The sequence below is a fragment of the Rhodoferax sp. U11-2br genome (assembly GCF_018619435.1).
Classification (GTDB): domain Bacteria; phylum Pseudomonadota; class Gammaproteobacteria; order Burkholderiales; family Burkholderiaceae_C; genus Rhodoferax.
Genome location: NZ_JAHFZF010000038.1, coordinates 1 through 44,526, shown reverse-complemented (window position 1 = coordinate 44,526; position 44,526 = coordinate 1). Strand labels below are relative to the sequence as shown.

Annotated in this window: 41 protein-coding genes; 16 read left to right on the top strand and 25 right to left on the bottom strand. The window is 60.5% G+C overall.

Features of this window, described 5'->3' with window-relative positions:
- Window positions 1-291: 291 nt before the first annotated feature.
- Window positions 292-801, bottom strand: a complete 510-nt coding sequence (locus KKO72_RS18630; RefSeq protein WP_214942598.1) for a hypothetical protein — start codon at window positions 799-801, stop codon at window positions 292-294.
- Between the two features lie 402 nt (window positions 802-1,203).
- On the opposite strand from KKO72_RS18630, the gene KKO72_RS21200 reads away from it, so the two are divergent.
- The 3 genes from KKO72_RS21200 to KKO72_RS18620 all read left to right on the top strand — a co-directional run bounded on the left by KKO72_RS21200 (window position 1,204) and on the right by KKO72_RS18620 (window position 2,826).
- On the top strand, window positions 1,204-1,326 hold the full coding sequence (locus KKO72_RS21200; protein ID WP_256445119.1) for a hypothetical protein: 123 nt from the start codon (window positions 1,204-1,206) through the stop codon (window positions 1,324-1,326).
- Between the two features lie 104 nt (window positions 1,327-1,430).
- Window positions 1,431-1,946, top strand: coding sequence for a superoxide dismutase family protein (locus tag KKO72_RS18625; RefSeq protein ID WP_214942595.1), 516 nt, complete (start codon window positions 1,431-1,433; stop codon window positions 1,944-1,946).
- A 22-nt stretch (window positions 1,947-1,968) separates the two neighbouring features.
- Window positions 1,969-2,826: a DMT family transporter gene (locus tag KKO72_RS18620; RefSeq protein WP_214942592.1), complete on the top strand. Its 858-nt coding sequence runs from the start codon at window positions 1,969-1,971 to the stop codon at window positions 2,824-2,826.
- A gap of 493 nt (window positions 2,827-3,319) precedes the next feature.
- Here the strand turns inward: KKO72_RS18620 and KKO72_RS18615 are convergent, their stop codons facing one another.
- The 3 genes from KKO72_RS18615 to fabR all read right to left on the bottom strand — a co-directional run bounded on the left by KKO72_RS18615 (window position 3,320) and on the right by fabR (window position 10,189).
- A complete protein-coding gene (locus tag KKO72_RS18615) occupies window positions 3,320-6,661 on the bottom strand; it encodes a PAS domain S-box protein (RefSeq protein ID WP_214942589.1) in 3,342 nt (1,113 codons plus the stop codon).
- 466 nt (window positions 6,662-7,127) lie between these two features.
- Window positions 7,128-8,789 carry a methyl-accepting chemotaxis protein gene (locus KKO72_RS18610; protein ID WP_214942586.1) on the bottom strand — a complete coding sequence of 554 codons (1,662 nt, stop codon included), beginning with the start codon at window positions 8,787-8,789 and terminating at the stop codon, window positions 7,128-7,130.
- 710 nt (window positions 8,790-9,499) lie between these two features.
- Window positions 9,500-10,189: an HTH-type transcriptional repressor FabR gene (gene fabR / locus KKO72_RS18605; protein ID WP_214942583.1), complete on the bottom strand. Its 690-nt coding sequence runs from the start codon at window positions 10,187-10,189 to the stop codon at window positions 9,500-9,502.
- 177 nt (window positions 10,190-10,366) lie between these two features.
- Here fabR and KKO72_RS18600 point away from each other — a divergent pair, with 177 nt between their 5' ends.
- Together KKO72_RS18600 and KKO72_RS18595 are read left to right on the top strand one after the other, a co-directional pair.
- Window positions 10,367-10,981, top strand: coding sequence for a hypothetical protein (locus tag KKO72_RS18600; protein WP_214942580.1), 615 nt, complete (start codon window positions 10,367-10,369; stop codon window positions 10,979-10,981).
- Window positions 10,982-11,005: 24 nt separating this feature from the next.
- A complete protein-coding gene (locus tag KKO72_RS18595) occupies window positions 11,006-12,694 on the top strand; it encodes an AMP-binding protein (RefSeq protein ID WP_214942578.1) in 1,689 nt (562 codons plus the stop codon).
- A 202-nt stretch (window positions 12,695-12,896) separates the two neighbouring features.
- On the opposite strand, the gene KKO72_RS18590 is transcribed toward KKO72_RS18595, so the two are convergent.
- A complete protein-coding gene (locus tag KKO72_RS18590) occupies window positions 12,897-13,280 on the bottom strand; it encodes a hypothetical protein (protein ID WP_214942574.1) in 384 nt (127 codons plus the stop codon).
- Window positions 13,281-13,383: 103 nt separating this feature from the next.
- On the opposite strand from KKO72_RS18590, the gene KKO72_RS18585 reads away from it, so the two are divergent.
- Entirely contained in the window at window positions 13,384-14,589 is a 1,206-nt protein-coding gene (locus KKO72_RS18585) for a multidrug effflux MFS transporter (protein WP_214942571.1), read from the top strand.
- On the opposite strand, the gene KKO72_RS18580 is transcribed toward KKO72_RS18585, so the two are convergent.
- The 5 genes from KKO72_RS18580 to KKO72_RS18560 form a co-directional block, all read right to left on the bottom strand.
- A complete protein-coding gene (locus KKO72_RS18580; protein ID WP_371736906.1) occupies window positions 14,586-15,494 on the bottom strand; it encodes an alpha/beta hydrolase in 909 nt (302 codons plus the stop codon). The genes KKO72_RS18585 and KKO72_RS18580 overlap by 4 nt on opposite strands.
- Before the next feature lie 81 nt (window positions 15,495-15,575).
- Complete coding sequence (locus KKO72_RS18575) at window positions 15,576-15,926, bottom strand: carboxymuconolactone decarboxylase family protein (RefSeq protein ID WP_214942568.1); 351 nt, start codon at window positions 15,924-15,926, stop codon at window positions 15,576-15,578.
- Between the two features lie 111 nt (window positions 15,927-16,037).
- Window positions 16,038-16,424, bottom strand: coding sequence for a NifB/NifX family molybdenum-iron cluster-binding protein (locus KKO72_RS18570; RefSeq protein ID WP_214942565.1), 387 nt, complete (start codon window positions 16,422-16,424; stop codon window positions 16,038-16,040).
- A 174-nt stretch (window positions 16,425-16,598) separates the two neighbouring features.
- Window positions 16,599-17,966, bottom strand: coding sequence for an ATP-binding protein (locus KKO72_RS18565; protein WP_214942562.1), 1,368 nt, complete (start codon window positions 17,964-17,966; stop codon window positions 16,599-16,601).
- Window positions 17,966-18,697, bottom strand: coding sequence for a response regulator (locus tag KKO72_RS18560; RefSeq protein WP_214942560.1), 732 nt, complete (start codon window positions 18,695-18,697; stop codon window positions 17,966-17,968). Before KKO72_RS18560 ends, KKO72_RS18565 begins: the two co-directional genes overlap by 1 nt.
- 232 nt (window positions 18,698-18,929) lie before the next feature.
- On the opposite strand from KKO72_RS18560, the gene KKO72_RS18555 reads away from it, so the two are divergent.
- Window positions 18,930-19,277, top strand: coding sequence for a hypothetical protein (locus KKO72_RS18555; RefSeq protein ID WP_214942557.1), 348 nt, complete (start codon window positions 18,930-18,932; stop codon window positions 19,275-19,277).
- 120 nt (window positions 19,278-19,397) lie between these two features.
- Here KKO72_RS18555 and KKO72_RS18550 read toward each other — a convergent pair whose 3' ends face one another.
- The gene (locus KKO72_RS18550) at window positions 19,398-20,393 is read right to left on the bottom strand and encodes a quinone oxidoreductase (RefSeq protein ID WP_214942554.1); all 996 of its coding nucleotides are present in this window, start codon (window positions 20,391-20,393) and stop codon (window positions 19,398-19,400) included.
- Window positions 20,394-20,539: 146 nt separating this feature from the next.
- On the opposite strand from KKO72_RS18550, the gene KKO72_RS18545 reads away from it, so the two are divergent.
- Window positions 20,540-21,445, top strand: a complete 906-nt coding sequence (locus KKO72_RS18545) for a DMT family transporter (protein ID WP_214942551.1) — start codon at window positions 20,540-20,542, stop codon at window positions 21,443-21,445.
- Window positions 21,446-21,476: 31 nt separating this feature from the next.
- Here the strand turns inward: KKO72_RS18545 and KKO72_RS18540 are convergent, their stop codons facing one another.
- The 7 genes from KKO72_RS18540 to KKO72_RS18510 form a co-directional block, all read right to left on the bottom strand.
- The gene (locus KKO72_RS18540; protein ID WP_214942548.1) at window positions 21,477-22,463 is read right to left on the bottom strand and encodes a Bug family tripartite tricarboxylate transporter substrate binding protein; all 987 of its coding nucleotides are present in this window, start codon (window positions 22,461-22,463) and stop codon (window positions 21,477-21,479) included.
- 78 nt (window positions 22,464-22,541) lie between these two features.
- Window positions 22,542-23,441, bottom strand: coding sequence for a DMT family transporter (locus KKO72_RS18535; protein ID WP_214942545.1), 900 nt, complete (start codon window positions 23,439-23,441; stop codon window positions 22,542-22,544).
- 47 nt (window positions 23,442-23,488) lie between these two features.
- Window positions 23,489-25,000 carry a tripartite tricarboxylate transporter permease gene (locus KKO72_RS18530; RefSeq protein ID WP_214942541.1) on the bottom strand — a complete coding sequence of 504 codons (1,512 nt, stop codon included), beginning with the start codon at window positions 24,998-25,000 and terminating at the stop codon, window positions 23,489-23,491.
- Window positions 25,000-25,497 (bottom strand): tripartite tricarboxylate transporter TctB family protein, encoded by a 498-nt coding sequence (locus tag KKO72_RS18525; protein WP_214942538.1) that lies wholly within the window; start codon window positions 25,495-25,497, stop codon window positions 25,000-25,002. Before KKO72_RS18525 ends, KKO72_RS18530 begins: the two co-directional genes overlap by 1 nt.
- A gap of 20 nt (window positions 25,498-25,517) precedes the next feature.
- Window positions 25,518-27,305: a GspE/PulE family protein gene (locus KKO72_RS18520; protein ID WP_214942535.1), complete on the bottom strand. Its 1,788-nt coding sequence runs from the start codon at window positions 27,303-27,305 to the stop codon at window positions 25,518-25,520.
- Window positions 27,302-28,060, bottom strand: coding sequence for a spermidine synthase (locus tag KKO72_RS18515; RefSeq protein WP_214942601.1), 759 nt, complete (start codon window positions 28,058-28,060; stop codon window positions 27,302-27,304). Before KKO72_RS18515 ends, KKO72_RS18520 begins: the two co-directional genes overlap by 4 nt.
- A 56-nt stretch (window positions 28,061-28,116) precedes the next feature.
- Complete coding sequence (locus KKO72_RS18510) at window positions 28,117-28,404, bottom strand: late competence development ComFB family protein (protein ID WP_214942532.1); 288 nt, start codon at window positions 28,402-28,404, stop codon at window positions 28,117-28,119.
- 262 nt (window positions 28,405-28,666) lie between these two features.
- Between KKO72_RS18510 and KKO72_RS18505 the strand changes: the two genes are divergently transcribed.
- The 6 genes from KKO72_RS18505 to KKO72_RS18480 all read left to right on the top strand — a co-directional run bounded on the left by KKO72_RS18505 (window position 28,667) and on the right by KKO72_RS18480 (window position 34,863).
- Window positions 28,667-28,978, top strand: a complete 312-nt coding sequence (locus KKO72_RS18505; protein WP_078365806.1) for a helix-turn-helix domain-containing protein — start codon at window positions 28,667-28,669, stop codon at window positions 28,976-28,978.
- Window positions 28,979-29,024: 46 nt separating this feature from the next.
- The gene (locus KKO72_RS18500; RefSeq protein WP_214942529.1) at window positions 29,025-29,375 is read left to right on the top strand and encodes an FKBP-type peptidyl-prolyl cis-trans isomerase; all 351 of its coding nucleotides are present in this window, start codon (window positions 29,025-29,027) and stop codon (window positions 29,373-29,375) included.
- Window positions 29,376-29,547: 172 nt separating this feature from the next.
- Window positions 29,548-30,120, top strand: coding sequence for a nucleotide exchange factor GrpE (gene grpE, locus KKO72_RS18495; RefSeq protein WP_214942525.1), 573 nt, complete (start codon window positions 29,548-29,550; stop codon window positions 30,118-30,120).
- A gap of 71 nt (window positions 30,121-30,191) precedes the next feature.
- Entirely contained in the window at window positions 30,192-32,138 is a 1,947-nt protein-coding gene (gene dnaK, locus KKO72_RS18490; RefSeq protein ID WP_214942522.1) for a molecular chaperone DnaK, read from the top strand.
- A 105-nt stretch (window positions 32,139-32,243) separates the two neighbouring features.
- Window positions 32,244-33,380: a molecular chaperone DnaJ gene (dnaJ, locus tag KKO72_RS18485; protein WP_214942519.1), complete on the top strand. Its 1,137-nt coding sequence runs from the start codon at window positions 32,244-32,246 to the stop codon at window positions 33,378-33,380.
- A 118-nt stretch (window positions 33,381-33,498) separates the two neighbouring features.
- A complete protein-coding gene (locus KKO72_RS18480; RefSeq protein WP_214942516.1) occupies window positions 33,499-34,863 on the top strand; it encodes an MBL fold metallo-hydrolase in 1,365 nt (454 codons plus the stop codon).
- 75 nt (window positions 34,864-34,938) lie between these two features.
- Here KKO72_RS18480 and KKO72_RS18475 read toward each other — a convergent pair whose 3' ends face one another.
- The 7 genes from KKO72_RS18475 to KKO72_RS18445 form a co-directional block, all read right to left on the bottom strand.
- On the bottom strand, window positions 34,939-35,898 hold the full coding sequence (locus KKO72_RS18475) for a nitronate monooxygenase family protein (protein WP_214942513.1): 960 nt from the start codon (window positions 35,896-35,898) through the stop codon (window positions 34,939-34,941).
- Window positions 35,899-35,929: 31 nt separating this feature from the next.
- On the bottom strand, window positions 35,930-36,718 hold the full coding sequence (locus KKO72_RS18470; RefSeq protein ID WP_214942510.1) for an alpha/beta hydrolase: 789 nt from the start codon (window positions 36,716-36,718) through the stop codon (window positions 35,930-35,932).
- The gene (locus KKO72_RS18465) at window positions 36,715-38,505 is read right to left on the bottom strand and encodes an acyl-CoA dehydrogenase (RefSeq protein WP_214942507.1); all 1,791 of its coding nucleotides are present in this window, start codon (window positions 38,503-38,505) and stop codon (window positions 36,715-36,717) included. The genes KKO72_RS18470 and KKO72_RS18465 overlap by 4 nt, the downstream gene beginning before the upstream one ends.
- 97 nt (window positions 38,506-38,602) lie before the next feature.
- Window positions 38,603-39,538: an electron transfer flavoprotein subunit alpha/FixB family protein gene (locus tag KKO72_RS18460; RefSeq protein ID WP_214942504.1), complete on the bottom strand. Its 936-nt coding sequence runs from the start codon at window positions 39,536-39,538 to the stop codon at window positions 38,603-38,605.
- Between the two features lie 35 nt (window positions 39,539-39,573).
- Window positions 39,574-40,323 (bottom strand): electron transfer flavoprotein subunit beta/FixA family protein, encoded by a 750-nt coding sequence (locus KKO72_RS18455; protein ID WP_214942501.1) that lies wholly within the window; start codon window positions 40,321-40,323, stop codon window positions 39,574-39,576.
- Between the two features lie 191 nt (window positions 40,324-40,514).
- Window positions 40,515-41,780, bottom strand: a complete 1,266-nt coding sequence (locus KKO72_RS18450) for a mechanosensitive ion channel family protein (RefSeq protein ID WP_214942498.1) — start codon at window positions 41,778-41,780, stop codon at window positions 40,515-40,517.
- Window positions 41,773-42,726, bottom strand: coding sequence for a histone deacetylase family protein (locus KKO72_RS18445; protein ID WP_214942496.1), 954 nt, complete (start codon window positions 42,724-42,726; stop codon window positions 41,773-41,775). Before KKO72_RS18445 ends, KKO72_RS18450 begins: the two co-directional genes overlap by 8 nt.
- Window positions 42,727-42,769: 43 nt before the next feature.
- Between KKO72_RS18445 and KKO72_RS18440 the strand changes: the two genes are divergently transcribed.
- Together KKO72_RS18440 and KKO72_RS18435 are read left to right on the top strand one after the other, a co-directional pair.
- Window positions 42,770-43,690, top strand: coding sequence for a MoxR family ATPase (locus tag KKO72_RS18440; RefSeq protein WP_214942493.1), 921 nt, complete (start codon window positions 42,770-42,772; stop codon window positions 43,688-43,690).
- A gap of 112 nt (window positions 43,691-43,802) precedes the next feature.
- A complete protein-coding gene (locus KKO72_RS18435; protein ID WP_214942488.1) occupies window positions 43,803-44,444 on the top strand; it encodes a hypothetical protein in 642 nt (213 codons plus the stop codon).
- Window positions 44,445-44,526: the final 82 nt, after the last annotated feature.

Below are 44,526 nucleotides of genomic sequence, written 5' to 3'. Positions count from 1 at the left end.
CGGAGTTTCACATGAGGCCTAATGAATAAAGGTAGTCATCTGAGAATATCAAACTGAGCCTTGCCGTATGTGGTCTGCTTTCGCTGCACAATCGACGTCAGTGTCAGGCTGGAAGCCGACTTTCAAAAGAGGCCAGACAACGGTCACCCAATCCCTATGTTTTGGCGCTTTAACGCTCGCGGTAAGCTGCGCCGGAGTGCGAAGCACGGAGGGCACCCACAAGCGGAGCTTGTGGGCGTCGGCTTGACCAACCAGTTAGGCTAGTGCGGATGGCAATGCTTTTGATAGGCTTCACTTCGCAAGCCCGCTGATGAAGGCATAGCCTAGGATAGACGCACTACCAATTGCCCCCGAGACTGCGATTGCGGTGGTAATGCCCCAGTACACAAGAAATCCCTTGAGCGAGCCTTGCTGTGCTCTTTCTATTTCACCTAGAGCCTTCAACAGCATTTGAGGATTTCGGGAAACAGCGGGATCGCGAAGCACTGAGAGTTTAGATGTGACTTGGCGTGTGACCAAGATCATCTTCACAACCTCAAAAAGTACAAACGCTGCCAATGACACAAGGAGTAGAAGCGCAGCCCACAGCGTTTGGTCCTTTGACAGGTAGTCCTTGGCCAGTTGCCAAATTCCAAAAATACCCGCATACCCGCCAAAAACTATGACCGTTGTGTAAGCGGCCGACTTGTCATAGGCCGCAGTCAACAGCTTTTCCTGTGCATCGGCGATCTGTTGCGCCTGCTTTTCCTGTTTTTGCTTTGCAATGTGCTGGATCACTTCTTGAAGGTTCGAAGGCTGCACGTTGTTCCTTTGTATTGCCTAACGTAATGTCCACGGTAAGGCTTGCAAAATATTCTGGCCGCTGCGTATTAATCTGGTCACGAAATTCTCCTGAAAGGAGCTTGCAGCCTTGCTTGTAGCGGTTTTTCCTGAAATTTATACAGGTATAAAAATACCGATAAACCCCGCAGACTGTTTTTTTTGATTCTAGGGGCCAAACACACGAACCTCAAAACAGGGAATCCTTCTCGAAGGCCAGCTTTCGCTGCATTGTGACTGTCTGTGTGTGACCTGAACATCCCCCAAATGGGGGGTATCGCTGAACGTCAGCTTCCGCTGCGTACGTGACTTACGAAGTTACTGCGTGAATGACAGCAACTAGCCTTGGCCGACCTAGGTTTTAGCCATTGTGAGCGAGCACAGGTGGCGAGTTTGCTGCACCCGGACATAGCCCAGGCGGCCCCTGACGTGGAGCAGCAGACCGTTGGTGCGGTGCACCTGCAGCGTACGCAGGACGCCTGGGCCGTAGGCACGTTGCTGGGGTAGGTCGAGTAGCTGGATTTATGTCAGAAAGCGGATGCCGCCGATATGCGGCACACTGACGCAAATTCGCCACCGGTTTCCCCATCAACCTGAAAGGACACATCACGATGATCAAATTCTTCGCTCCTATGGCCGCTGCCATACTGGTCAGTGCCTGTGCTGGCTATCCAAGTGGCCCCAGCGCTACCGCGACTTTGCGACCAACCACCGGAAACGCTGTCTCCGGAACGGTTACCTTCACCAAGATTGGGGATGCGGTGCGTGTGGCGGGCGAGGTAACAGGCCTGGCGCCCAACTCCGAACACGGCTTTCACATCCACGAAAAGGGCGACTGTTCCAGCGGCGACGGTATGAGTGCAGGCGGACATTTCAACCCAACAGGCGCAGCGCATGGCTCCAACACGGCCAGCGAGCACCATGCGGGTGACTTGCTCAGCCTGAAATCAGACTCATCTGGCTTGGCGAAGTTCAGTTACACCACCAGCTCGCTCACTGTTGGCGATGGCGTGGCTGATGTCATCGGCCGTGGCCTGATCGTGCACCGCGACGCGGACGACTTCAAGACTCAGCCCACCGGCAACTCTGGCCCGCGGCTGGCCTGCGCCGTGATTGCCAAGGGTTGATGAGCCGTTTTTCCGACTCTTCATGACGCCGTGGCGGTTGACGGGATGGGTGTCAGTGGCGATGCTGGCGTTTGCTGGCAACTCACTGCTGTGCCGAATGGCGCTCAAACACACAAGCATCGACCCGACCAGTTTCACCCTGGGGCGGCTGGTGTCCGGGGCAATCATGCTGCTGGTCGTGGTGCGCCTCAAACGCGGCGTGGTGACGCCCGCCAATAATGGCAACTGGTGGTCGGCGGCGGCGCTGTTTGCCTACGCGGCGGGTTTTTCGTTTGCCTATGTAAGCATGACGGCAGCCACCGGCGCGTTGCTGCTGTTTGGCGCGGTACAGGCCACCATGATCGGTTTTGGCCTGATACAAGGCGAGCGGTTGCGTCTGTCGCAAGTCGCCGGGTTTGCGCTGGCGCTGGTTGGGTTGGTGGTACTGATGCTGCCGGGGCTGGCCACGCCGAGCATGCTGGGCTCCATGTCGATGCTCGGCGCAGGCGTGGCCTGGGGCGCGTACTCGCTGCGTGGCAAGCTGCTGCAAAGCCGGGGCGCCAGCAACCCCACGCTGATGACGGCTGGCAACTTTGCGCGCACCGTGCCGATGGCGCTTGTTTTAAGTCTGTTGCTGTGGCCGCATCTTGCGTGGGACAGCGCGGGGCTGGCCTACGCGGTGGTGTCGGGCGCACTGGCCTCTGGGCTGGGTTACGCCATTTGGTACCAGGCGCTGCCCGCGCTCAAGGCCACCCAGGCCGCCACGGTGCAGCTCAGCGTGCCGGTGATCGCCGCGCTGGGTGGCGTGGTATTTCTGGGTGAAAGACTCACACTGCCGATGCTGCTGGCGTCGGCCGCCATTTTGGGCGGTATCACACTGGTGATTCTGGAGAAGAAATAGGGTCTGCGTGTTCAGTCGCGCAGGATATGGGCTGGGGTGAGCAGAATGCCTCTGCCATCTTCAAGGTGTTTGAGGTCATGGCCTGTATGTCACCCGGGGCCGGTGCTGCCAAATCGCTCTGATCCAAACCCAGTAAGGAGGAGCACCGATGCTGAGGAATATCGAACCTGTCCTGAGCCCCAGGTTGCTGGAGGCTTTGCGAGAAAACTCAACGAGCGCCCAAGGAAAACTCTAGACTATGAAACACCTGCTGAACGATTCAGCCAACTTGTTGCAGCGACCGGTTGAATCCAAGCTGCAAACCTGCCATCCACCGTCCAAAACAACTATCTCCCAAATAAATAGAGAAATATGCCAGAAGCCCTTATTTATATAGGGCTATCCGCTATCAAATCAGTTAGGAGTCGTGTTCGCCCAGCTAGCCGATCAAGGCGCTGAGACCCGTATTTGCGGTTGCAGCTAAGCCATGGACAGCGGCAGCAGCCACCACCAATCAACCCCGCCTCTCCAAGTAGGTCAGCAATGACGAAAACAGCAGCCCCGGGGCCACCGGTTTGATCAGCACGTCGTCCATGCCGGCCTCCAGGCAGCGTGCGCGGTCTTCGGTGAAGGCGTTGGCGGTCATCGCCAGGATGGGGGTGTGCTGGTAGTTGGGCAGCATGCGGATCTGGCGCGTGGCCTCCAGGCCGTCAAGGATCGGCATCTGCATGTCCATCAGCACCACGGCGTAGGTCGACACCGTGGCCCGCTGGATGGCCTGCATCCCGTCTTCGGCGCTGTCCACGAGCAGGCCCGCAGACTCCAGCAGGTAACGCGCCAACTCCAGGTTGATCGGCTCGTCGTCAACAATCAGGATACGTGCGCCTTGGAAGTGCACGCGGATCAGGGTTTCGGGGTCGCCAGCGGCTGCCGGGGCAGCCAGGGTCTGGCGGCGCTCCTTGCGTTGCAGGTGGGCGGTGAACCAGAAGCTGCTGCCAGCACCGGGCACACTCTGCACCCCCGCATCCCCCCCCATCAGTTCAGCCAGCCGTTTGGTGATGACCAACCCGAGCCCGGTGCCGCCGTATTTGCGGGTGGTCGAGTTGTCGGCCTGCTCAAAGGGGTTAAACAGCCGGGGCAGCGCCTCGGGCGTGATGCCTATGCCGGTGTCTGTGACCTCAAAACGCACGTGCACCCACTGGGCTGTTTCTTCGAGATTGATGGCCCGGATGCTGACTGTGCCGTTGTCTGAAAACTTGATGGCATTGCTGACGTAGTTGAGCACCGCCTGCTGCAAGCGGGTTGGGTCGCCATGTAAATCGGCCGGAAAGGCGTCTGCGTTCACCTCGAGCTTGAGTTTCTTTTCCTGCGCGGAGGCATGGGTGATCGACACCACATTCGACAACAGGCCGGGGATGGTGAGCGGGACGTTTTCGAGAACAAAACTGCCCGCATCAATTTTGGAGAGGTCGAGGATGTTGTTGATGACATGCAACAGGTGTTCGCTGGCGATGTCGATCTTGTCAAGCCGGTCCGCCTGTTCGGCTGTCAGGCCACCCCGGCGCAGCAGGTTGGCCATGCCCAAAATAGCGTTCATCGGGGTGCGGATCTCGTGGCTCATGTTGGACAGGAAGGTGCTCTTGGCGAGGTTGGCCGCTTGTGCGGCATCCCTGGCCAGCACCAGCGACTGGTTGGCCTGGTCCAGATCGGCGGTGCGGGTGGCCACCAGCTCTTCCAGATGGTGGCGATAGCGTTCCAGTTCTGCGTTGTTGAGCTTGCGCTGGGTGATGTCCCGGTAAGCGCCATAACTTGTGCCGTCTGGCAGCAAGATGGCGTTGATCTCGACCGGTACTAGGCTGCCATCCTGGCGTTTGAGCAGGAGCTCGGTGGTCACACGCCCGGTACGTCTCAGCGTCACGAAGGTGTTTGCTGAGTGTTCGGTCCCCTCGTCTGGTGTGATGCCGGCCACCGACATGTGGAGCAGTTCGTCGTTGCTATACCCCAGCAGCAGGCGGGCTTGTTCGTTGACGTAGAGGAACTGGCCTTGCGCGTTGGAGATGAAGATGGCGTCGGCGGCATGGTCCAGCACACTTTGGTAGCGCGACTCACTTGCCCGCAGTGCCGCTTCAGCGGCTTTTTGATCGGTGATGTCCTGGATGGCACCATGAACCCAGACCACCTTGCCGTTTTCCACCACCGGCTCACCGATGGTGCGGACCCATTTGCGACGGCCTTTGGCGGTGAGCATCTCCAGTTCCAGGTCGTAGGGCTCGGCTTTGCCGATGAGGTTTCGGATGGCCGCCTGGATCCGTTCGCGGTCCTGATCGCCGTAGTAGCTGAGGCCTTTGGCCACATCCACCGGTGCGTCTTCGGGCACATCGTGGATGCGGGCGGTTTCAGGCGTCCAGTTGCCCTGCCCCGTTGCCGGGTCAAAAGCCCAGCCGCCGGTGTGCGACATGCGACTGGTGGCATTGAGCAGCGCCTCGCGCTCAGCCAGCGCACTTTCGGCGAGGTGACGCTCGGTCAGGTCGATGAAGGTGGCGGCCAAGGTGTGGTGCCCATCCACTTGCAGGTGGGTACAAGCCATGTCGATGTGAACCACATGGCCATCTTGATGGCACAGCGGCAGGTCACGCACAAAATCTTTGTGGTGTTCAACGGCCAGTGCAAACTGTGCCATGGCATGCGCCTGATCTTCTGAGCGGAAGAGGTCTGCGATCTTCTTGGTCAGAAACGCACTGCGGCTGTAACCCAGCAAGGTCGACGCAACCGGGTTGACATCGGTCAGCCGCAGCGCTTGCGGGTCGATCAGAAGGATCGCATTTGGAGAGTCCTCGAACAGGGCTCGAAAGCGCGACTCACTCTGTGACAGAGCCATACCGGCGGCCAGACGCCGCCTGAACTCTTTGCCAAAGGCCAGGGCCAGCACCACAAAGAGGACGTAGATAAGCACTTTTGTGAGCACAACTGGGTACCACTTCGCCAACAGGCTGTCGTATCGGGCCGTGATGACGATGTCCAGGCTGCTGCCACCTACCTTGCGAAAAACCGCGACGCGTTTGACGTTGTCTGTGACAGCGATGCCGAGATAACGCGTGGTTGGGCTGTCGGAGCGGAGGTAGAGCTGAAAAGCCTCGCCGTGGGCGATGTTCTTGCCAATGTGTTTTTCGGGGTCAGGCAGGCGGTAGAGGATGTCGCCTTGCAACGTATGGACGGCCACCGAGTCGACCACGTCGTTGGTCAGGACATCCTGAAATATCGGGGCGAAAAAGTTGGGGATCAAGGTCGCAACCACCGCGCCCTGAAACTCACCCTGCGGGCCACGGATGGCCCGCGACGCCACGATGATCCAGCGTTTGGAGACCCCGATGAATGGCCGCGAGATATACATCCGATCAAAGTCTTTGGGCTGGGCATTCTGGTGGAACTGGAAGTACTCGCGCTGGGAATTGTTGAAAGCACGTATGGTCGCGACATCTTGCGGCGTTTGCAGGCTCTCTGCGGCCAGAACGCGGCCCGTTTTGTCGGCTGCGGTGATCGTCCTGACCTCGGGAAACTCTTTCAGGAAAGCGAGCTGGTGTTGCGAGATGGCTTGTGCGGGCAGCGACGGCTGGGCTTCCTGGTCTGTCGCCAGACTACGCAGGCCCACATCCAATCCGCGTAGAACCCCACCCACCTGGTACTCGGCCAGACGGGCCTGGCGTTCGAGCACCTGATACTCCGTGGCCAGCAGCTCCTCGAAGTCCTGGCGAATGGCGGCGGCGGTGAACAACCCGGCCAAAGCGAGCACCAGCGCCAAGCCCTTCCATGATGAAAGGAATCGGGTTACCGAGCGTGATTCGCTGATTGCCTGCATCCGCCTGCTCCCTAGAGATCAAGGAAATAACACGGTGCCATAGTGAACAACCCACCTGGCCCACAACCCGCTTATTTCCGCCCCGTCCATGCCCGAAGGGCTGCCCACCGTGCAGCATCAACATCAGATGGTGTGGGATAACGCCCATTCTCTTTTTAGCCATCCAGCGTGATGCGCCTCCGCTGTCAAGGTCGCCCCATGTTAGAGGATCACCCCCCGAAAAACAATCCACGCAAGCCGTATCTGTTGGGTGCCAGAAACGGCCTTTGGGCACGCCTGGCTGGTGCGCCCAGACACGTCAGCCAGTCCATGCCCTGATCGACGGCGCAAACTGTCAGCACATTTGCAGGCTTCCCGCCAGATAAAACAATAAATTGGCGTCTAGCCCTTATGGAAAAAGGGCCAATAGCTATCACAATAGATAACTGCTGAGCACCCCACCAGGGCCTGTGGGTCATCCCATGGCTCAGTGAGTGAGGCGACGCATCTCGGGCGCGGGCAAGGTGTTGCTTCGCTGCTCAAGCTTGGTGCGCGGAGATGCACTGCCCATGCCCATCACCGCACTGCCGTTGACACGGAACAGGGCGACCAATTCAGCCAGGTCTTGGGCCTGTTGCCGCAAGTTGTCGGCTGCCAAGGCACTTTCACCCACGAGTGCGCCGTTTTGCTGCGTCATCTGGTCCAGCTGTGTCACCGCCACGTTCACCTGGGAGATGCCATCACTCTGCTCGGCGGCGGCGGTGCTGATCTCGCCAATGATGCCGTTCACGCGTTGAACGCCTTGAACAATCTCGTTCATCGTCACGCCCGCATCGGCCACCAGTTGGGTGCCTGAACCCACCTTTTCTACGCTGGTCTGGATCAAGGACTTGATCTCTTTTGCGGCCTCGGCGCTGCGCTGCGCCAGGCTGCGCACTTCGGTGGCCACTACCGCAAAGCCGCGCCCTTGTTCGCCTGCGCGGGCCGCTTCCACCGCCGCGTTGAGCGCCAGGATATTGGTCTGAAACGCGATGCCATCGATCACACCAATGATGTCGCCAATCTTCTGGCTGCTGTGGTGGATGTCCTGCATGGTGTTGACCACCTGCTGCATCACTTCACCACCCTTGGTGGCCGTGCCAGCGGCGGTGGTCGCCAGCTGGTTGGCCTGACGGGCAGAGTCGGCGCTTTGGCGCACGGTGGCGGTCAGTTCCTCCATGCTGGCGGCGGTTTGCTCCAAACTGCTGGCGGCCTGCTCGGTGCGATCGCCCAGGTTCCGGTTACCGCTGCTGATCTCATCACTGGTGGTTCGCAGTTGCCCGATGTTGTCGCGCACGGCAGACACAAGTTCATGAAAACGCTGCTGCATGTCACGCACTGCCACCATCACGCTGCTGGTGTCGCCCGCCTTGACGTGCACCGGCACCGTGAGGTCGCCCTGCTGCATGGCCTGCACCACGGCGCGCACTTCGATGGGCTCAGCCCCCAGTTCGCGACCAATGCTGCGCGACACGGTGACCGTGGCGGCAACACTGATCAGCACCGCCAGTAAGGTGATGACCAACATCACGCCGGTGAACTGGCTGGCGTCCTGGTTGGCCGTCTGGCTGTTTTTGCTGATGCGTGCTTCTTCATAGTCGATGAGCTTGTTGGCTGCGGCCAGCCATTGTTCGTACTGCGGTTTGGCCTCGGCCCAAAGCAGCGCTTCGGCACCAGCGCGGTCACCCGCCTGCATCAGTGTGACCACCTTGCCCGTGGTGGCCACGGTACGGGCCTCGATGTCCTTGAGCGTCTGCACCATCGGACCCACCTCGGCGGGCACCTCGGTGGCGGTTTTGAGCACGGCATCCAGTTGCGTGGCCGACTTGGCATAAAAATCTGCCAAGCGTGCGATGGCATCGATCTCCTTCTTGCGTGCGTCGTCGTTGGGTGCCAGCACCACATCGCGTACGGCAATGGAGCGGTCATGGGCAGAGCCCCGAAAGTTGATAGCCGCACGCTGGATGACGGCATTCTGGGTGGCATTGGTCGTCAGGGCGTTGTCAATACCCCGCGCAATCAACATGCTGTAGACCGACATACCTAACAACGCCAGGATGACTAGGCCGAAGCCCGCCATCAAACGTTGGCTGATTTTCCATGTGTTCATTGCAATATGCCTTGTGAAAATGTCTTGGTGTGGTTGTGCCAGTACCGCCACAACTCGTTGCAGAAACGAGTGCGCTACAACGGCAACGCGTTGGAACTTAGGCCTTTACCATTTTTGTTGAGATTCGACGTCAAAAAATACCATGTGAGTTATGAGGTTGCCCGTCACCACCTTGAGGTGGTTGACCATCAGACACAGCTTCTTGCCAGCTTACTTGACCAGGGCTTGCAGAAATTCAACGAACTGACCGACAGCTCGCTTATGGCCCACCAAGTCATTGACTCTTGTAGGTGAAACACCCCCGTGAAACGCGAAAAATTGGCCTCCAGCCCTTATGTAAAAAGGGCCGACTGCTATCAAAACAGTTTACTGGCCACCACCACCAAAGCCAGCAAGCCGATCAGTGCGCTGGACGCCAACATCAGCTGGTACAGCTCGGCCACCGACAGCTGCAGCTGGGTCACGTGCCGCTTTTATGGCATCGCAAGCGAGGGCAAAAAACTGCCGAATTCCGTGACAACCGATTTCTGCTTAGGTGTGATGCGCGAAGGGTCCGAAATTCGACTATCTGCGGGACAACAAAAATAAGCCGTCCTGTGGGTTCGGTCAGGGTGGACGAGTAAGGTCTGGAATGCAAGCTTTCTGCCTCAATGCGGGAGCGTCAAAGTGACCCAAGCCCGCATTCGGACCCGTTGTGAGCCAAGTACGGACTACAGACCGGTGGCAGCTGTCGATTGGAAAACTCTCTTCTCTTTCCAGCACCCGGCACCTAGCAGCACCACTTGTAATTGCTGGACAAAATTGTCCTTCATCTCGGCTTCCAGCAAGGCTTGCTCAGGGGGCAGGTCCAAAATCTCGGGCGCCGCGGCCAGCATGGTGGTGACGATCAGGCCACACACCATTTGCAGGCTGCTGGTCGACATGTCGGGGTATATGCCCAGGCGCCGAAAGTCTTGCGCCATCTCGTTGATGAAATGGCTGACCTCGGTGCGGATCGCCAGCCGCAGGATGCGGCTACCGCCCGAGCGTTCGCTGGAGATGAACAAAAACTGCAAGCGGTTTTGCCGGACGTACTCGTAATACACCTGAACGGATCGACGCACCATCGCGTTTGGCGCCACCCCCACCTGGCGCGCTTCGCGCAACAGGCGGCGCAGAGTGATGCCCATCTCCTCCACCAGGGCCAGCCCCAGGTCATCGGTGTTGCGGAAGTGCCGGTAAAAGGCGTTGGGGACCATACCCGCCTCACGGGCAATCTCACGAATGCCCAGGCTGGTGAAGCTGCGCCCCTCCCCAATCAAGGCCAGCGCCGCCTGCAACAGGCTGGCACGTGTGAGGTCTTTGCGCTCGCTGCGCGTCAGGGAGTCTGCGCGTTTGCTGGCGGACGGGGGTGCGGCCATGGTGATGTGTATTTGTGTACAAGCGTATCGTATCAAATTCACATGAATCCAGAAAAAATCAAGATTCATTCCATCAGAAGTTGACTTCCCTCAGCAAACTCAAAAATGACCGTAGACATTCAGTGTACGAACGTACACAATATAAAACAACCCCAAATAACCCGGCAAGGACACATCATGACTGCTGCCAACCACCCAACCCGATCAACTCGCTGGTTTGAAACACTGGTCATGCCCCTAAAGGCTGCATTGCACCCTACACGGGCTGATCCCCTCGCACCCCTGCTCGCGGCAAACGACGCTGTGCCATCGGTGCAACCCATTCCCACTTCGCCGCAGACTGTCACGCATGGCGGCGTGCGCAGCGTCAACCAGGTGGACAGCCAGCTCGTGCTGCCTGCGACATTGCCCGCCAAGATGCTGCTGCTGAGTGCCGACCGTGGTATCACAACGACGATGTCCATGCTGTGTGAATTGCAGGCACGCAACTACCAGGGTGACGTGGTGTTGCTGCATGTGTGCCGCAACCCGGCCGAATTGCATCAGGCCAGCACAATGCAAGGTGCTGCAGACAGCTACCCGGAGCTATCCCTGCTGGTCCATTTCGACGACCATGTTGGTCAGTTCTGCGCCGAGGCCCTGACGCTTGCGGTGCCCGATGTGAACGAGCGCACCACCTGGGTGTGTGGTCCCAGTGGCTTCGTGGAGATGGTGCAGGCCTACTGGCGCAACCGTGGCTTGACCCAGCCGTTGCACAGCGGGTTTTGTTTCACCGCTGTCCACGTGATGTAAGTGATGCGGCAAGGAAAGATCTAGATGGAATCCATTTGGTTGAACAGTTACCCGCCAGGCATACCGGCCGAGGTGGATGTGTTTGAGTTCACCTCGCTCAGGAACATGTTGCAGCGCAGCTGCCAACGTTTTGGAGATTTGCCCGCCTACAGCAACATGGGGGTGTCAATCACCTATGCACAACTCGACCGCTTGAGCCGCGATTTTGCAGGCTATCTGCAGAAGTCACTGGGACTGCGCCAAGGTGAGCGGGTCGCCCTGATGATGCCGAATCTGCTCCAGTACCCGGTGGCCTTGTTCGGCGTGTTACGGGCTGGGCTTGTGGTGGTGAACATCAACCCGCAGTACACCGCAGCCGAGCTGGAACACCAGCTGAAAGACTCGGGCGCGGTGGCCATCGTGGTGCTGGAAAACTTTGCGCACACCTTGCAACAAGTCTTGGACAAGAATCCGACATTGACCCCGACCGTCATCACGACCGAGGTTGGCGACATGTTTGCGCCTGTGAAGAAACTACTCACCAACGTCGTGGTGAAACACATCAAACACATGGTGCCCCCATGGACGATTGGCGGTAGCACCCCATTCAACGCGGCCCTGCGCGCCGGGCGCCAGCAGAATTTGGAAGAGGTGCCGCTTTGCCAAACCGATTTGGCCTTCCTGCAGTACACCGGCGGCACAACGGGCGTGGCCAAGGGTGCGGCGCTGACCCACGGCAACCTGGTGGCCAATGTGCAACAAATGACGGCGTGGATGGCGCGCGATCTGGTGGAAGGCAAAGAGGTGTTCGTCTGCCCACTGCCGCTTTACCACGTCTACGCGCTGACCTCCAATCTGGTGTTCATGAAGCTCGGTGCACGCACGGTTCTGGTGACCAACCCCAGAGACATGCGCGCCTACATCCAAGACCTGAAGAGATACCCTTTCACGATCATCATCGGTGTGAACACCCTGTACCGGGCCCTGCTTGACACGCCCGGGTTTGCGGGCGTGGACACCAGCGCCCTGAAAGTGACCAGTGCCGGGGGCATGGCGGTGCAGAGCGTGGTGGCCGAGCGCTGGAAAAAACGCACCGGTGTGAACATCATCGAAGGCTACGGCATGACCGAGACGTCGCCCATTGTCATCGCCAACCCGCTCGACACTGAGGCGTGGACCGGAACCATCGGCATCCCGATTCCGTCAACCCAGGCGGTGATCCTCGACGAAGCTGGCAAGCAACTCGCCACAGGCGAGGTCGGCGAGATCTGCGTGCGCGGCCCCCAGGTGATGCCGGGGTACTGGAACTGCCCCGACGAAACCAGCAAAGTGTTCACCGCTGAGGGCTGGCTGCGCACCGGCGATATGGGTTTTGTGGACGACCGGGGTTATTTCAGGATCACGGACCGTAAAAAAGACATGATCATTGTGTCGGGCTTCAAGGTCTTTCCGAACCAGATCGAAGACGTTGTCGCGCTGCACCCCGGTGTGGCCGAGGTCGTGGCCATCGGTGTGCAAGACGACCGATCCGGCGAGGTCGTCAAGATCGTGGTGGTGAAGAGTGACCCGGCGCTGAACGAACAGCTCTTGCTCGCGCATTGCCGACAACACCTGACCAGCTACAAGATGCCCCGGATCATCGAATTCCGCAGTGAACCCCTGCCAAAGACCAACCTGGGGAAATTTTTGCGGCGAGAACTGCGTGATGCAGCCGCTGGTGCTTCGGTGCCCTAACCCGTTTCGCCAGTGTCACCAGGTTCAAAGGAAACACTTCAGTCAGGCCAATGAAGCCTGGCGCTGGCTTGCCTGGCGCGCGTGGATCATGGCGTGTTGGCTCTGTCGCACTGGCGTCAACGATTCTCCCGCCAAAACAGGCTCCTGTTAAGACACAAGGAAAATTGGCCTCTAGACCTTATGTATAAAGGGCTGACAGCTATCAAAATAGTTTGTTTACCACCACCCCCGCGAGCACAACCACCACCACCGCCAGGGCCAGCACACGTTTGCGGTTGACCTCCACACGGGCGATCAGCTGGGTGTTTTGTTCGGCCAGCGAGCCGATCAGTGCGCTGGAGGCCAGCATCTGCTGGTGCAGCTCGGCCACCGACACCTGCAGCTGAGTCACCTGGGCCTGCAAGGCGGCCAGCGTGGGTTCGGGCTGGCCCGGAGTGGCGGTGGTCACCGTTGCGCTGGTGCTGGCGGCGGGCTTTTTGCCCACCGTGTCCCACAGCTTTTTGGCGCCCTGCGCTACTTTGGGCGCGGACTCGATCACATCACCCCAGGGCACCATTTTTAATACGGAGAGCCATCCTATTGCCATGCCACCACCCCTTCCACAATGTCTGATTCAAGCAGTGGCCATCTTCGCACAGACGCGGTTTTCCAGACACATTGGGTTGGTACTGATCTGATAACCTCAAACCATGCCTGCCAACGCCACCCATTCCTCCAACATGCCGCCCGGTCTGATCGTCTTGCTGCTGTCCCTGTTGCTGGGCCTGCAGCCGATCACCACCGACCTGTACCTGCCTGCCCTGCCCGAGCTGACCGCCCAGTTGTCTGCCCCGATGGCGCAGGCGCAGCTGACACTGACCGCGCTGCTGCTGGCCTTTGGTGGCTCGCAGCTGGTGTGGGGGCCGCTGTCAGACCGCTTTGGTCGCCGGCCTATTCTGCTGATTGGTCTGGTGGCTTATGTGCTGTCCTCCATTGCCAGTTGCCTGGCACCGAGCATGGGCTGGTTGATTGTCTGGCGCACGCTGCAGGGTGCGGCCATGGGTGCTGGTGTGATGTGTGCCCGCGCCATCGTGCGTGACCTGTACGCCCCCACGCAGGGCGCACGGGTGATGAGCAAGGGCCTGAGTGGCCTGGGCGTGATTGCCTGCCTGAGTGCACCGCTGGGCGGCCTGCTGACGCAGTGGCTGAACTGGCGTTTTGCGCTGCTGGCACTCGGTGTGTTTGCGGCGGTGACCCTGGTGGTGGTGGCGCTGCGGTTTGAGGAAACCGTGCAGCGAAAAAACCCGCAGGCGCTGCAGCTGGGCACACTGGTTGCAACTTGGCGCCACATCCTGGGGCACCCGACGTTTCTGGCGTTCTCCGCGTTAACGGCCTGCTCATACAGCGGACTGTTCACCTTTTTGGCGGCCTCGTCCTTTGTGTTCACCGGGGTGCTGGGTCTGAGCAAAATGCAATACGGGCTGGTGATGTTTGTCAACTCATTGGCCTACATTGGCGGCACCTTTTTATGCCGCCACTGGCTGCCACGTTTTGGGGTGCGTCGTGCGGTGGCTTTTGCCGGGGTGTTGTCGCTGACCGGCGGCACGCTGATGGCGTTGTTGACCTTGAGCGGCTGGATCAGCCTCTGGAGCATCTTGTTGCCACAGCTGATTTTTATGGTGGGCCATGGCATCCACCAGCCCTGTGGTCAGAGTGGCTCGGTCGGGCCGTTCCCGCAGGCGGCGGGCGCGGCCTCGGCGATGAATGGCATCCTGATGATGGTGTGTGCTTTTGCCATGGGCGGCTGGCTCGGTGGCCACATGGACGGCACGGTGCTGCCACTGACCCTGGGCATGTGGTTCTGGAGTGGGCTGATTGCACTGTCCGCCTGGACGCTGGTGCAAAAACACGGCTAATGGGCCGCCCCAGCGCTGAGCTGCCTGTCAGCGGTGGCGAAAGCCTGCTGCAAAAAGCTGATCAGTTGTGGCACATAGGCTGGGGCAGCCTCGCTAGGGTCGTGTCCGCCGGGGATTTCAATCCATGTCACCTGGCCCGGCCTGCCAGCTGCCTGCAGGCGCTGGGCATCAGCCACCGGCACCACCTCGTCCTCGCTGCCGTGCACCAGCAACACCGGGCAAGACACCCGCGCCATGCTGTGCAGGGGCGCAATCTCGTCAAAACGGACACCGATGACGTGTTGCACGTGGCGCAGCAGGTACCAGCCAATCACCAGGTAAGGCAGATGCACCTCGGCCAGCCAGCGCCGCATCACCTCTTGCGGATGGGCAAACGCACCCAGGCACACCACCGCTTTCACATCCTGGCGCCGGGTGGCACACAACAGGGCCGCACCGGCGCCCACCGAGTGGCCCAGCACCACCAGGCGCTGGTCGTCCACCTCGGGCTGCCAACGCAGCCAGTCCAGCCCGGCGTCGATGTCCTGGGCGAATCGGGGCAGCGAGGTGAAAACTTCGTCATCGCTGTTGCCGTGGCAACGTGCATCCAGCAGCATCACCGAGTAGCCGGCGGCATGTAACGGGGCCAGGGCGGGCAGCATGAGGCTGGCATTGGCGCCCCAGCCATGCATCAGCAGCACGGCGGGGGCCTGCCGCGCACCCGGCACCGGCACAAACCAGGCAAACAGGGACTTGCCATGGGCCACCGGCAAACGCAGTGCATGCGCCTGAAAACCCAGGTCGGCCGGGGTGCGCAGGTGCGCCACCCGGGGCGCGCGCAGGCTGCGCAGGATGGCCCGGTGAACAACCTGGCGCAACAACGCCACCAGGGCCACCCCTGCCAGCAGAAACAGCCAGATCAGCACCCTGCCCCCCAGTTCAGCAGGGGGGTGAATGCACAGCGTCTGTGTGCAACCGGCCAGAGAGCTTGGCGGCCTGCAGCCGACTCATGCCGGGGCGGTCATGCTGTCCCAGGCGCTCAGGGCTTCGGCGGTGTACATCAGGGCGGGTCCGCCGCCCATGTAGACACACACGCTGAGCATTTCTTCGAGTTCTTGGCGGGTGCATTGCAGCTTGATCAGTGCCTTGACATGAAAGCCGATGCAGCCCGAGCAATGCTGGGTGATGCCAATGGCCAGGGCGATCAGCTCCTTGTGTTTGGCGCTGAGAGCGCCTTCGGTCATGGCGGCGCGGGCCAGTTGGCCAAAACCCTGCATGGCCTCGGGCTGGGCTTTGCGCAGCGACGCCAAGTTCTCGTTGATGTTCTGAATCAAGCCGATGTGGTCAAACGTGCTCATGGAGACTGGTCTTTCAAAGGGGTTAAAACTGAGAGAGGGGAAATAATACCCCATAGGGTATAAATAGATTGGTCTGAACCACCGCAGGCGGGGCTGGTGCTCAGGGCTTGCTCAGGCGGGCTGACCGTGGCCACAGTCGCAGTCCTGGGGTGCACTGGCTACTTCGGTCAGTGTGCCCTGCAGCCAAGCCGCCACCGCGTGATCAGGGTCGGTTTCGCTGGTGACACACACGGCCATGCCTTTTTGGCGCAGACGTGCCTTGAGGCCATGGCCTGCGCTGGCGGTGATCAGGAGCGAGACGCCATCCAGCGGATGGGGTGCCTGCGGGTCGGGTGCGTGGGCACTTTCGTGAAAACTTTGCGCCAAAGGCAGTTCCAGCAATTGTTTGCCGCTGACCTGGCGATTGGCCACCTCGTAAACCCAGAACTTGCGGCATTTGCCAGCGTGTTCGGTGATGCTGGTGCGGTTCTGGCTGGTGACGGCGATTTTCATGATCATGGGGAAGGGGTCAGTGGATGGACTGACAAAAAAAAGTTGACGACCCCCTGTCCACCGCAACCGCCGTGCCAGCCCCAGCCAATCCGCTAAGTCATTGATTCATCTGTTCAGAAACGCGCACAAGCTGGCTTGCACAACCGGCGACACAACCAGCCCTGCCAAAACTGGCAGTGCTCATGACAGTGTGGGTGTGACAGCGCGTGGCAGCAGCAGAGTTGCAGCCAGCCCACCTTGGGGCCGGTTGGTCAGGATCAGTTCACCGTTGTGCAACAGGGCCACGTCTTTCACGATGGACAGGCCCAGCCCGACACCGTCACCTGTAGCACTGCGTGCACTGTCGACGCGGTAATAGGGTTCGGTAACCTTGGTCAGCTCTGCCGGTGCCAGGCCGGGCCCATCGTCCTCCACCGTGATTGTCAACAGAGCTGGGCTGTCTTCCACACGGAAGCTGGCGCCCTGGCCGTATTTGAAGGCGTTGTCGATCAGGTTTTGCAGTGCCCGGCGCAAAGCGGTCAGCCGGCCTTGAAAAGCCTGTTGTGCCTGCCCGTGGATCTGGATGCTGCGCCCCAGTACCCGGGCATCGTCGGCCATGCTCTCCAGCAGCGCATTGATGTCCAAGCTGCGCACCTGCTCATTGGCCTGCAGGCCACGCAGGTAGGCCAGCGTGCCATCAATCATGGCGGCCATGGCCTCCAGGTCCTTGCTCATCTGCTCGCGCAAGCGCTCGTCGTCGATCAGTTCGGTGCGCAAACGCAGGCGCGTGAGCGGCGTGCGCAAATCGTGCGAGACCGCCGCCAGAGCCCGGGCCCGCTCGTTGACCAGGTGTTTGATTCTGGCCTGCATGCGGTTAAACGCCTGGGCCGCGTGCCGGGTCTCGGTGGGGCCGTCTTCGGGCAGAGGTGGGGCGTCCAGGTCACTGCCCAGGGTGTCTGCTGCCTGGGCCAGCTGGCGCAGTGGCCGGGTGGCCTGTTGCACGGCCAGCAGCACCACCGCCATCACCAGGCCCAGGGTGATGAGCAGCTCGGTGAGCAAACTGGTGGGCAAGGCCGGTGCCTGGGCGTCCAGCTCGGGCGCCAGACTGACACGGACCCACTGGCCATCCATGAGCTGCAGGTCCAGCCGGTGGGCCAGACCAGCACGCGCTTGACCGGCACCCGGACCACGGCCCAGGCCGTCGGTGCGGATGTTGACCGACCGGCCCAGTCGCGCACTGAGCATGCCCGGCAAAGCGCCGCGTGGCACAACCGCAAAAACCTGGTCGGCAGTGACCATCTCGAACTGAACGCCACCACCCTGCAAAGCAGCCAGGGCCAAAGCGCGCTGGGCTGACGGGCTGGCTTCCAACACCCGCACCGCCGGGGCGAGGCGGTCTGCCAAATTGACCCCGCGGACCTGGTTGACCGCCACAGACCGCTCTTGCCACTGCAGCCAGAAACTCACCCCCTGGGCCACCAGCAGGCCCACCAACACAATCAGCGCAAGCCGGGCCGCCAGGGTCGAGCGCAGGCGGCGCCAGTTCGGGCGCACAGGGGCTTGCAGCATCACGGGCATGTGTCAGACGCCTGCACTGAAGCGGCCAGAACATAACCCTCACCACGCACCGTCTTGATCAGTTGGGGTTCGCGGCTGTCATCACGCAGGCGCTGGCGCAAACGGCTGACCTGCACATCGATGGCACGGTCATAGGCCTCGGCTTCGTGGCCGTGGATCAGCTCGGTCAGCTGGTCGCGGGTCAGCACCCGGTTGGGGTGCTCCAGCAAGATGCGCAGCAGCCGGAACTCCGCGCCCGACAAGGGCGTGGCCACGCCGTCCGGCGCGGTCAGCAGGCGCTCGGCGGTGTCCAGACACCAGCCGCCAAACAGCAGGCAGCGCACCGGCTCGGGCTTGAGGTTGGGTGGCAGGGCACGGGTGCGACGCAGGATGGACTTGATGCGGGCCAGCAGTTCGCGCGGGTTGAAGGGTTTGACCAGGTAGTCGTCGGCGCCCATCTCGATGCCCACAATGCGGTCGGCCTCCTCTCCCCGCGCGGTGAGCATGATCACCGGCAGGCTGGAGCTGGCGCGCAGGTCGCGGCACAGCGTCAGGCCATCGGTGTCGGGCAGCATCAGGTCCAGCACCAGCAGGTCTACCGCATGGCGCGCCAGCAGCTGCAACATCTCGCGCCCGTCGCGCGCAGCCAGCGCCTCAAAACCGTTGCGCACCAGATAGTCCACCAGCAGGCGGCGGATGTCGGGTTCGTCATCAACGATCAGAATGCAGTCGCATTTTTCCATGATGGGGGGCCAAAGCCTGGTGTTGGCAAGCCTACATCCAATCCTGGCGGCTGAACCAAGCGCTGTTGCAAGAAGTTTTGTAACGCACTGTATCGCGGGTCAGCCACGCAACACAGCGATGCAATTTGGCACTTGCGGTCACACTTTAGCTTGACATGATGGGCCTCAAATAACCCCCAGGGATGCAGGCCAGAGACGCATCCCACAACCGTTCAACCCAAGGAGTTCCATCATGAAAACATCCACCCTGATCAAAAGCATCAGCCTCGCCACTTTATTGACAGCCGCTTTGTCGACGTCAGTTCTGGCACAAATGGGCAACGGACCCGGCATGGGGCAAGGCCGGGGCGGTATGCGTTTTAGCCAAACCAACACCCCTGGCTGGACGCTGATGACCCAGCAGGAACGAACCGATCACATGGCCAAGATGCGTGCCACCAAAACTTTTGAAGAATGCACACAGTTGCAAGATGCACAACACCAGCTGATGCAGGAGCGCGCCAAGGAAAAAGGCGTGACGCTCAATGTACCGCGGCAAAACGGCTGCAACATGATGAAGGCACGTGGCTTCTTCAATTGAGCGCCGGGCCACGGAACGAGGCACCAAATGCATCAGACCCCATAGCAACTGATGCTGATACAACAAGGGCTACAGGCCAAAAAGCCTTGTAGCCCTGCACCAGACCACCACCCCAACCGGCTACAGGGTCAACACCGTGCAGCCGGTAGTTTTGCGTGCCTCCAGGTCGCGGTGTGCCTGCTGCACGTCTTCCAGCCGGTAACGCTGCGCGATGTGGATCTGGACCTGGCCGCTGCTCACCACCGCAAACAACTCGTCCGCCATGGCCTGGGTGCTTTCGCGGGTGTTCATGTGGGTGAACAGCGTTTGCCGCGTCACATACAAAGAGCCTTTGGGGCCCAGGATGCCCGGCGCAAACGGCGGCACCGGGCCCGAGGCATTGCCAAAGCTGGCCATCAGGCCCAAAGGCGCCAGGCAATCGAGTGACTTGTCCCAGGTGTCCTTGCCCACCGAGTCGTAGACCACCTTGACACCCTGGCCTGCGGTGATCTCCTTGACCCGAGCCAGAAAATCCTCTTCTGCGTAATTGATAGCAAACTCCGCACCATTGGCAAGGGCCAGTGCGCATTTTTGTGCTGAACCAGCGGTGCCAATCAGGCGCAGGCCCAAGGCCCGGGCCCACTGGCAAGCGATCAGCCCCACGCCACCGGCGGCGGCGTGGAACAGCACAAAGTCACCTGCGTGCAAACCACCCATCGGCAGGGTGCGTTTGAGCAGGTATTGAGCCGTCAAGCCCTTGAGCATCATCGCGGCACCGGTCTCAAAGCTGATGGCATCCGGGAGTTTGCAAACACATTTCGCGGGCATCACTCGCAACTCACAATAACTGCCGGGCGGCGGGCTGGCGTAGGCAGCGCGGTCTCCCACCTGCAGGTGGGTCACGCCCTCACCCACGGCGTCGATCACGCCCGCTGCCTCCATGCCCAGGCGGGCCGGCATCGGCATCGGGTACAGGCCGGTACGGTGGTAAACGTCGATGAAGTTCAGGCCCACCGCATGGTGGCGGATGCGAACCTCACCCGGGCCCGGTTCACCCACGGTGATCTGGACCAGTTGGAGTTGTTCGGGGCCACCGTGCTGGTCGATCTGGATGGCGCGTGAGGTAAATGTGCTCATACAAAGTGCTCTCTGGGTTGTTCGGTGCGGGTGCATGTTGCCATGAAACAGAGCGCTGTGTTTTGCTGCGAGAATGGCCAACCACTCGCCGCCACCCGCATGCATCTCCCCCTTTTCACCCCGCGTTTGCCCACTGGCTGGTGCCTATGAACCATCCCCGCGTGACCCCCACCGCAGCGCTGCTGCTGACTGTGCCACCGGTGTTGTGGGCGTGTAACGCGGTGCTGGGCCGCATGATTGCCGACATGGCCTCGCCGATGACGCTCAATCTGGTGCGCTGGTGCTTGGCCTTTGTGCTCTTGCTGCCACTGGCCGGATCGGTGCTGCGCCCCGGCAGCCCTCTGTGGCCGAGCTGGCGGCGCTTCACCGGGCTCTCACTACTGAGCATTGGCGGTTACAACGCCCTGCTCTATCTGGCGCTCAACACCTCCAGCGCGATCAATGTGACGCTGGTGGGCTCGGTCACCCCGGTGTGGATGCTGCTGATTGGCCGGGTGTTTTTTGGTGCTGCCATCTCACGGCGCCAGTGGCTCGGTGCGGCCATGTCGATTTTCGGTGTGATGCTGGTGATGAGCCGTGGCGAACTCGACGTGCTGCTGAATGTGCGCCTGGTGCCGGGTGACTTCTACATCCTGCTGGCCTCCGCCGCCTGGGCCTATTACAGCTGGATGCTGGGGCACCCAACCACCGAGCCTGCCAGCATCCGAACCAACTGGTCGGCGTTTCTGATGGGCCAGGTGGCCTTTGGGCTGGTCTGGTCAGCGTTATTTGCCGGGGCCGAATGGGGTCTGGGCTGGGGCCGCCTGCACCTGAGCTGGACCCTGGCCGGCATGTTGCTGTTCATCGCGGTAGGCCCGGCGCTGCTGGCCTACCGCGCCTGGGGCGCCGGGGTAGCGCGCACCGGACCGTCGGTGGCGGGGTTTTTCATCAACCTGATTCCGCTGTTCACCGCCGTGTTATCCGGCCTGTTTTTGGGTGAGGTGCCGCACCTGTACCACGCACTGGCCTTTGTGCTGATTGCGGGTGGCATTGTGGTGTCGTCGCGGCGCTGAGGCCGCGCACCAAACCCACCCAACCCATCACTTACTGAGCCTTGAAGCCGCTGTCGCGGATGATGCGGGTCCAGGTGTTGGCATAAGCCAGTTCACGGCTGGTCAGCTGGGCCTGGGTCATGTAGCCCACGGAAAGACCCATCGCGCTCAAACGTTCGTGCACATCAGGCAGGGCCACCACCTTGGCGACAGCGGCCGACAGCTTGTCAATCACCGGCTGGGGCGTGCCCTTGGGCGCAAAAATGCCGTAGTAAGGCACATCCTCAAACCCGGCCAGGCCCAGTTCGGCAAAGGTCGGCACATCGGGCAGAGAGGCCTGGCGCGCACTGCCAAGCACCGCCACCACACGGATCTTGCCGGCTTTCTGGTTTTCGATGAAGTCTGGCACTGAACCCACACCCGCGTGGATCTGGTTGCCCAGCATGTCGGCCATCATCGGCGCACTGCCACGGTAAGGCGCGGCCTGCAGGTCCAGCTTGTATTTCTGGCCAATCAGCTTGACCAGAAATTCGGGCACCGACGCTGGCGCGGGCACACCCACCGTGTCCTGTCCACCACCTTGCTTCTGCACATAACTCACATACTCGGCCATGGTTTTGGCTGGTGTGCCACCGGAGACCGCCAGCGTGTTGACAAAGGTCGCAAAACCGGCCACCGCCACAAAGTCCTTGTGGGGCTCAAAACCGGGGTTCTTGACCACCAGCGGCAAGATCGAGATGGTGTGGTCATGCGACAAAAACAGCGTGTTGCCATCTGGTGCAGCGGCTTTGAGCGCCTGGGCGGCGATCTGACCACCGGCCCCGGCCTTGTTGTCAACCACCACCGAGACACCCAGCTGGTCCTTGAGCTTGTCGGCCAGGATGCGGGCAATCGCGTCGGTGCCGCCTCCGGGCGGGAACCCAACCATCAGCTTGACCGGGCCGGTCTGTGCCTGGGCCAGACCTGCTGCCAGCAGTGAACCCACCAGCACGGCGTGTGCCAATTTGCGAACCCGATCCCCCAAACGACTCTGAACCATCTGTGACTCCTGATGAATAAAAAAAGTGACTGATACCCTCGCCCAAACAGGCATGCATTTTCCCTGCCAACAGCTTTGTCAGCGCCCCCGCATGAAGACAAAAATGCCCGCAATCACCAGCAGCGTTCCTGCCGCGACCCAGCCTGTGAAGGGCTCCCCCAGCAGCAGCGCCCCCATGGCGATGGTGGACATCGGGCCGACCATGCCGGTCTGCGCGGCCAGCGAGGCACCGATGCGCTCAATGGCCATCATCACCATCAGCACCGGTGCGGCGGTGCACAGGGTGGCGTTCACCACCGACAGCCAGATCACCTCGGGCGCCACCAGGGCCGCACTCATCGGGCGCAGCAGCACAAATTGCGCAATACACAACACACAGGCCACCAGCGTGGCCAGACCGACCAGACGCAGGGAGCCCAAGCGCTTGACCAGCTCACCACTGAAACTCAGGTACACCGCATAACTGATGGCGCTGCCAAACACCAGCGCCGCACCGAGCGCCGCATGGCTGCCAGCGAGCCCAATCTCATGGCCAAACACCAGCAACACCCCGAGGTAGCTGATGGCCATGCCCAGTGCTTGGTAACGGGTGATGTGGCGCTGGTAGAGCAGCCGCCCGAGGATCAGCACCAGCGTCGGGTTCAGGTACAAAATCAGCCGCTCCAGCGAGGCGCTGATGTAGGCCAGCCCGGCAAAGTCCAGAAAACTGGCCAGGTAATAACCCGAAAAACCCAGGCCCAGCACACCCCACCAGTCGCGCCGGGTCAAGGGTGGTTTGCCCCGACTCGCCCACCAGGCCATCAAGGCAAAGATCGGCAGCGCAAACAACATGCGGTACATGATCAGCGTGACCGCATCCACGCCGTAGCGGTAGGCCAGTTTGACGATGATCGCTTTGCCGCTGAACGCAATCGCGCCGAAGGTTGCCAGCAGCAAACCGAACGCTATGTTTTGTGGAGCTTCCTGCCCTTTAGACATAAGGGCTACAGGTTGATTTCTTATAAATTTTTGAGAAAGTCACCAAGCTAGTCTTCCACAAAGGCAGCTTCGCGTTGGCGCTTGATGGCTGGCAGCAAGACCACCAGCAACATCGCCACCGCCGCAGCCAGCAAACCGGCCGACAGCGGCCGCGTCACCAGCACACTCCAGTCACCACGCGAGAGCAGCAAGGCACGGCGCAGATTTTCCTCCATCATCGGGCCCAGGATAAAACCCAGCAGCAGCGGCGCAGGCTCCAGCCCGAGTTTGATGAACACATAACCAATCACCCCAAACAGCCCCACCATCCAGATGTCCCAGGTGTTGTTGTTGGTGCTGTACACCCCGATCGCGCAGAACAACACAATCGCCGGGAACAGCCAGCGGTAGGGTACGGAGAGCAGCTTGATCCAGATACCGATCAGCGGCAGGTTCAGCACCACCAGCATCGCGTTGCCAATCCACATCGAGGCAATCAGGCCCCAGAACAGCTCGGGGTTGCTGCTCATCACCTGCGGGCCGGGCTGGATGTTGTGGATGGTCATGGCGCCCACCATCAGCGCCATCACCGCATTGGGTGGGATGCCTAGGGTGAGCAAGGGGATGAACGAGGTCTGTGCACCCGCGTTGTTGGCAGCCTCGGGCGCGGCCACACCCCGGATATTGCCTTCGCCAAACGGCACCTCGCCGGTGTGCAGCTTGGTTTTTTTCTCGACGCTGTATGCCGCAAACGCCGCCAGCAAAGCACCGCCTCCCGGCAGAATGCCCAGAATCGAGCCAATGCTGGTGCCACGCAGCACCGCGGGCAACATGCGTTTGAAGTCCTCACGTGTCGGCATCAGGCCGTGCACTTTGGAAGTGAAGACCTCGCGGTGCGCCTCCTTGACCGACAGGTTGGCAATGATTTCGCCGTAGCCAAAAACCCCCATGGCGATCACGATGAAACCAATGCCATCGGTCAGCTCAGGTATATCAAAGGCAAACCGCGCCACACCCGAGTTCACATCGGTGCCAACCAGGCCCAGCAGCAGGCCCAGCACAATCATCGCCACCGCCTTGAGCAAGGAGCCCGAGGCCAGCACCACCGCACCAATCAACCCAAGAACCATCAGTGAAAAATACTCGGCGGGCCCAAACTTGAACGCCACCTCAGTCAACGGTCCGGCAAAGGCCGCCAGAATCAGCGTACCCACACTGCCTGCAAAAAAGGACCCGAGCCCGGCCGCAGCCAGCGCCGGCCCGGCCCGACCCTTGCGCGCCATCTGGTAACCATCAATGACCGTGACCACCGAGGACGCTTCTCCCGGCAGATTCACCAGGATGGCGGTGGTTGAACCACCATACTGCGCACCGTAATAAATGCCCGCCAACATGATCAGCGCCGACACCGGCGGCAACGCATAGGTGGCTGGCAGCAACATGGCAATCGTGGCCACCGGGCCAATACCGGGCAGCACCCCGATCAGGGTACCCAGCAGACAACCCACAAAGGCGTAGAGCAGGTTGATCGGTGTGACCGCCACACCAAAACCCATGGACAAGTTGGTGATCAGATCCATCACGCCCCCTGCCCCAAGGACACAACAGGCCAGACCGGCAGTTGCAGCTGCAACAAGAGCACAAAGGCCAGGTAGCTGCCGACAGCCAGCACCAAGGCCAGCAGCAGGCTTTCTTTCAGGTTGAAGCGTTCACCGGCCAGGCCTGCCACCAGGGTCAGGCCAAATATCGCCACGATGAAGCCCATGGCAGGCCAGTTCAAGCTGGGCAGCCCACCCAGCAGCACCCCGAACAACAGGTTGGCCGCCACAATGAAAAACAGCGGCTTCCAGGCCCAAGGACCAACCGCCAGACGCTGATCAAGCGCTTTACGCCAACCGCGCAGCAAAATCAGTACCCCCAGCAGCGCCAGCAGCACCCCCAACACCATCGGGAAATAACCTGGCCCCATGCGGGCACTGGTGCCCACCGTGTAAGAGGTTGCGCCCCAGGCAAACGCTGAACCCACCAGCGCCAGCAACGCACCCGCATACACATCTTTGTCTTGCACAACCGACATCCCAACGACTCCTTGTGAATTTAATACTCTGGCGACGGTGTGCTGGACAAGACTTCCTCCAGCACCGTCAAGCCTTCCGCGACCCGCAAAGCCCCCGCCAGCCGCAGCGGGCGCATGCCATCACTGATAGCCTGGCGCTTGAGCGCATCGGCGTTGGGCTCACGGTTGATCTGGGACCTGAAGGCCTCCGACACCACCAGCAACTCATACAAACCCATGCGCCCGCGAAAACCCGTCATACGGCAATCGACACAACCCACCGGCTTGAACGGCTTGTAACTGCCACTGAGCTGCCAGGGCTTGACCGCCAGCTCCAGCGTCTCGCGCGAGGCTCCAGGATCGGGCGCCTTGCACAGCGGGCACAGGGTGCGCACCAGCCGTTGCGCCAGCACACCCAGCAGCGTGGCGTTGATCAGATACGCGGGCACACCCAGCTCCATCAGCCGGGTGATGGCAGACGGTGCGTCATTGGTGTGTAGGGTGGAGAACACCAGGTGCCCGGTCAGCGCCGCCTGCACAGCCATCTCGGCGGTAGCCTGATCGCGGATTTCACCGACCATGATGATGTCAGGGTCCTGGCGCATCAAGGCCCGAAGGCCTTCGGGGAAGCCAAAGTCGAGCTGGATCTGCACCTGGGTCTGGTTGAACGAGGCCTCGATCATCTCGATCGGGTCTTCCACGGTGCTCACGTTGACCTCTTCAGTGGCCACGCGCTTGAGGGTGGAATACAGCGTGGTGGTTTTGCCCGAGCCGGTCGGGCCAGTCACCAAAATGATGCCGTTGGGGCGCTTGACCAGCGCTTCCCAGCGCTCGGCATCGTGTTTGGAGAAACCCAGCGCGTCCAGCTCCTTGACCGTGGTCTCCGGGTCAAAAATCCGCATCACCATCTTTTCACCAAAAGCGGTGGGCAGGGTCGAAATCCGCATCTCGACCTCGGCCCCGCCGGGGTTGCGGGTCTTGATGCGGCCATCCTGCGGTCGGCGTTTTTCCACCACGTCCATACGGCTGAGCAGCTTGATGCGTGCGGTCATCGCGGTGAGCACGCCCATCGGCATCTGGTAGACCGGGTGCAACACACCGTCGATGCGGAAACGGATCACACCTTGCTCGCGCCGGGGCTCCAAGTGGATGTCACTGGCGCGCTGGTCAAACGCGTATTGCCACAACCAATCCACCACCTGCACCACACTCTGGTCGTTGGCGTCGAGCTGTTTGTTGCTTTTGCCGAGTTCAACCAATTGCTCAAAACTGGAGCCCACATTGGCGCCCGACTTGGCCGCGGCGCGTACCGACTTGGCCAGGGCAAAAAATTCCACCGTGTAGCGGTGGATGTCCTGCGGGTTCGCCACCACACGGCGCACGCTGCGCCGTGCCTGGCGTTCGACCTCGCCGACCCAGTCGGTCATGAAAGGCTCTGCCGTGGCCACCACAATCTCGTGGGCACTGACCTGCACTGGCAAGATTTTGTGGCGCTCGGCGTAAGCCGGACTCATGGTGTCGGCCACCTTGCCCACATCCACCTTGAGTGGGTCAATACGCAGATAGGCCAGTTTCACATGACCGGCCAGCCACTGGGTCAGCGACTCCAGGTCCATCGGCTTGTCGTCTGCGGCCCGATGCACCGCCACGCTGGCCAGACGCAACAAGGGATGCTGCACGCTTTCGGCCTGGGCGCAGCGGGTGTGGATGCGCTGGGCCTCCTGCGCCGAGATGGTGCCATCCGCCTTGAGCCAGGACACCAGACTGCGCCAGTCCAACGGACCCGTGTGGGCCTCAGCGCGGTGTTTGGCAGACGGCGCGGGGGTCATGACAACATCGGCTTGAACACCCGCACCCATTTGGCGGCGGGCAGCCCCCAACGCGCCTCGATGATGGCAGCACGTGCCATCAAGACCTCGCGTTTGGGCCGTGTGGGGGTATGTTGTGCCAGCACCACGGTGTTGCCCTCACGCGTGGGTTTGAACGCCCAGATGGCCTCTTTGCCAAAGGCTGCCGACATTTTTTCGACACTGCGCTCAAAACTCGAGGCGCGGCCAAACAGGTTGACCGTCATGCAACCCTCGGGCGTCAACAAACGGCGGCAGTGGTTGTAGAACGGCAGGCTGTCCAGCACTGGTGCGGCGGCCTCGCGGTCGTAGAGGTCCACCTGCAAGGCGTCCACCGTGCCCCACCACTTGGGATTGAGTATTTCCTGAGCAGCATCGGCCAGTACCACCCGCATCGTCGGGCTGTCGGCAGGCAATTTGAAATGGGTGCGACACATGGCGAGAACTTGTGGGTTGAGTTCAATGGCCGTGGTTTTGATGCGCAATTCCTTGGCGCAAAACTTGGTCAAGGAGCCCGCGCCCAGGCCCAGTTGCATGGCTTGGCGGTCTGTCACCGTCTCTGGATCGACAAACAGCAACCAAGCCATCATGCGCTGCACGTACTCATGCACCAATCCGATGGTGTCTTCCAGATACATGGAGCCCTGAATCCATTCGCTGCCCAGATGCAGGTGCCGAATGTTGTCGTCGTCAGAGAAGTTGACTTCGGGAAGTTGTGAGGTGCGTTTTTTCAAGATGCCGGATTATCCCCAATCGCCTGGGCTGTCAACGGCGGCAACCCCCACCGACCGGCTTAAACAGCGCTGTTTTGCCCACCCGAGCGGTCGTTCACAAAACCAAAGGCAAAACTCAGTGCTTCTTGCAATGAATCTTCCATGGCGCGGCGCTCCGGCTCGGTCAGGTAAAACATCATGTCGACGTCGTGACGCAAATAACGCGCGGGCAGTCGGTTGAGCGCTACACAGGCCACATCGGCCAGCATATCGGCGCTGAAGTCAGGGTGAGAGCCAGACATTTTGGCCACCGCCTCAAACACAACAGGCTCAAAATAGTTGTGAATCTGCTCAAAGTTGATGATCATAAGAATGACTCTAAAAGGTGTTTGACCCGTCAAGACAAGCGTGCCAAAGCTTCCGGACCGATCTGGTAAAAAGTGGCACTTTTTCAACTGTACATGAATTTTGTGCTGACAACTGATGTTCCCAAGCTACAAAACATGTAGCAATTCGGCAATTTGCGATATAGTCCACTTTTCGCGCCGACACAAAAGGGCAGGTCTGGGTTCGCACACCACACTGCAGTGATGCCCTTGGCAGAAATTTCATGTCCAAAGGAGATGTCCCATGAGTACAAAAGAAACCGCTGCCATTGGCCAGCTGTTAAGCCTGCTTGAATCACGTTATGCCATTCGTGTGCTTTGGGCACTAAAAGACGGCCACCCCCAGACTTTTCGGCTGCTGCAAGACAGCGTCGGCGGCATCACCCCCAACACACTGAACACACGGATCAAGGAAATGCGTGAAGCTGGCCTGCTCGACCACGGCAGCAGCGGTTATCTGGTGACGCCTTTGGGTGCCGATCTGCTCAAGCGTATGGGTGATCTGTCTGCCTTTGCCACCAAATGGGTCTCCACCCAAGCCAAAAAGAAAGCCTGAAAACAGTTGTTTTCAGTCAAGTCCACTTATTTCATCTCTGCTTCTTATGATCACAACCCCATCAGGACTCCAATACGAAGACAGCATCACCGGTGTTGGTGATGTTGCCACCGACGGCCAACGCGTGACGGTCCACTACACCGGCTGGCTGTTCCAGGAAGGTGTCCAAGGCACCAAGTTCGACTCCAGCAAGGACCGGGGCACGCCTTTTGTCTTCAACCTGGGTGCTGGCTCTGTCATCCGTGGCTGGGACGAAGGTGTGGCGGGTATGCAAGTGGGCGGTACCCGCACTCTGATCATTCCTCCAGGCCTGGGTTATGGTGCACGCGGTGCGGGTGGTGTGATCCCGCCGAACGCCACCCTCAAATTTGAAGTTGAATTGCTCAAGCTGTCCTGAGCATCTCCGTTTGGCTGACTCCGGGCACCTGAGACAGGTGCCCGTTTTTATTGGTGAGATGCCATCCTGGTGTCAACAGGCATTGACCCAAAAATATTGTGGGTACTGCTCTTGAAATCACAAACGGCACCACCATCTCACAGCATCGTTCATACAAAACCCGCCTCACCGCATGTCTGACACAACACCTCAACCTACTTCTGCGGACCATTCCGCTGCCCCAGCTGCCGCAGTGGATGGGCAAAACATCCAGGAAACTCTGGCCAACTACGAATCCGAGGTCCTGGCCAAATGCCAGGCCGATCTGGCTGATTTGCAAGCCAAAAGCGCCGAACTTGCCGACCAGTACCTGCGTGCCAAGGCTGATGTGGAGAACGCCCGCCGCCGCGCCGAGGACGAAGTCGCCAAGTCACGCAAATTCGCTCTGGAAGGTTTTGCCGACAGCTTGCTGCCGGTGATCGACAGTCTGGAAGCTGGTCTGGCCATCAAAGACGCCAAGCTGGAGCAGATTCGTGAAGGTGCTCAAGCCACCTTGCGGCAACTGCTTTCGGCGCTCGAACGTAACAAAGTGGTGGCAGTCAACCCGGAACCGGGTAGCAAATTCGACCCCCACCAGCACCAGGCCATCAGTGTGGTGCCGTCCGAGCACGAAGCCAACTCGGTGGTGACCGTGCTGCAAAAGGGTTATCTGATCTCTGAGCGTGTGTTGCGCCCGGCTTTGGTCACGGTTTCTGCACCGAAATAAGCCAATCCTCCAGCTTGAAATCAATCAGGCTGTCCACAAGTTATAAACATCTGTCTATTTAGGAGTTCACCATGGGAAGAATCATCGGCATCGATCTGGGCACCACCAACAGCTGCGTCGCCATCATGGAAGGCAATACGCCCAAAGTGATTGAAAACGCCGAAGGTGCGCGCACCACACCGTCGATCATCGCCTACCAGGAAGACGGCGAAGTGCTGGTCGGTGCTTCGGCCAAGCGCCAGGCGGTGACCAACCCACGCAACACGCTGTACGCGGTCAAGCGCCTGATTGGTCGCAAGTTCACCGAAAAAGAAGTGCAAAAGGACATCGACCTGATGCCCTACAAAATCGCTGCTGCTGACAACGGTGATGCCTGGGTGGAAGTGCGTGGCAACCGCATGGCGCCCCAACAAATCAGCGCCGATGTGTTGCGCAAGATGAAGAAGACAGCTGAAGACTACCTCGGCGAAGCCGTCACCGAAGCGGTGATCACCGTGCCCGCCTACTTCAACGACGCCCAGCGTCAAGCCACCAAGGATGCGGGTCGCATTGCCGGCCTGGAAGTCAAACGCATCATCAACGAACCCACCGCAGCTGCCCTGGCGTTTGGCCTGGACAAAAACGAAAAAGGCGACCGCAAGATTGCGGTGTATGACCTGGGTGGTGGTACCTTTGACATTTCCATCATCGAAATCGCTGACGTCGATGGTGAAAAGCAGTTTGAAGTGCTGTCCACCAACGGCGACACCTTCCTGGGTGGTGAAGACTTTGACCAACGCATCATCGACTTCATCATTGCCGAGTTCAAGAAGGAACAAGGCGTGGACTTGGGCAAGGATGTGCTCGCCCTGCAACGCCTGAAAGAAGCCGCTGAAAAGGCCAAAATCGAGCTCTCCAGCAGCGCCCAGACCGACATCAACCTGCCGTATGTCACCGCTGACGCCTCTGGTCCGAAACACCTGAACATCAAGCTGACTCGCGCCAAGCTTGAGTCGCTGGTAGAAGAACTGGTCGAACGCACCATTGCCCCCTGCCGCACCGCCCTGAAAGACGCTGGCGTGAGCGCAGCCGACATCCATGACGTGATCCTGGTCGGCGGTATGACACGTATGCCCAAAGTGCAGGAAAAGGTCAAAGAGCTGTTTGGCCGCGAACCACGCAAAGACGTGAACCCTGACGAAGCTGTCGCCGTGGGTGCGGCCATTCAGGGCCAGGTGTTGTCGGGCGACCGCACCGACGTGTTGTTGCTGGACGTGACGCCGCTGTCCCTGGGTATTGAAACCCTGGGTGGCGTGATGACCAAGATGATCGCCAAGAACACCACGATCCCGACCAAGTTTGCCCAAACCTTCTCGACCGCCGACGACAACCAGCCTGCCGTGACCATCAAGGTGTTCCAGGGTGAACGCGAAATTGCGGCTGGCAACAAGCTGCTGGGTGAGTTCAACCTCGAAGGCATCCCGCCCTCACCACGTGGTTTGCCCCAGATTGAAGTGTCGTTTGACATCGACGCCAACGGCATTTTGCACGTGGGCGCCAAGGACAAAGGCACCGGCAAGGAAAACAAGATCACCATCAAGGCCAACTCGGGTCTGTCCGAAGCCGAAATCCAGCAAATGGTGAAAGATGCCGAGCTCAATGCCGCCGACGACAAGAAAAAACTCGAGCTGGTACAAGCCCGCAATACCGCCGAAGCCAGCATGCACAGCGTCAAGAAGAGCCTGACCGAGTACGGCGACAAGATCGACGCCGCTGAGAAGGAAAAAATCGAAGCTGCGGTGAAAGACCTGGAAGAAGCCCTCAAAGGTGACAACAAGGCGACCATCGAAGAAAAGAGCACGGCCCTGATGACGGTGAGCCAGAAACTCGGCGAAAAAATGTATGCTGACATGCAAGCCAAGGAAGCCGCTGCGGCGCAACCCGATGGCGCAGCCGAGCAGGCCGCACCCCAAGGTGGCAGCGCAGCGCAAGACGACAATGTGGTTGACGCCGAAGTGAAAGAAGTCAAGAAGCCCTAAACGCTTGGCACTTCAACACTGTTGTTGACACAGGCAGCACGCGCCGCGTTGATCACCGCAAGGGAGCAACGCGGCGTTTGTATTGAAACCAGGCACGAGTAGACCATGTCAAAAAGAGATTACTACGAGGTTCTGGGTGTTCCCAAAAACGCCACAGACGACGAGATCAAGAAGGCTTATCGCAAACACGCGATGAAGCACCACCCTGACCGCAACCAGGGTGACTCCGCCAAAGTGGCCGAGGAAAAATTCAAGGAATCCAAAGAAGCCTACGAGATGCTGTCGGACCCGCAAAAACGGGCGGCCTACGACCAGCACGGCTTTGCCGGTGTAGACCCGAACATGCGCGGTGGCGCAGGCGGTGCTGAAGCCTATGGTGGGTTTGCCGAAGCCTTTGGGGACATTTTTGGCGACATGTTCGGCCAGCAACGCGGTCGTGCCGGTGGTGGCCGCCAGGTCTATCGGGGCAGCGACCTGAGCTACGCCATGGAAGTGACGCTGGAAGAAGCGGCCAAGGGCAAGGATGCCCAAATCCGCATCCCCAGCTGGGACAACTGCGACAGCTGCCACGGCACTGGCGCCAAACCAGGCACCCAGGTCAAGTCCTGCGGCACCTGTGCTGGCACCGGGTCGGTGCAGATGCGGCAAGGCTTCTTCAGCGTGCAGCAGACCTGCCCGACCTGCCGTGGCACCGGCAAGGTCATTCCCGAACCCTGCCCAGCCTGCCATGGCCAAGGCAAGATCAAGAAACAAAAAACACTCGAAGTCAAAATCCCGGCCGGTATCGACGGCGGCATGCGCATCCGCAGCGCGGGCAATGGGGAACCCGGCACCAATGGTGGCCCGCCGGGTGACCTGTACATCGAGATCCGCCTCAAGAAACACGACATTTTTGAGCGCGACGGCGACGACCTGCATTGCTCGGTGCCGATCAGCATCGTCACCGCCACCCTCGGTGGTGAAATTGATGTGCCCACCTTGGCTGGCAAGGCTGCCATCGATATCCCCGAAGGCACTCAAACCGGCAAACAGTTCCGGCTGCGCGGCAAGGGCATCAAGGGTGTGCGCTCAAGCTACCCCGGTGACCTGTATTGCCACATCCTGATCGAAACCCCGGTCAAACTCACCGAACACCAACGCAAGCTGCTGCGTGAGCTCGATGAGTCTCTGAAAAAGGGCGGCAGCAAACACTCACCCACCGGTGACAGTTGGACCGACCGCTTGAAGAGTTTCTTCAGCTGATCCAGGCCTGACCCACCGGGAGCCTATCCCTGCTATAGAAAAGCCACACAGTTCTTTCAAAAACTGCGTGGTTTTTTTTCGCCAACACCATACAACACATCCCTCAGGAGCCTCAGCCATGTCTGTCACTATCAGCTTTCTCGGCGGCGCCGGTACCGTGACCGGCTCCAAATACCTGGTACGCCACGACGGCAAAGCCCTGCTGGTGGACTGCGGCCTGTTCCAGGGCTACAAACAGCTGCGTTTGCGCAACTGGAACCCGCTGCCGGTAGCACCGGACCAGATCAACGCGGTGTTGCTCACCCACGCGCACCTGGACCACAGTGGTTACCTGCCGTTGCTGGTCAAGGAAGGATTTTCCGGACCGATTTACGCCACCCCCGGCACGCGCGACCTGTGCAAGATCCTGCTGCCCGACAGTGGCCACATCCAGGAAGAGGACGCCGAGTTTGCCAACCGCCACAAACTCTCCAAACACGAGACCGCCCTGCCCCTGTACACCCGGCAGGACGCGCTGGACGCCCTACCGCACATCAAGACCCATGACTTTGGTCGACCCTTCAACCCGATCCCTGGCTGGAAGGCCACCTTCTCTGCCGCAGGCCATATCCTGGGTGCCAGCAGCATCCTGCTGGAAGTGGCCGGTCGACGCATTTTGTTCTCGGGCGATCTGGGCCGCCCGGACGACCTGATCATGAGCCCACCGGACGAGGCACCACAGGCCGATACAGTGCTGATCGAATCCACCTACGGTGACCGCACCCACCCGGTAGAAGACATGCTGGCCGAACTGGCAGCACCGCTGCAACGTGTGGCCAAACGCGGTGGTGTGGCTGTGGTGCCGGTTTTTGCGGTGGGCCGCGCCCAGGCGCTGTTACACGCCATCCATCTGCTCAAACTTCGGGGTGATTTGCCAAGCTCGTTGCCGGTGTTTCTGGACAGCCCGATGGCGGTGCACACCACCCATTTGTTTGAGGCGCATCTCGGTGAACACCGCCTGAGTCAGCAAGACAGCCGCGCCCTGACCCATGGCGCCACCATGGTCAACAGCACCGACGAGTCGCGTGCCTTGGCCAGTCGTCACGGGCCGATGGTGATCCTGTCGGCCAGCGGCATGGCCACTGGCGGGCGGGTGTTGCACCACCTGGCGCACTACGCGGGCGACCACCGCAACATGGTCATCCTGACCGGTTACCAGGCGCCCGGCACCCGGGGTGCCAGCTTTGCCAGCGGTGCAAAAACCGTGCGTATCCATGGCCGCGATGTGGTCGTGAATGCGGAGGTGGTGCAGCTGCAATCGGCCTCGGCCCACGCGGATGCCAACCAGCTCATCAGTTGGCTGCGCACGATGCCGCAGGCGCCCGATCAGGTCTACATCGTGCACGGTGAAGCGGGCCCGGCCGACACCCTGCGCGCCCGTATCAAACACGAACTGGGCTGGCGCGCCCTGGTGCCAGAGGCCGGATCCACCTGGCCCACCTGAACACATCAGGCCATTCACTTGCTACGGTAAAAATAGCTATCAGTCCTTTTCAAGAAAGGGCTAGAGGCCTATTTCTTACACAAGACCCAGCAAATGCTCACGTGCTGCCGCGTACTCGCGCTTGAGCTGCGCCACAAAATCAGCCGTGCTCTGCACCTGGCTGATGGCGCCGATGCCTTGGCCACAGCCCCAGATGTCTTTCCAGGCTTTGGCCTTGTCACCGCCAAAGTTCATGGCGCTCGGGTCGCTCTCGGGCAAGTGCTCAGGGTCCAGTCCGGCGGCGCGGATGCTGGGCGCCAGGTAGTTACCGTGCACACCGGTGAACAGGTTGCTGTAGACAATGTCGTCAGAGTTGCTGGCCACAATCGCCTGTTTGTAAGCCTCTGACGCACGCGCCTCGTGGGTGGCGATGAAGGCCGAGCCGATATAGGCAAAGTCCGCCCCACAAGCTTGTGCCGCCAGCACCGCGCCCCCGCTGGCAATCGACCCACTGAGCACCAGCGGACCGTCAAACCACTGGCGGATTTCCTGCACCAAGGCAAACGGGCTTTTGACCCCAGCGTGCCCACCGGCCCCGGCGGCCACTGCAATCAGCCCATCGGCACCTTTCTCGATGGCTTTGTGTGCGTGTTTGTTGTTGATCACATCGTGCAACACCACGCCACCGTAACTGTGGGCGGCGGCATTGATGTCTTCACGTGCGCCCAAGCTGGTGATGATGATCGGCACCTTGTATTTGACACACAGCGCCATGTCGTGCTCAAGCCGCTCATTGCTTTTGTGCACGATCTGGTTGATGGCAAAGGGTGCGGCGGGTTGCTCCAGGTGCGCCTGGTTGTGGGCCGCCAAGGCTTCGGTGATCTCGATCAGCCAGTCCTCCAACTGCTCGGCAGGCCGGGCATTGAGCGCTGGCATGCTGCCCACCACACCAGCGATGCACTGGGCGATCACCAGTTGCGGGTTGCTGATGATGAACAGTGGTGAGCCAATCACCGGGAAGGGCAAACGGTCAAGGGGCGTGGGTAGTCTGGACATAGGATGACTTTTCTGAATGACCCACAGCGGGTCAGTGACTTGGGTTCTTGATCCAGCGGCTGATCTGGTCCACCGCCTGGGCTTCCATGCCGACATAACCGTGGTAGTGAAAGGCCTCGCAGGGGCCGCTGCGGGGTTCGGTGCTGCCGTCGACTTCGATGTACTGTTTGACCGGTGCCTGCACCAGGCGGCTGATCAAACGCTGCGCCGCAGCGGGTGGGGTGATGCGGCAGGCGTCGTGCTTGTGCTGGAAGATCAGAACAGGCACCGTGATGTCCTCCAGCGCGATGTCGGCCACGGAGCCACCCGGCTGTGATCCGGTGACGGTGGAGCTCAACACCACACCGGCAATCCGGGCGCCCAGTGCCACGCCATTGGCCGCCGCGCTGAGGGTGCCCTGGCTGGTGCCGACCAGCCACACCGGTGCAGCGCTGCGCATGCCAATGTCATCCAAGATGGCGCGCACATCGACCTGGTGTTCGGCAGAGCGGCGAAACGCCGGTGTCATTTGTCTGGCGTCATCCGGGTTGCCAACCAGGGCAACATTGAAGCCAGCACGCGCGAAATCGTCGCGCGTGCGGATCAGAAAGTTGCCCGACTGGGGAACACCGTCCTTGAGCCCGATACCACCATGACCACCCGCAAACAACAGCACCGTGGCCACGGCACCGTCACGCGGCATCCACCAGTAACTGATGCCCACATCACCACGCGAGCTCAGGACCACCAGTCCGTCCTGTGCCATGGCCGAGGTCGCAGCCAAGCAGGCCAACAGCGCACCAAAGACCCAGCGCAGGGCCGAGTCTGACCAGCGGCTCAAAACGCGTCCAGCGCCAGTGCGGTCACGCTGGTCGCACCGTCCACAATGCTGTCACGCAGGCCCGGCACCTTGGTCAGGATGTGGTCGGCGTAGAAGCGGGCGACGGCGATCTTGGCCCGCATGAAGGCCACGTCTTCATGCCGTGCCAGCGCCTCTTGCGCCACCAGCAGGGCACGGCCCATCTGCCAACCCGCCATCAGGTTGCCCGCCAGCATCAGGTAGGGCACGCTACCGGCAAACACCGCATTGGGGTGCGCCTTGGTGTTGCCCGACACAAAGTCCACCACCTCGATGAAGGCCAGGCGGGCCGCCGCCAATCGCTTGGCCATGACCAGAGCGTCAGGTGTGCCGCTGGCTGTCAGGTCAGCTTCGGTATGGGCGATCTGAGCGGCGAGCGCCTTGGCGGTCTGGCCACCATCACGCGCGGTTTTGCGACCGACCAGGTCATTGGCCTGGATCGCGGTGGTGCCTTCGTAGATGGTCAAAATCTTCGAGTCGCGGTAGTACTGGGCGCAGCCGGTTTCCTCGATGAAGCCCATGCCACCATGCACCTGCACACCCAGCGAAGTGACCTCCTGGCTCATCTCGGTGGAAAAGCCTTTGATCAACGGCACCATGAACTCGTAGAAGGTCTCGTTTTGCTCCCGCGTCTGGGCATCCGGATGGTGGTGCGCCGCGTCATAGGCGGCTGCGGCCACACTCGCCAAGGCGCGGCAGCCCTCGGTGTAGGCACGCATGGTCATCAGCATGCGTTTGACATCGGGGTGGTGAATGATCGGGCCAGCAGCTGGCAAGGAGCCATCCACCGGGCGGCTCTGGATGCGCTCCCGGGCGAACTCCACCGCCTTCTGGTAGGCCATCTGCGCAATCGCAATACCCTGCACCCCGACACCGTAGCGGGCGGCGTTCATCATGATGAACATGTACTCCAGGCCCCGGTTTTCCTGCCCGACCAGATACCCCACGGCACCACCCGCGTCCCCAAACTGCAGCACACAGGTCGGGCTGGCCTTGATGCCTAATTTGTGCTCGATACTGACACAGCCCACATCATTGCGTGCACCGAGCGAGCCGTCGGTTTTGACCAAAAACTTGGGAACCACAAACAGGCTGATGCCTTTGACGCCAGCGGGCGCGCCGTTCACACGTGCCAACACCAGATGCACGATGTTCTCGGCCAGGTCGTGTTCGCCCCAAGTAATGAAAATTTTGGTGCCCGCGATCTTGTAACTGCCATCGGGCTCGGGTTCGGCTTTGGTGCGCACCGCAGCCAGGTCGCTGCCAGCCTGTGGCTCGGTCAGGTTCATGGTGCCAGTCCACAAACCGCTGACCAGTTTGTCGAGATAGATGGCATTGAGTTCACTGGAGCCTGCTGTCAGCAGCGCCTCGATAGCGCCGTCGGAGAGCAGCGGCAACAGCGCAAAACTCATGTTGGCTGAGTTCTGCATTTCACCCACGGCCGAACCGATGGTTTTGGGCAGACCCTGGCCGCCGTAGGCCACCGGGTGCTGCAGGCCCTGCCAACCGGCTTCGGTGTAGGCTGTGAACGCCTCCTTGAAGCCGGGCGTGGCGGTGACCACACCGTCTTTCCAGCTGGTGGGGTTCTGGTCACCGACCCAGTTCAGGGGTGACAGCACAGTTTCATTGAATTTGGCGGCTTCTTCGAGCACCGCCTGGGCAGTCTCGAAGCCAGCATCCTCCATGCCCGGCAACTGCGCGATCTGATCAATACCCGCCAGGTAGCGGATGTTGAACAACATGTCTTTGAGAGGGGCGGAATAACTCATGCTTGTCTCCTGGTTTTTTTGAGGCTTGAGTGCGCCAGTGCCCATGCTCTGGCGAAAAAAAAGGGCATCACATGGATGCCCTGGTCACCGATTCGCCTTACAGGGCGGCGACCAGTTCTGGCACGGCGGCAAACAGGTCCGCTTCGAGCCCGTAGTCGGCCACACTGAAGATCGGTGCCTCGGGGTCCTTGTTGATGGCCACAATCACCTTGCTGTCCTTCATACCGGCCAAATGCTGGATGGCACCGCTGATGCCCGCAGCAATGTAGAGCTGGGGAGCGACGATCTTGCCGGTCTGGCCCACTTGCCAGTCGTTGGGCGCGTACCCGGCATCCACCGCAGCGCGGCTGGCACCAATGGCGGCACCTAGCTTGTCGGCCAGCGGCACCATCACTTCGTTGAACTTTTCCTGAGAACCCAGGGCGCGGCCACCACTGACGATGACCTTGGCGGCGGTGAGTTCGGGGCGGTCGTTCTTGGCGATTTCACTGCCCAGGTAGGTGCTGCCAGCGGTGACAGCCACAGCAGCTACCGTTTCAATAGCTACCGGCCCTTGTGCTGAATGGGCTGCAGCATCAAAAGCCGTGGTACGCACGGTGATCACCTTGATCGTGTCCAGGCTCTGCACGGTGGCAATGGCATTGCCAGCGTAAATCGGGCGCTCGAAGGTGTTGGGGCTGATCACCTTGCTCAGGTCAGTAATCTGGCCCACATCGAGCTTGGCAGCCACGCGTGGGGCGATGTTTTTGCCCGATGCGGTGGCTGCAAACAGAATGTGGCTGTAGCTGGACGCCAGCGCCACCACCTGGGCCGTGACGTTTTCAGCCACACCATGGGCCAGGCTGTCGGCATCGATGTGGATCACCTTGGCCACACCAGCCACCTGGGCTGCAGCATTAGCCACAGCAGCGGCATTGGCGCCGGCCACCAGCACATGCACCTCACCACCGAGCTGGCTGGCTGCGGTGATGGTGTTCAAGGTGGCGGGCTTGAGATGGGTGTTGTCGTGTTCGGCAATAACAAGAGAGCTCATGTGTCTTCCTTCAATCTGTGGGCTCAGGCGCTGGGTCAGATGACCTTGGCTTCGGTTTTGAGTTTGGCGACCAGCGTGGCCACGTCAGGCACCTTGATGCCGGCGCTGCGTTTGGGCGGCTCGGAGACTTTGAGGGTCTTGATGCGTGGCGCCACATCCACACCAAGGTCTTCCACCTTGATGATGTCGAGCGGCTTTTTCTTGGCCTTCATGATGTTGGGCAGGGTGACATAACGCGGCTCGTTGAGGCGCAGGTCAGCCGTCATGACAGCAGGCAAAGTGACACTGAGGATTTCAGAACCACCATCGATTTCACGGGTGATGCTGGCCTTGCCGTCCGTCACTTCAATCTTGCTGGCGCAGGTGACTTGGGGCAGATCGGCCAGGGCCGCGAGCATCTGGCCAGTCTGGTTGCAATCGTCGTCGATGGCTTGTTTGCCCAGGATCACCAAGCCGGGTTGTTCCTTGTCCACAATCGCCTTGAGGATCTTGGCCACCGCCAAAGGCTGCAACTCGGCAGCAGTTTCCACCAGGATGGCCCGGTCGGCACCAATGGCCATGGCGGTGCGCAGGGTTTCCTGGCACTGGGTGACACCACAAGACACCGCGATGATTTCGGTGGCCACACCCTTTTCTTTGAGACGCACCGCTTCTTCGATGGCAATCTCGTCAAACGGGTTCATGCTCATTTTGACGTTGGCAATATCTACACCGGTGTTGTCCGACTTGACCCGGACCTTCACGTTGTAGTCCACCACGCGTTTGACTGCGACCAGGACTTTCATAAAAACGTCTCTCCAAAGTAAAAATGAATGGCAAAACACACCGTGCACCGATCAATTCCATTGACGTGCACGTCAACCTGGGCATTTTATGCGGGCGTACCAGCCAGCCTGGTCAAACCACAGACAATCCGCCAAAAAACCAATAATAGAACGACCGTTCTTTTTTAGTATACCCACTGCTTGGCTTGTGCTCAAGCGGTGCGTTGATGAATGACACGTTGTGGGAAAGGAATTTCGACCCGGTTCTCGCGCAGTAGCTGCAAAATCGCCAGATTGATCAAGGAGCGCAGATTGTCGCTGCCGTTTTCGGGGTCGCGAATCCAGTAGCCCAGGCGGAACTCCAGCCCGTCGGCGCCAAAGTTCATCAGCGCCACCGCCGGGCCGGGCTCCTGCAGCACCCGCTCCTGCTGGGACGCCGCCTGCAGCAAGAGCCGCGAAACCAGGTCCACATCACTCTCGTAACCCACCGACACCGTGGTGGACTGCCAGACCTTGGGGTCGGCCAGCGACAGGTTTTCGACCCGGCTGGTGATCAGCATCTCGTTGGGCACAATCGACTCGCGGCCACTGAGCGAACGGATCACGGTGTAACGCGCATTGATTTCGGTGATGATGCCGCTGAAGTTGTCGACCTGCACCGTGTCACCAATACGCATGCTGCGCTCAGCCAGAATGACAAAACCCGACACGTAATTGGCGGCCAGCTTCTGCAGGCCAAAACCGATGCCCACCCCCACCGCACCACCAAGCACCGACAGCGCCGACATGTCGATGCCCACCGCCGACATCGCCAGCAGCAGCCCGACAAACATCAGCAGCGCCTTGGCCGCATTGCTGAAGGCCTTGCGCAGGCTCAGCTCACCACCGGTGACATGGCGCAACAGCTTGGACTCCAGTGCCGACGAAATCCACAAGGTGATGATCAGCACCAGACCGGCGGTGAGGGACCCCTCAATGATCTTGCGCACCGACAACTGGCTGGAGCCGACCTTCCAACTGATCTGGTCGAGCTCTTCCATCACCACCGGCAACAAACCACTAACCCAGAGCACCATGGCCAGCCAGGCCACCCAGGAGATGGTGCGCTCCAGAAAACGGATCAAGGGGGTTTCGTTAAACGCCGCCTGCAGCACCTTGACCCCCAGGCGGATCACCAGCAGCGACAGCAGCACCGGTATCGCAATCTTGAACGCCGCCAGCGGCAGCGAGTGACTCAGCAGCTGGCGCGCCAGATAGGCCAGGGCCAGCCATAGCGCCGGGAACAACACACCGTCCACAATGCGCCGACCAAAAGTGATGCTGTTGGCGTCGCGGCCCACAAAGGCCCGGGCGGCCAGGTTGGCCAGCAGCCAGGCCAGCAAGGCACAGCCGAGCAGCACCGCCAGTTCAATCAGGGTGCGGGTCTGTACGATCGCCTCCAGCCAGGCTTGCAGGTCGTCGGGTTGTACCTCAGACATCGGCCATCACCCGAATATGCGCCTCCACGCTGCGAGCCAGCGAACTCATCACATACCCCCCTTCCAGGCAGCTGATGACCCGCCCCTGTGCATAACGGTGTGCCACATCCATGATGCGGCTGGTGATCCAGGCGTAGTCGTTTTCCACCAGACCAAGCTGGCCCATGTCGTCCTCGCGGTGGGCATCAAACCCGGCACTGATCAGGATCAGCTCGGGCTGAAACTCTTCCAGACGCGGCATCCAGGCGCCTTCGATCATTTCGCGGATCTCCATGCCCTTGGTGTAGGCCGGCACCGGCAGGTTGACCAGGTTGGGCGCACTCGAGTGCTCCCAGCCTAGCGGGTAAAACGGGTGCTGGTAAAAACTCACCATCAGAATCCGGTCATCCCCTTTGACGATGTCCTCGGTGCCATTGCCATGGTGCACATCAAAGTCCACTATCGCCACGCGCTGCAGGTTGTGCCGCTCCAGCGCGTATTTGGCGGCAATCGCAACGTTGTTGAAAAAGCAGAAACCACCGGCTTTGTCGCGGCAGGCGTGGTGCCCGGGCGGGCGCACCGCACAAAAGGCGGTGTTCATCTCACCGGCCAGCACCGCGTCGACCGCGTCGGTGGCCGCACCCACTGCATGCAGGGCCGCCGTCCAGGTGTGGATGTTGATGCTGGTGTCGGGGTCGATCTGCAGGTGGTCGGCACCACCGGCAGCGATGTCTTCCTTGAGCTCGGCGTTGAGCCCGCGAATGGCGGCGACATACATGCGGCCATGGGCCAGTTCAATGTCGGAGGTGGAGGCCGGGGTGGCTTCGCGCCGGTCCAGCGCCACATCCAGCCCGCTGATCAACAGCCGGTCATCAATGGCATCCAAACGTTCAGGACATTCCGGGTGACCCGGACCCATTTCATGCTTGCGAAAACTCGGGTGAGTAAAGTATCCGGTCATTGACATACAGGTTTGTCTCCTGGAATGATTTTTTTGGTAAGGTTACCTGATGGATATACAAGCTAAGCTTACAGCCCTGGTCAACCAGCTTAACACGGTGATCGTGGGCAAATTTGACCAAACACAAGATTGTGTGGCGTGTCTGCTGGCAGGGGGACACCTGCTGATTGAAGACGTTCCGGGGGTCGGAAAAACCACCCTGGCGCACGCACTGGCGCGCACCTTTGGCTTGCAGTTTTCGCGGGTGCAGTTCACCTCCGACCTGATGCCCAGCGACCTGCTCGGGGTCTCGGTGTTCGAGCGCAGCCAGGAAGCGTTTGTGTTCCACCCCGGCCCGCTGTTTACCCAGGTGCTGCTGGCCGACGAGATCAACCGCGCCAGCCCAAAGACCCAGAGCGCCTTGTTGGAGGCGATGGAGGAAAAACAGGTCAGCATCGACGGCCAGACCCGACCCCTGCCCTCACCTTTTTTTGTCATCGCCACACAAAACCCGATGGACCAGGTGGGCACCTACGCCCTGCCAGAGTCGCAGCTGGATCGGTTCCTGATGTGTCTCTCGCTGGGTTACCCGAGCCGCGAGGCCGAGCGCCAGTTGCTCGGTGGGGCTGACCGGCGCCAGCTGGTCGAAGCCCTGCCCAGCCTGCTGAGCCCGGCCGAGTTGCTGTTGTTGCAAAACCAGGTGCTGGCGGTGCACACCAGCGAGCCCTTGTTGGACTATGTGCAAGACCTGCTGGCTGCCACCCGCTCTGGCCGCTGGTTTGTGCAGGGCCTGAGCCCACGCGCCGGCATTGCGGTGGTCCGCGCGGCCAAGGCACGCGCCCTGTTGAGCGGGCGCGACTATGTGGCACCCGACGATGTGCGCGCCATCCTGCCGCAAACCATCGCGCACCGGCTGGTTCCAACGTCTGATGCGGGCCGCGGCGCACGCGCGCAGGTTCAGGCTCTGCTGGACGCGGTGCCCCTGCCATGATCACTTCCCCCGGAAGCGCCTTTGGCGCCTCCCCCTCAAGGGTGCGCACCCATTGGCCTGGCCAAGCCAGTTCCACGGGTGCTCTGGCCTGAAGGCCGGTAGCGACACCTGAATGGCTCCCGCCCGAAGCACCTCAAAGGCCTCCCGCATCAGGCAACGCACCTGGTGGCCTGGCCGTCCAAGCGCCACGGGTGCACTGGTCTGGAATCCAGTCGCGTCGCTGCGGGCACGCTTTGAGCGCTGGTGGCAGGCCCGTTTGCCAGCATCTGACAGCGTGACCCTGACCCAGCGCACGGTCTACATCTTGCCCACCCGCGCAGGCTGGATGCTGGGCGCCACGCTGCTGGTGTTGTTACTGGCCTCCATCAACTACCAGCTCAACCTGGGTTACCTCCTAACCTTTTTGCTGGCCGGTTGTTCATTAGTGGCGATGCATGTGAGCCACGCCAACCTGCGTGGCATCACCATGAATTTGATAACACCTGAGCCAGTATTTGCGGGGGCCAGAGCCATATTTGACATCCAGCTGCTGAACTCCAGCCAGCGCACTCGACCGGCCCTGGCGCTGGCCATCCAGGGCAGCCGGCAGTGGGTGTATACCGATCTTGCGCCGCTGTCGCAGGCGCGGGTGCAACTGGCCTGTTTACCGGGCCAGCGTGGCCTGCACCCGCTACCCACGGTGCGTGCCCAGACCCTGTTTCCGCTGGGCAGTTTTTGTGCTGTCTCTATTCACAACCGACGCTGCCGACGATAAGCCGGGTGGTGATTTTCGGGGGGGGCGCGCTATTTTAAAAAAAAAAAGCACAATCATGGATGAGACGGGGATGCAGGTGTAG

Excerpts from the sequence above, each read along its gene's own strand:
- KKO72_RS18575 (WP_214942568.1), bottom strand. The coding sequence starts at position 15,926 with ATGAGCACGTTTGACCACATCGGCTTGATTCAGAACATCAACGAGAAC.
- KKO72_RS18480 (WP_214942516.1), top strand. The coding sequence starts at position 33,499 with ATGTCTGTCACTATCAGCTTTCTCGGCGGCGCCGGTACCGTGACCGGC.
- KKO72_RS18585 (WP_214942571.1), top strand. The coding sequence starts at position 13,384 with ATGCCTGCCAACGCCACCCATTCCTCCAACATGCCGCCCGGTCTGATC.
- KKO72_RS18510 (WP_214942532.1), bottom strand. The coding sequence starts at position 28,404 with ATGATCATCAACTTTGAGCAGATTCACAACTATTTTGAGCCTGTTGTG.
- KKO72_RS18545 (WP_214942551.1), top strand. The coding sequence starts at position 20,540 with ATGAACCATCCCCGCGTGACCCCCACCGCAGCGCTGCTGCTGACTGTG.
- KKO72_RS18615 (WP_214942589.1), bottom strand. The coding sequence starts at position 6,661 with ATGCAGGCAATCAGCGAATCACGCTCGGTAACCCGATTCCTTTCATCA.
- KKO72_RS18535 (WP_214942545.1), bottom strand. The coding sequence starts at position 23,441 with ATGTCTAAAGGGCAGGAAGCTCCACAAAACATAGCGTTCGGTTTGCTG.
- KKO72_RS18550 (WP_214942554.1), bottom strand. The coding sequence starts at position 20,393 with ATGAGCACATTTACCTCACGCGCCATCCAGATCGACCAGCACGGTGGC.
- KKO72_RS18555 (WP_214942557.1), top strand. The coding sequence starts at position 18,930 with ATGAAAACATCCACCCTGATCAAAAGCATCAGCCTCGCCACTTTATTG.
- KKO72_RS18445 (WP_214942496.1), bottom strand. The coding sequence starts at position 42,726 with ATGTCAATGACCGGATACTTTACTCACCCGAGTTTTCGCAAGCATGAA.
- KKO72_RS18525 (WP_214942538.1), bottom strand. The coding sequence starts at position 25,497 with ATGTCGGTTGTGCAAGACAAAGATGTGTATGCGGGTGCGTTGCTGGCG.
- KKO72_RS18530 (WP_214942541.1), bottom strand. The coding sequence starts at position 25,000 with ATGGATCTGATCACCAACTTGTCCATGGGTTTTGGTGTGGCGGTCACA.
- KKO72_RS18455 (WP_214942501.1), bottom strand. The coding sequence starts at position 40,323 with ATGAAAGTCCTGGTCGCAGTCAAACGCGTGGTGGACTACAACGTGAAG.
- KKO72_RS18475 (WP_214942513.1), bottom strand. The coding sequence starts at position 35,898 with ATGTCCAGACTACCCACGCCCCTTGACCGTTTGCCCTTCCCGGTGATT.
- grpE (WP_214942525.1), top strand. The coding sequence starts at position 29,548 with ATGTCTGACACAACACCTCAACCTACTTCTGCGGACCATTCCGCTGCC.
- KKO72_RS18590 (WP_214942574.1), bottom strand. The coding sequence starts at position 13,280 with ATGGCAATAGGATGGCTCTCCGTATTAAAAATGGTGCCCTGGGGTGAT.
- KKO72_RS18625 (WP_214942595.1), top strand. The coding sequence starts at position 1,431 with ATGATCAAATTCTTCGCTCCTATGGCCGCTGCCATACTGGTCAGTGCC.
- KKO72_RS18565 (WP_214942562.1), bottom strand. The coding sequence starts at position 17,966 with ATGCTGCAAGCCCCTGTGCGCCCGAACTGGCGCCGCCTGCGCTCGACC.
- KKO72_RS18620 (WP_214942592.1), top strand. The coding sequence starts at position 1,969 with ATGACGCCGTGGCGGTTGACGGGATGGGTGTCAGTGGCGATGCTGGCG.
- KKO72_RS18505 (WP_078365806.1), top strand. The coding sequence starts at position 28,667 with ATGAGTACAAAAGAAACCGCTGCCATTGGCCAGCTGTTAAGCCTGCTT.
- KKO72_RS18610 (WP_214942586.1), bottom strand. The coding sequence starts at position 8,789 with ATGAACACATGGAAAATCAGCCAACGTTTGATGGCGGGCTTCGGCCTA.
- KKO72_RS18435 (WP_214942488.1), top strand. The coding sequence starts at position 43,803 with ATGGCTCCCGCCCGAAGCACCTCAAAGGCCTCCCGCATCAGGCAACGC.
- KKO72_RS18450 (WP_214942498.1), bottom strand. The coding sequence starts at position 41,780 with ATGTCTGAGGTACAACCCGACGACCTGCAAGCCTGGCTGGAGGCGATC.
- dnaK (WP_214942522.1), top strand. The coding sequence starts at position 30,192 with ATGGGAAGAATCATCGGCATCGATCTGGGCACCACCAACAGCTGCGTC.
- KKO72_RS18520 (WP_214942535.1), bottom strand. The coding sequence starts at position 27,305 with ATGACCCCCGCGCCGTCTGCCAAACACCGCGCTGAGGCCCACACGGGT.
- KKO72_RS18600 (WP_214942580.1), top strand. The coding sequence starts at position 10,367 with ATGACTGCTGCCAACCACCCAACCCGATCAACTCGCTGGTTTGAAACA.
- KKO72_RS18570 (WP_214942565.1), bottom strand. The coding sequence starts at position 16,424 with ATGATCATGAAAATCGCCGTCACCAGCCAGAACCGCACCAGCATCACC.
- KKO72_RS18540 (WP_214942548.1), bottom strand. The coding sequence starts at position 22,463 with ATGGTTCAGAGTCGTTTGGGGGATCGGGTTCGCAAATTGGCACACGCC.
- KKO72_RS18595 (WP_214942578.1), top strand. The coding sequence starts at position 11,006 with ATGGAATCCATTTGGTTGAACAGTTACCCGCCAGGCATACCGGCCGAG.
- KKO72_RS18560 (WP_214942560.1), bottom strand. The coding sequence starts at position 18,697 with ATGGAAAAATGCGACTGCATTCTGATCGTTGATGACGAACCCGACATC.
- KKO72_RS18500 (WP_214942529.1), top strand. The coding sequence starts at position 29,025 with ATGATCACAACCCCATCAGGACTCCAATACGAAGACAGCATCACCGGT.
- KKO72_RS18460 (WP_214942504.1), bottom strand. The coding sequence starts at position 39,538 with ATGAGCTCTCTTGTTATTGCCGAACACGACAACACCCATCTCAAGCCC.
- fabR (WP_214942583.1), bottom strand. The coding sequence starts at position 10,189 with ATGGCCGCACCCCCGTCCGCCAGCAAACGCGCAGACTCCCTGACGCGC.
- dnaJ (WP_214942519.1), top strand. The coding sequence starts at position 32,244 with ATGTCAAAAAGAGATTACTACGAGGTTCTGGGTGTTCCCAAAAACGCC.
- KKO72_RS18465 (WP_214942507.1), bottom strand. The coding sequence starts at position 38,505 with ATGAGTTATTCCGCCCCTCTCAAAGACATGTTGTTCAACATCCGCTAC.
- KKO72_RS18440 (WP_214942493.1), top strand. The coding sequence starts at position 42,770 with ATGGATATACAAGCTAAGCTTACAGCCCTGGTCAACCAGCTTAACACG.